Source organism: Microcoleus pseudofavosus SVA1_A4 (assembly GCF_036700565.1).
In the GTDB taxonomy this organism is placed as follows: Bacteria; Cyanobacteriota; Cyanobacteriia; order Cyanobacteriales; family Microcoleaceae; genus Microcoleus.
The window spans coordinates 1-57,671 of the sequence record NZ_JAUBPE010000042.1 but is presented as its reverse complement, the minus strand read 5'-3'; the positions used below and the strand labels follow the sequence as shown (position 1 = coordinate 57,671).

At 47.0% G+C, this 57,671-nt stretch carries 28 protein-coding genes and 1 pseudogene (1 of these 29 running past the window's edge); 18 read left to right on the top strand and 11 right to left on the bottom strand.

Annotation, left to right across the window (positions count from 1 at the left end):
• Positions 1-28: the end of a DUF433 domain-containing protein gene (locus QUA02_RS18625; protein ID WP_333029784.1), read on the top strand. Its footprint begins 293 nt before the window's first position; 28 of the gene's 321 nt are visible here — the last part of the coding sequence; its start codon lies off the left edge, out of view; it ends in the stop codon at positions 26-28.
• An 11-nt stretch (positions 29-39) separates the two neighbouring features.
• Here QUA02_RS18625 and QUA02_RS18620 read toward each other — a convergent pair whose 3' ends face one another.
• Both QUA02_RS18620 and QUA02_RS18615 read right to left on the bottom strand, forming a co-directional pair.
• Positions 40-459: a type II toxin-antitoxin system VapC family toxin gene (locus QUA02_RS18620; protein WP_333029782.1), complete on the bottom strand. Its 420-nt coding sequence runs from the start codon at positions 457-459 to the stop codon at positions 40-42.
• Positions 456-725, bottom strand: a complete 270-nt coding sequence (locus QUA02_RS18615) for a type II toxin-antitoxin system VapB family antitoxin (RefSeq protein WP_333029781.1) — start codon at positions 723-725, stop codon at positions 456-458. Before QUA02_RS18615 ends, QUA02_RS18620 begins: the two co-directional genes overlap by 4 nt.
• 193 nt (positions 726-918) lie before the next feature.
• Here QUA02_RS18615 and QUA02_RS18610 point away from each other — a divergent pair, with 193 nt between their 5' ends.
• The gene (locus QUA02_RS18610; RefSeq protein ID WP_333029779.1) at positions 919-3,855 is read left to right on the top strand and encodes a leucine-rich repeat domain-containing protein; all 2,937 of its coding nucleotides are present in this window, start codon (positions 919-921) and stop codon (positions 3,853-3,855) included.
• Between the two features lie 76 nt (positions 3,856-3,931).
• Here the strand turns inward: QUA02_RS18610 and QUA02_RS18605 are convergent, their stop codons facing one another.
• From QUA02_RS18605 to hetZ, 3 genes are all read right to left on the bottom strand, one after another.
• Entirely contained in the window at positions 3,932-6,295 is a 2,364-nt protein-coding gene (locus QUA02_RS18605; protein WP_333029778.1) for a transglutaminase TgpA family protein, read from the bottom strand.
• 287 nt (positions 6,296-6,582) lie between these two features.
• On the bottom strand, positions 6,583-7,641 hold the full coding sequence (locus QUA02_RS18600; RefSeq protein WP_333029776.1) for a hypothetical protein: 1,059 nt from the start codon (positions 7,639-7,641) through the stop codon (positions 6,583-6,585).
• Positions 7,634-8,815 (bottom strand): heterocyst differentiation protein HetZ, encoded by a 1,182-nt coding sequence (gene hetZ / locus QUA02_RS18595; RefSeq protein WP_333029773.1) that lies wholly within the window; start codon positions 8,813-8,815, stop codon positions 7,634-7,636. The genes QUA02_RS18600 and hetZ overlap by 8 nt, the downstream gene beginning before the upstream one ends.
• 151 nt (positions 8,816-8,966) lie before the next feature.
• On the opposite strand from hetZ, the gene QUA02_RS18590 reads away from it, so the two are divergent.
• On the top strand, positions 8,967-9,431 hold the full coding sequence (locus tag QUA02_RS18590) for a hypothetical protein (protein ID WP_333029772.1): 465 nt from the start codon (positions 8,967-8,969) through the stop codon (positions 9,429-9,431).
• A 97-nt stretch (positions 9,432-9,528) separates the two neighbouring features.
• On the opposite strand, the gene sds is transcribed toward QUA02_RS18590, so the two are convergent.
• Positions 9,529-10,500, bottom strand: coding sequence for a solanesyl diphosphate synthase (gene sds / locus QUA02_RS18585; RefSeq protein ID WP_333029770.1), 972 nt, complete (start codon positions 10,498-10,500; stop codon positions 9,529-9,531).
• A 2,044-nt stretch (positions 10,501-12,544) separates the two neighbouring features.
• Here sds and QUA02_RS18580 point away from each other — a divergent pair.
• The 11 genes and pseudogenes from QUA02_RS18580 (at position 12,545) to QUA02_RS18530 (ending at position 25,974) form a co-directional block, all read left to right on the top strand.
• Positions 12,545-12,628, top strand: coding sequence for a hypothetical protein (locus QUA02_RS18580; protein WP_333029790.1), 84 nt, complete (start codon positions 12,545-12,547; stop codon positions 12,626-12,628).
• 418 nt (positions 12,629-13,046) lie between these two features.
• Entirely contained in the window at positions 13,047-13,325 is a 279-nt protein-coding gene (locus QUA02_RS18575) for a CBS domain-containing protein (RefSeq protein ID WP_333029767.1), read from the top strand.
• A pseudogene (locus QUA02_RS18570) lies at positions 13,322-13,423 on the top strand (hypothetical protein); the annotation flags it as partial. The gene QUA02_RS18575 and the pseudogene QUA02_RS18570, both read left to right, overlap by 4 nt.
• Before the next feature lie 49 nt (positions 13,424-13,472).
• Positions 13,473-13,745, top strand: a complete 273-nt coding sequence (locus QUA02_RS18565) for a CBS domain-containing protein (protein WP_333029765.1) — start codon at positions 13,473-13,475, stop codon at positions 13,743-13,745.
• Positions 13,746-13,757: 12 nt separating this feature from the next.
• Positions 13,758-15,434, top strand: a complete 1,677-nt coding sequence (locus tag QUA02_RS18560; RefSeq protein ID WP_333029764.1) for an ATP-binding protein — start codon at positions 13,758-13,760, stop codon at positions 15,432-15,434.
• Positions 15,435-15,484: 50 nt separating this feature from the next.
• Entirely contained in the window at positions 15,485-15,883 is a 399-nt protein-coding gene (locus QUA02_RS18555) for a response regulator (protein WP_333029762.1), read from the top strand.
• Positions 15,880-19,038: a PAS domain S-box protein gene (locus QUA02_RS18550; RefSeq protein ID WP_333029761.1), complete on the top strand. Its 3,159-nt coding sequence runs from the start codon at positions 15,880-15,882 to the stop codon at positions 19,036-19,038. Before QUA02_RS18555 ends, QUA02_RS18550 begins: the two co-directional genes overlap by 4 nt.
• A gap of 365 nt (positions 19,039-19,403) precedes the next feature.
• A complete protein-coding gene (locus tag QUA02_RS18545) occupies positions 19,404-21,338 on the top strand; it encodes a response regulator (RefSeq protein WP_333029760.1) in 1,935 nt (644 codons plus the stop codon).
• Positions 21,339-23,246 carry a PAS domain S-box protein gene (locus QUA02_RS18540; protein ID WP_333029757.1) on the top strand — a complete coding sequence of 636 codons (1,908 nt, stop codon included), beginning with the start codon at positions 21,339-21,341 and terminating at the stop codon, positions 23,244-23,246. It abuts the gene before it with no gap.
• Positions 23,247-23,731: 485 nt separating this feature from the next.
• Entirely contained in the window at positions 23,732-24,184 is a 453-nt protein-coding gene (locus QUA02_RS18535) for a response regulator (RefSeq protein ID WP_333029756.1), read from the top strand.
• A 128-nt stretch (positions 24,185-24,312) separates the two neighbouring features.
• A complete protein-coding gene (locus tag QUA02_RS18530) occupies positions 24,313-25,974 on the top strand; it encodes a GGDEF domain-containing protein (protein WP_333029753.1) in 1,662 nt (553 codons plus the stop codon).
• A 294-nt stretch (positions 25,975-26,268) separates the two neighbouring features.
• Here the strand turns inward: QUA02_RS18530 and QUA02_RS18525 are convergent, their stop codons facing one another.
• From QUA02_RS18525 to QUA02_RS18505, 5 genes are all read right to left on the bottom strand, one after another.
• Positions 26,269-29,139, bottom strand: coding sequence for a PAS domain S-box protein (locus QUA02_RS18525; protein ID WP_333029751.1), 2,871 nt, complete (start codon positions 29,137-29,139; stop codon positions 26,269-26,271).
• A gap of 413 nt (positions 29,140-29,552) precedes the next feature.
• On the bottom strand, positions 29,553-34,589 hold the full coding sequence (locus tag QUA02_RS18520; RefSeq protein ID WP_333029750.1) for a PAS domain S-box protein: 5,037 nt from the start codon (positions 34,587-34,589) through the stop codon (positions 29,553-29,555).
• 657 nt (positions 34,590-35,246) lie between these two features.
• Positions 35,247-36,452, bottom strand: coding sequence for a hybrid sensor histidine kinase/response regulator (locus QUA02_RS18515; RefSeq protein WP_333029749.1), 1,206 nt, complete (start codon positions 36,450-36,452; stop codon positions 35,247-35,249).
• A gap of 123 nt (positions 36,453-36,575) precedes the next feature.
• A complete protein-coding gene (locus QUA02_RS18510) occupies positions 36,576-43,076 on the bottom strand; it encodes a PAS domain S-box protein (protein WP_333029747.1) in 6,501 nt (2,166 codons plus the stop codon).
• A gap of 108 nt (positions 43,077-43,184) precedes the next feature.
• A complete protein-coding gene (locus QUA02_RS18505) occupies positions 43,185-43,427 on the bottom strand; it encodes a hypothetical protein (RefSeq protein WP_333029745.1) in 243 nt (80 codons plus the stop codon).
• A 355-nt stretch (positions 43,428-43,782) separates the two neighbouring features.
• Here QUA02_RS18505 and ppsA point away from each other — a divergent pair, with 355 nt between their 5' ends.
• The 4 genes from ppsA (at position 43,783) to QUA02_RS18485 (ending at position 57,658) form a co-directional block, all read left to right on the top strand.
• On the top strand, positions 43,783-46,260 hold the full coding sequence (ppsA, locus tag QUA02_RS18500) for a phosphoenolpyruvate synthase (RefSeq protein ID WP_333029743.1): 2,478 nt from the start codon (positions 43,783-43,785) through the stop codon (positions 46,258-46,260).
• Between the two features lie 593 nt (positions 46,261-46,853).
• Entirely contained in the window at positions 46,854-47,174 is a 321-nt protein-coding gene (locus QUA02_RS18495) for a DUF6464 family protein (RefSeq protein WP_333029741.1), read from the top strand.
• Positions 47,175-48,383: 1,209 nt separating this feature from the next.
• Positions 48,384-55,775 carry a DUF4347 domain-containing protein gene (locus QUA02_RS18490; protein WP_333029740.1) on the top strand — a complete coding sequence of 2,464 codons (7,392 nt, stop codon included), beginning with the start codon at positions 48,384-48,386 and terminating at the stop codon, positions 55,773-55,775.
• A 176-nt stretch (positions 55,776-55,951) separates the two neighbouring features.
• Complete coding sequence (locus QUA02_RS18485) at positions 55,952-57,658, top strand: DEAD/DEAH box helicase (protein ID WP_333029738.1); 1,707 nt, start codon at positions 55,952-55,954, stop codon at positions 57,656-57,658.
• Positions 57,659-57,671: the final 13 nt, after the last annotated feature.

Sequence of the window (57,671 nt, the reverse complement as noted above, 5' to 3'; positions counted from 1 at the left end):
TATTGTTTGTCATCAAACCGATGATTAAATCGATTAAGTTTAAGAAAACCAGTTTTCGATTGCCAAGTCTTGAAAGTTTGCATAATCAGCAACATTTCGTGTCACCAGAATCAGATTATTGACTTTAGCGATCGCTGCAATTTGCCCATCAGCATAAGACGGTGTAAGCCCGATCGGGATGAGTCTTGCTCGTTCTTTAGCGAACCACTCAGCCGCTTCTTGGGTGTAGGGCAAAATCGGTAATTTTACTTTCACTTCTTCCTGAAGATAAGCTTCGATCGCACTGCGACGCTTAGAATCTGGCATTCGATAACAGCCCAGCAGAACTTCATGCCAAACGATCGAGGCGATCGCCACCGTGGATTTTGCCTCAATTAGTTTAGTCATCACATTCGCATTCGGAAGAGGACGAACAGGTTCGGAGATAATGTTGGTATCGAGTAAATAACGCAGCGTCATTCAAAGATAACCTCGCGTCCTGCAAAAGTTCGATCGCGAACCTCTCCCCAAATTTCATCAGGATTTAAACCGAGTTCGTGCAGTTGATATTTTTCACGAAATGCAGTGAGAGATTCTCCAAAGCTAAGTTCGAGATTCTGTGGCTGTTTGCGGCGTTGAATGTATTCGCGCAAGGCGATTTCAACTAGAGTCTCGATTTCAATTTCTCCCTCAAGTTCGATCGCCTCTTGCAGCAGTGCGGTATCCACATTCAGGCTCGTCACCATTGGCTTTCCTCTTTTAACGGTTATTTTATTATAGTTGTGATGTCTCGCTCAGAAGCCGGGTTTTTGCCCAGAAGACGCATGACAGTGTAGAAACAAAAAAAAACCGGTTTCTTTGATTGTGACGCGCGGGCAACTCCCCACCAAGCGAAAATTCCTGTCACAATAAAATGAATCCTACCGAGAGAGAAAGGGCATGACGCGAGAGGAAGCAGTACGGCGAATTGGCCAAGCAGCCGAGGAAAAATTGACCCAACTGGATTTGTCGGGGTTGGGGTTGGAGGAATTGCCGGGGGAGATTGGCAAGTGTACGCAGGTTGAGACGTTGGTGTTGGGGAAAAAGACGGAAGACTGGGAATTTGTTGATGGTAAACTGACTCCGAAACTAATTACCAATCAATTCAGAACACTGCCAGAGCAATTACGAGCGCTCTTAAATTTGCGATCGATCGACCTCAGCGGCAATCCATTCGGAACGATGCCAGAAGTGCTGCTGGAAATGAAGCAGTTAGAGAGTTTAAATTTAACCAGTATTGGTTTAAAATCCATCCCAGAAGTCATCGGCGAACTGTCGAATCTGACAGAGCTTAACCTCAGTAACAATCAGATTACATCCATCCCAGAAGTCATCGGCAAACTGTCGAATCTGACAGAGCTTAACCTCAGTAACAATCAGATTACATCCATCCCAGAAGTCATCGGCAAACTGTCGAATCTGACACAGCTTAGCCTCTGGAACAATCAGATTACATCCATCCCAGAAGTCATCGGCAAACTGTCGAATCTGACAGAGCTTGACCTCAGTAAGAATCAGATTACATCCATCCCAGAAGTCATCGGCAAACTGTCGAATCTGACACAGCTTGACCTCAGTAACAATCAGATTACATCCATCCCAGAAGTCATCGGCAAACTGTCGAATCTGACACAGCTTGACCTCAATAACAATCAGATTACATCCATCCCAGAAGTCATCGGCAAACTGCCGAATCTGACACAGCTTAACCTCTGGAACAATCAGATTGAAAAGATTCCTGAATGCTTGGAAACACTGCCAAAACTTGAAAAACTCGACCTCCGCCGCAATCGCCTGCCCATTTCTCCAGAAATTCTAGGGCCAACTCAACAGTATGAAGAACCCGGTACTCCCGCCGCCATCTTCAACTACCTCCGCAAACTCCGCAGTGGCGAAGTTCTCCCCCTCAACGAAGCCAAAGTCCTCCTAGTCGGGCAAGGCAGCGTCGGCAAAACCTGCCTGATCAACCGCCTCATCCACAACAAATACAACCCCAACGAGCCCCAAACCGACGGACTCAACATCACAGACTGGCCAATTACAGTCAACACCAAACCCGTCAAACTCAACGTCTGGGACTTCGGCGGACAAGAAATCTACCACGCCACCCACCAATTTTTCCTTACCAAACGCAGCCTCTACCTGCTGGTGTGCAACTGCCGCACCAGCGAAGACGAAAACCGCCTCGAATACTGGCTGAAACTGATCGAAAGCTTCGGCGACGCATCCCCCGTCATCCTCGTGGGCAACAAGTGCGACGAACAACCCCTGGATCTGAACCGCAAAGCCTTGCGCGACAAATATCCCAACATCAAAGCGATTGTCGAAACCTCCTGCGAAAGCGGAATCGGCATCGACGAACTCCGCAGCGCCATCCACACCGAAATCTCCCAACTCAAAGAAGTCTACGATCTTTTGCCCCTAAGCTGGTTCCAAGTCAAGCAGCGCCTGGAAAACCTGGACAAAGACATCATCAGCATCAGCGAATATGCCACCATCTGCGCCAAAGAAAACATCTTTGAAGAAACCGACCAAACCCAACTAATCGACCTGCTGCACAAGCTGGGCATTGTCCTCAACTTCCGCGAACACCCGATTTTGCAATCCACCAACATCCTCAATCCCCACTGGGTGACAGAAGGCATCTATGCCCTCCTCAGCGATGACGCACTCAAAGTCAAAACCAAAGGCATTCTCACCTACGCCGACCTCAGCCGCATCCTCGACTCAAATAAATATCCCAGCCACCGCTACCACTGCCTCACCGACTTGATGGGCAAATTTGAACTCTGCTTCCCCGTCAGCAATTGCCCCGCGCCGACTTTCCTCATCCCCGGCATCTTGCCGAAAGAACAACCGGAAAACACCAAACTCCAAGGCGAAACCCTGGAATTTCAATATCACTACCGCATCCTCCCCGACAGCATCCTCTCGCGCTTCATCGTCCTCATGCACGAGAAAATCCACAACTGCACCCACTGGCGCACGGGGGTTATGCTGGAGTACACCGAAGGCGCTGAGGTGTACAACATCGCCCGGATCAAATCTGACCCGGAAGATAAGAAAATCTTTATTGCCGTTAGCGGGCGGGAATCGACGCGGCGTTCTTTCCTCAGCATGATTCGCGATACGTTTAGCACAATCCACAATTCTTTTGCCAATCTGGAAATCAGTCAATGGGTGCCGGTTCCCGGTTATCCCGATGCTACTCCGCTGGATTACGCGGATTTGCTAGGGCTGGAGGAGATGGGCGAGACTAAGGTTCGGATCGGCAAACTTAAAAAGAGTTGGGATTTGCGGCCGTTGCTGGATGGGTATGAGTCGATCGAACTTCGTCGCAGAAAGCTAATGGGCGATGAATTTAAAGTATACGATGGTATTGAAGCTCATTCCAGTGAGCAACGAATTATTTACAATCTCAACCTCGGTGGTAATAAAATGACTCAAGATTCTTCCAAAACCAACAACTTCAACGGCCCGATGTCTGGTGTTATCGGCAGCGACAACGCGCAAGTTAGCAATAACCAATTCAATCAAACAAATAATGCCAATACGGCAGAAATCCTGCAACTAATTTCATCGATGCGTGAAACCGCGACGCAGTTTCCCGAAGACATTCGCGATGGGATAATTATCGATATTGAAGATGTCGAAGCTGAAATCAAGAAACCGGAAAACCAATGGAATAAAGCCAGGTTAAAGAAGAGCTTGACTGCGATGATTGCGGCGGGTACTGCGATCGGAGTTGGTGTCGCTGGCGTGACGGATTTTGCTGGTAAGGCGATCGATGTCGGTCAAAAACTGGGCATCGAACTCAAGCTACCATCGGCACGGTAAATTATTATTTGCGATTTTTGCGATATTCATATTACCGCAGTCAGGACACGGCGCCGTGTCCGACTGAGAATTTATATTATCTTAACTTTTTGAGTTTCTTCAAGTGCGATCGCCTCAAATTTTCTACCAACTGCCGCAACTGACCCAAATTTCCCGCTTCGCCCCCGTACTTCCACCGCACGTAAGCTTGCGAAACTTCATCAATCACCTCAGCTTCATCAGTTGCACGATCGCCGCGCATTGTCTCAGCATACTCCAAAGGCGTTTGAGCTTTCTGCTTGGCAAATCCCCGGCTTGCCAAATCCTTCAGCATTTCCTGATAAACCCCCTCCACCGGCGGCAACTTCGCCAGCCAGCGGCGGTAGCGCCACTTGCGCCACACTTGCCAAATTAACCAGCCAATAAAGCCAAAGCCGATCGCACTAATCAAACCAGTAAATAACCCCACCCAGCCCTTCGCAAACTGCCCCAGAAACCAGCCCAGAATCAAAGTTATCCAGCCAATTACAAAACCTATAACTGAATCCAGCCCGCTTCTGAGAGGAGTCGGCAGCCAACCCGCTATCCACTTCCAAAACGATTCCAGCGCGCTAAAAGTCTGGTTGTCTTCCACCGAAGCCGGAATCAGCGGATAACCTGGAATCGGATTAAAAGCAAACCAGCCGTTATTGGGAAAATATACCTCCGTCATCAAGAAAGCATCGGTATTTTTCACAACATACAAACCCGTAAACGGGTTAAATTCCCCCGTATCGAAACCGCCCGCCATTCTCGCTGGAATCCCTATCGACCTCAGCATAATTGTCAGTACAGTCGAAAAGTGGTCTGGATATCCGCCTGTCACCTTTTTGCCGGCCTGAGTGTTTTTGTAGCCAAACAAAAAACCCTCGACTAAATCTTCACTTTCCTCTAAGTAAGGCAAAGCTTTTTCAATTTTATAATTCGGGTTTTGCTTCAAATATTGAGCCAAATACAAAGCTTTTTCGTAGGGAGAGTCGATCGATCTATCTGATTTAGCTACTCTAGTCCTTGCTAGCAATATTTCCTCAGTTTTTGCCCGCACCTTGGCGGCAATTTTCGGCGGCACATCTAAATAGAACTTGCGAATGTTTTTCGAGTAATTAGTACCAGTTTTACCCAACAGAGCTCGATCGCGAAAAGGCACATTAGAAATCACCGTATAAGTCAAACCTTCCGCCAATTCCACAGGCGATCGCAAACCCCCCTCCGCATCAACTGCCACCTCTTGCGTCGGAAAATAAAGTTCCTTCGGCTTGTTTAAAGCCGGAATCAAATTCGGCAACTGAGCCACAATAGTATAACTTTGAATCACCTCTTGGAAGCGGGGCGCATTGGGAAACGGATTCAGATAAAATTGATAAGACCAGCGAGGTCTATTCACCTTAAAAGCTTGTTCGTTGCGAGAAATTTCCCAACCCTGACCGGTGTATTTGTCGAAGCCCAACACCCGCCAAAAACCCGCCGCCTGCGATCGCACCCGCATCACCACTTGAGGTTTCATTTCCCCCCGCAAATTTTGATTGATGCGCTGGTTGAAACCGTAATAAAAAGTAGAGTCCACCTCTCCTGGCCCAGAGTCTGGGTTTCTCCCCCTTCCTCCGCCAGTTCCTTTTTTATCTCCTCCTCTGACATACCCCGGATTGAGAATGCTGCGGGAGTCAAAATCGCCCTGATATTGAATTGGAGCACTCACCGGAAAAGTCCGCAATTGATAGCCAGGGAGGCGCGGCAAAAACGCAAAAATAGTCAGCCCCAACCCGACAGTTATCAGCAGCAGCCAACCAAAATACTTAGGCGATAAAGTAGCAGCAAATAGCGACCAATTGTTGTTTTTCTCTTTACCTTCTACCTTCGGCTTTCTGTCTTCTGTCTTCGAGAGTCCCAAGCGCGATCGATAATCCAAAACCAAAGTCGGCAGCGCTAAAGCCAAAAACACTAACAGCAGCGGCCCAAAAGTCAGCGTTTGGCTGAGAGTCGCCGCTACACTCAACAGAATCAGCCCGATGACTATCGAATAGCCCAAATCCTTGCGGCGGGGCAAATCGAAGCTGTGCAGCACTTGAATTTGAATTAACAGTTGCGCTAAAACTAGCCGCGTATCGTTTAACTCTCCCACCAAGCGGGTAAAAAAAGCGAACAGCGCCACCAGCATTCCAATAGCTATGCAGAACTTAGCAGCTACATTGCGATCGCGGCGGCGGTACCAACTCCAAGTTGCTCCCACAATACTAACAGGCACAGCCCACAGGTTCTGGGCTTCTTCAGCAGCAACGTCAGTAGCAACAATTCCCACAATTACCAACAACTGAACTAGGATTCGCAGCAGTAAAGAATCCTCAATCACCGGCGGAGGCATTGCCTCGATCTGCTCCCACAGCTTACCCAAAACAGGTATATTTCGCAGGTTATCAGTTGTCATGTGCACCCATCCAACGATTTTAGATTTTAGATTTTAGATTTTAGATTGAATCCACAGATAAATCTGGATTTTAACTAATATCTTAATCTTATTTCTCTGTCATTAGATTTTAGATTGAATCCACAGATTTACTTCACAGATGAATCTGGGGGCTTTAACTAATATCTAAAATTTTTGGCTTTCCGCGACAGAAGTCTGGAGATTGCATCCGTTTGTGTGTGAGGTCAAACCGCAGAGTAAAAACCTAAATTATTTACTCTAATTTTACCTTTCTAGTCGCTATTTTGTCAAAATGACAAAATTGGACGAATAGCAAACATCAAAGGTCTGGTCTCGAAGTTTTGGAATCGAACTTCTAGACCGTAAGTCTTGTCAGGTTTCGGGTCAAACAACTCCACACTTAAATGCCCCGAATTCGGACGTTGTGCAGTTGCTTCGGCATCTCCTCCCTTGAGTTCCAAACTTCCTCCCCCCGGAAATTGGCACTCAACTCTTAAACACGGCATTGGCTGTTCTCTGTTGCGGTTCGACAGGTATTGAGCCTCCAGAGTGAGCGAACCCAAACCAGTCAGCCACTCGCGCGAAACCGGCGGCTGATTCACAGGACAATTCAAAGTTAGAGACTCAATGATTTCCCGGGCGGCCAACAGCGACAGCACCATTTGTTGATCGGTAGTCGCCGCTTCGTAATTCGGGACATCTTCTAAATCTAAAAGTCCCCGCAAGGAACCTCTGAGAACTAAACCAGCTAATTCGTTGAGTTCCTGAGACTGGCCCGGAAACAAGCCATCTACAGCGCGAACTAACTTCGAGCCTTCCCGCAGCGACGACATTACCAGTTCCTGACAAGGTTCTAGCAGTTGAGCAAAAACCCTTTCGGCGATCGGAATTGGCAGGCGACCCCATCTGATATTTTGTAGTTGGGGAGTCCAGAGGTGCAGGGGGGGAACCCATTGCGGGGCTACATCGTCTGGGTAATCGTGGTCGTAGCTTTTGAATTCTGTTTCCCAGGGGAACAGCGGCGGGTTGGATTCAATTTCGGCTCTAAGCCTCTCTTTTAACAAGGTCTGAAAACGGTCTTGCACGGTCGGTATTTCTCCAATTGTCTGCGGTTGTGCGGGTGCATTGCTGTGCGCCCCCACTTGATAGTCCAGCGGGTCTGGTTCGTCCCATTCCCAGTATTCCACCCCGGAATTCTCTTCTGTGCTGCCCCACTCTTCTGAGGGAGGGGGCGGATTGAGATTTTCCTCATCTTCGCTAGAGGCATTCGCGATTGGCGCCTGCAATATCCAGTCTAAAAAATGGCGCTCGAAAGCCTCTGCATCCCTGTTGGTTTCGTTATTCATCACTAGATGCCCCTTCTCCGGAATCTGAACTATTTCGCAGTTCCCACGCAAGTTCCAGCAATTTAAACCACCGTTTCTGTACCTGGGCTACCGTGCTGCCGAGGGTTTGCGCGATCGCAGACTCTGACAGACCCTGTTGCTTCAACTTTAGCAAACGCTGTCCCTCTGGGCCAATTTGCTCGCAAAAAGCTTGCCACTGAGAAGGCAGCAAACCCAAATTTCGATCTAAGTCTGCTTCCAGCCACTGGTGAACGAGTTCCCAGCGGTGCGACATGGCGAACCTGAGCAAATGGTACTTGAAGCGCTGCTGCAAATAGTCTCTTTGACGGGGATTTATGCCCAGAAGCGACTCTATTTCATTAGTCGGCAAGTCTTGCAAGCGCAGCACGAAGTAATCAGCGCAGTCTTGTTGGTTGCGTTCTTTCAAGTAAGCGACTAATTCGTCAATCACGTTTTGCCGCAGAGATTCTGACTCGTCGCCTTGAGGGCGAATTGCCGCCGAACCCTGTCCGGCCATCGCTTCCCGCACGGAGTGCACTGAGGTGTCGTTCCAAGTTTGGTCGGAATCTGTAGCCCCTCCGTCGGCGGCTTGTTCCATATCTACAGAGGTTTCTTTGGGCTGCTGCTGGGAAAAGGTTTGGGCCCGTAAAATAATTAGTTGCTGGCTGCGGTTTCGAGGCAAAGGAATGCGCCGCTTGCCGAAGCGCTCTACAAAGGCCATGTACTCTGCTAGTTCTAAGCGAGTGCGGGGACTGTAGGTAGGTGGCAGTTGGGTTTCGCGCCGGAATGCCTTTAAAGCTTCCAGATAAAATCCTTGCAAAAAATCTTTGATCAGTTCTACTCGCGCCTGATAGCTAGACTGAACCTGGGGAGGGGTGATGTAGCGATAGACGATCGCGCTGAGGGTACTGTGCAATTCTACTCGCCCGGGCCCGGAGCCTAAATTGTGATAGTGAAGGCATTGTTGCAAGCGGTGCTGAGCGAGGCTCTGGGCTGAACCTTCTATGTCTCCAGAGGCTTGAATCCGCTGGCTTTCGGTGCATATCCTGTTGACTTCTGCTGCGAGTCGTCCTGCTACATCCCGGCAGTTCTGCTCAGACGCGCGAGTGGACTTTTTGAGTTCGTCTAACAGCAGTTGAAATATGGTTTCCACGCTCTGGCAGATTTCCCGCATGATGGTTTACAGCTAACAATGAAACTAGCACACCCTGCGACTTTAAATTTGGGATTTTACATTTTATAGCGGGCAGTGCTGGGTATCACATACTTGGACGCGCACCTGTTACCCTGAAATTCTTAAACTTAAATCTCAAATTAACTGACTGATGGATTTAGACCAACAGATTCAAGCACTGATCGAGAAAGCTCCCCCCGACGGTTCGACGCCAGAAATCTTAAAGGCGATCGCCCCGGCGCTGGTGTTAATTGCCCAACAGCTACAGCACCTCGAATACTCGATCCTGCAAGCGGTAGACCAAAGTTGGGCGATCGTGGTTTTGAGCAATCTCAAGCAACCGGGACGCCAGAAGAGGGTGATTTATGCTTGGAGCGCTCTTAAAGATGCGTCGCAGGCTGCGGCTGCTGCGGGCGATCGCCTCAGACCGGTGACTTTGCCTGTCACTCACATTTTATTTCAGATGATAGCTCTTGAAGGTCTCGACAGCATTGTTTTTTTTGAAAGTCCCGGCGATCGGGAAGTGGGAACGGAAATCCCTCGCGAGCAAGTACAGAGCTTAATTAATGTTTACTTGCAACAGTATCGATCGGCTCCACCGCCGGATATTGCCTAAACAACTCAATTTCCTATTAATTGGTAATCGGGCATTGGGCATGGGGCATTAACCATCACCAATTCCCCATTACCAATAAAATGTAAGTTTTTCACCTCTAATAAAGTCGGCTCAAAACGTAATCTGCCAAGTCAATCAAAGCTTGGCGGGACTCTGAATGGGGCAGCGCAGCTAAGTATTCGACGGCTTTCTGTGCGTGATTTGTGGCTAGTTCTCGCGATCGCTCTATGCCTCTAGAATCTTCTACCAGTGCCAGGGCCTGCTCTATATCTCCAACTTGTGCGAATTCGCGTTCTATGAGAACTTCCAAGTAAGGCTTTTCTTCTAGAGCAAATAGCGCGGGCGCTGTCAGATTACCGCTGATGAGATCCGAGCCTGCGGGTTTCCCCAAGGTTTCTGTTGAAGCGGTGAAATCTAATATATCATCTACTATTTGGAATGCCAAACCAATGTTGCGACCGTAGTTGTACAAATCGTCTGCTATTTCCGCTGAAACCTCGCTCAAACAGCCCGCTGCTTTGGAACTGTTGGCAATTAAAGACGCTGTTTTGTAATAACTTTTTTCTAGGTACGCTTCGATCGACAAGCTGGTGTCAAATCCATTTAGTCCCTGTTGAATTTCCCCCTCAGCTAAATCCATAATCACTTCTGAAAGCAGTTTGACTACTGGCAGGTTGTCCAGATTTGCCAAATGCCAACTCGATTGAGCAAACAGAAAATCTCCCGCCAATACTGCCACTCGGTTGTTAAACCGACTGTGAACCGTCGGCACTCCCCGCCGCAGATCCGACTCGTCCACTACATCGTCGTGAACCAAACTTGCTGTGTGGATCATTTCCGTGATTTCAGCAAGGCGGCGGTGTTTTTCCGTGATTGGACGATCGGGCATCGTCGCCTTGGCCATCAACAAGACTATTGCGGGTCTCACCCGTTTTCCCTTTGTGCCGAATAAGTATTCTGCAGCCGCGTACAAGATGGGATGGCGGGCACCCACTAACTGTTTTAAGTTTTCTGTCAACAGTCGCAGGTCTTCTTCAACCGAGGAAAATAGGAGAGTGCTAGAGATCATGGATACGCCGACTCAAGCCGTAAAGTAACAAAATTTTACATATCATATCTTTATTTTAAGATAATTCTCTGCAATAGGGAAGAAAAATCTAGGCGATCGGCAGTTATTTGTTACCGGAAGCCCGATCGGACTCACGCAACAGACAGAGGCGAGTAGCCGGCTGTCAGAGGCGTTGCCCCTATTGTATAGAATTGTTAAGCACACTGGGAAAAAATCTCTAAATCCCAGAAACCCTGTGTTATTATAGGAATTAAGGATTTAAACAATTCTATACATTAAGTACAGGCTGTACTTCATCCAGAGTGGCCGGTAGCTTTTAGGTGGCTGTAAGAGTTTCGTAGAGCCAGCCTTGTTAGTCGATCGCAGCGAAAATTTCTGGGAGAGATTTTTAGTTCCTCGCGGCTAAAAGTTTTCAGAAGTTAACAGTAGCGCATCTTATGTGCACGGTAGCTCAAAGCAGCTAAAGTGGATGATTTTAGGCTGTTTAAGCATCTGTAAACCAGTAAATCATTATTGATGACCGAGAACGCCTAAATGTTCCCGCAGGCTCGATATGGAAAAGCAGCCTTCAGAACCAAGGCATGGTCTTGCGTGCTGACTTAATGTAGTAGGTCTTAAACTTGTCCTCCTCCTCCTAGTCCTTGACTTTTGGTTCTAATTATGATTTATCGCGATATTCCTCTAATTATTCCCATTCTGGCCGCCGGCTATGTAATGACTATTTATGTACTGCTGATGTTGGCCGAACGCAGCTCTAAAATAACTCGATTGGGCGAGTAGTGCACTGCTCGGCAGCCGAAGTCGGCCTCCGCGCACTGGCTTCAGGGCTGAGAAATCCGAATACTCAATAATAACCCTGCCTTGAATGCTTGCGCACGAGAGGCAGGGTTATTCTTTACAATTGGCGGCCGAAAGTGATTTTCTGGGGTACGAGTTACTGCAACACGTAGCGGCAGTTTCAGCGCTTAAGCATGGGGGCGCTTATTCCCGGTTTCTACGAAAAATTTTGCCAACAGGAACGAGAAATATACGAAGAAACCGGGTTTCTTCGGTCTGCGTGTGCAAGCAAACTAAGTTTTGAGTTTGTAGTCTGAAACCCTTGATTTACCGGAAAGCCTATAGTGCGCCTCGGCAAGCGAAGCCCTCGAAAAAGATCGCCCTGAAACCCATATTCTACAGTTTGCAATCTAAAACTGTCCGAAGTGTTGCAGCGCGGGAAATTAACCGATTTCTGCCTTTTTCTGCGCGGCTTGGGGCGTAGTTTTAAACAGTGAATCTCAAGACATTGAATCGGCAAATAAGTTAGGAAAATTGGCTTTAAACTTAGTATCAATGTTCAATGCCAAAAGCCTCAGAGGCAGGATACTATATGTAGTAGCAGCTTGTATCGCTCACAGCAAGTATCATGTCATGGAAACGCTGCTAATGTTCCTATAAAGCTATCAAAGTACGCTCAAAAACGGATATTTTGAAGTTGTCGGTTATGGTGACAAACACAAATATCAATATTCCTATTTTGTATTGCAAGAGCGAGCTTGCAGACCTCTAACATGAAATTGCCGCGTCTAGCAACCTGCTTGCTCAACTCAAGCAATCAATAAACTTGCAGTGCAATCAAATATTTCATCAAGCGGTGCTTAACTTGCTGATTCAGGTCGATATTCCGTGCAATTTCTCGACACCTTGGCAAGCAGAGCATCTGCTACAGATAGAGCATAAAAAGTAGTTTTTGGTTTAAAAACATATTCTCGCTGTAACTATACGGGAGAAAGGTAATTGCCAATATTACTGACGGTCTTGAAAATATATTAACTATTTATTACAACCACTAAAACACGGAGTAGAAGTTGTCAGAAATTATCAAGTTTGACTGCCTGAATTGCTGTGTTATCCAGACAAACTAAATCAAGTTTGGACAAATCTGATTCACAATGCTTCACAAGCGATGGACAATTTCCGACTTTTAACAGTAGAGGTGAGATCGTAAAATTAGAGCCTGCTCGTCAGCGTCACGGATAGTGGCAAGGGAATTTCCCCAGGGATTTTGCCAATATTTGAGCCGTTCTTTACCACAAAACCAGCCGGCGAAGGCAGCGGGTTGGGAGTGGAGATTGTTAAAAAAGTGTAGAAAGACCTTCGGGTAAAATAGAAGTAACATCAGTTATCGGTCAAAGGACGTTTATTGTGTCAATTCCGATCGCCCTCAACGGCGATCGCACTAAAAATCATACCGATGCGCGACTAAAAATGTAACTCTAGACTGGTGTCAAACCTCGATTGCGGTCAGGGTGTCGCCACGGTCAAATCTCAAATCTAAAATGGTATTAATAGCCGGTTCCGCCTTCATCTATCCCCCTTGATTTGCCCATGTCAACAACAGTTTCTGATACCCACAGCTTGCTAGAACAGGCGATCGACCCCAAACAGCCGGGGAAGCCTCCAGACACACCCTGGAAAGTCGCGCCGCCCTGACTCAGACGAGGGCCAGTTGCATTTTAATCGCGTTTGAGCAGCAACTGCTCGGAATTTTTACAGAGTGCGATGTTGTGAAAATAACTGCTAGCGAAATACCGCTAGCAGGGATGGCAATTTCTGAGGTAATGACTGAAAATCCGATCGCCATTTCCCGGGGTCAAGCGGGGAATATCTTCAAGGTATTGGGCATATTGCGATCCTCTTCGAGGGCTGCTAACGGCAAAAATCCGTCATTTGCCCCTGACAGACGAACGCGGCAACTTGCTGGGCGCCATCACCGGAGAAAGCATCCGTCAAATCCTGAAACCGAGCGACTTGCTGCAAATGCGGCGCGAAACAAGAAATTATGAGCGCAGAAGTAATAGTTACCTCAACCAGCGCCTCAGTTTTAGAAGTCGCAAAAGAGATGACAACAAGGCGCAAAAGCTGCACAGTCATTTGCACTGACAGCGACAACAAAAATCAGAAACCTGTGGGCATAATTACAGAACGCGACATTGTTAAATTCCAACCTGCCGGAATCGATTTCGCCGACACTCCAGTCGCCGCCTTGTCGGAGTTTTCCCCTGATGCCGTTGCAGGTAAAAGCCACATTGTGGCAGGCTCACCAGTTCATGCAGCAGCACCGCATCCGGCGCTTGGTGGTGGTGGACGAGGGAGGCTATTTAGCCGGAATTGTGACCCAAAGTACCCTGCTGCACGCCTTAGATCCGGTAGAAATCCACGCGAATGCCGAGCTTTTGCAGGAAACAGTTGCCAAAAATATCTAGGAGTTGAAAAAAGTGAACGAACACTTGCAAAAAGAAGCGATTCGGAGAACCGAAGTAGAGGAACAGTTGCGGCTTTTAAATGAAAATTTAGAAGAACAAATTAAACAGCGAACTTTAGAATTAATTAACGCTAACAGTCAGTTAAAAAAGGAAATACAAGACCGCGCCACCGCTGAAGCTGAAGTCCGCCGCCTCAACACCGAACTCGAACAGCGAGTTCGAGAGCGCACGGTTCAACTAGCAGCCAGCAACGCAGAATTGCAGCAAGAAATTAGCGAGCGCAAATTGCTCGAAGAAAAATTGCACTTTTCTGAAAGCAAAGTCCGCGCCGTTTTTGAAGCGATGGCAGACATCGTTCTCGTGCTAGACATTCAGGGCAATATAGAAGTTTTGCCGACAAATACGGCGCAGTTTTCCGAGCCGGATTGCGATATAGTCGGCCTGACGATAGAACATTTTTTTGACGACGACAACCCGGATGATTGGTGGATGTTAGTTCAGCAAGTGTTAGAGACGCAACAAACGCTCAATTTCGATTACAGTTTAACAGTTGGCGATCGGGAAATTTGGTTTTCCGCCTGCATTTCCCTGTTTTCAAAAGATGCAGTGATTTGGGTTGCGCGCAACATCAGCGCCCGCAAACTAGCAGAGTCAGCGCTGTGCCAAAAAAATGCAGAATTAGCTCATACCCTGCAAGAACTTAAGCGCACTCAAAAAGAACTGATTCAATCCGAAAAAATGGCAGCCCTCGGACAGTTAATTGCCGGAGTTGCCCACGAAATCAATTCTCCTTTAGGGGCGATTCGCTCCTCGGTGCAGAACATCGCCGACTTCTGGGTCGAACAATTGCAGCAGTTGCCGATATTTTTCCAGCAACTATCCCCGGAACGGCGGCAGGATTTCTTTGCCCTGCTGCACAAGTCAAGCCAAGAAACAGACACCTTATCTAGTAAAGAAAAACGTCAGTTGAAAAAGCTCTTGCAGCGGCAATTAGAAGCAGAACAAATTGACGACGCGGACAGTCTGGCCTGTACCTTATTAGATATTGGAATTTGCAATGTAGAACCTTTTTTACCTTTGTTGAAAGACAGCGAAAGTCCAAATTTTTTACAAACAGCCTACCAATTCGCTACCGTACAAAAAAGCACTAAAAATATTGCTACTGCGACAGATAGGGCTGCTAAAATCGTTTTTGCTTTGAAAAGCTACTCTCGTTACGACCAGTCGGGTTCCAAGGCGATCGCTAATATTACCGACGGCATTGATACTGTTTTAACGCTTTATCACTACCAAATCAAACACGGTGTGGAAGTAGTCAGAAACTATGGTACTGATTTGCCCTCTGTGCTATGCTATCCTGATGAACTAAATCAAGTTTGGACAAATTTGCTTCACAATGCTTTACAAGCTATGGGCAACAAAGGAGTATTGAAAATTGATGTCAAACACCAAGATAACGCAATATCAGTCAGTATTACCGACAGCGGCCAAGGCATTCCCCCAGAGATTATGCCGAGAATTTTTGAGCCTTTTTTCACGACAAAACCTCCAGGAGAAGGCAGCGGTTTGGGATTGGATATAGTTCATAAAATTATTGAAAAACACCAAGGTAAACTGCAAGTAGAAAGCGTGCCAGGTCAAACCAAATTTACTGTATCCTTGCCTATCGAAATCACTGACGGTAATTAAAAGTCTGGGCAATACGCCCCAATTAAACAATCAAATAAAAGTAAAATTTTATGCCCAAACCAGTCATTTTGTGCGTTGACGATGAAGTTGTGGTCTTAAACAGTTTGAAAATCCAACTTAAAAAAGAATTTGGCGATGCTTACCTCTACGAAGTAGCAGAAAATGCCGATGAAGCTCTGGAAATTATCGAGGAAATTCAAGAAGAAGATGAAAGCGATATTTTGGTCATCGTATCTGACTGGTTAATGCCCGGTATTAAAGGAGATGAATTTTTGATCCGGGTTCACCAAAAATATCCCAAAATTGTGAAAGTCATGCTGACCGGGCAAGCCGACGAAGTAGCAATAGAACGGGTGAAAAAGCAAGCAAACTTGCACCGCTGTTTGTACAAGCCGTGGGACGGCAAAGAATTAATAGAAACTATCAAATCTGGTTTGGCAAAATTATGAGCAATAAACCTGTGATTATTTGCGTGGATGACGAACCGATAATCCTTCAAAGTTTAAAAATTGAGTTAAAAAAAGCCCTGGGAGAAGAACAATTATTAGAAACTGCTGAAGGCGGCGAAGATGCTTTAGAGTTAATTGAAGAATTGCTGGCAGATGGCTGCGAAATCGTGGCAGTGATTTCCGACTATCTGATGCCCAATATCAAAGGGGACGAATTGCTGAAGCAGATTCACAGAATTTTGCCAAAAACTATCAAAATTATGCTGACGGGGCAAGCAGACCTCGAAGCGGTGGCGAATACTATTAAATATGCTAAATTGTACCGCTACATATCGAAGCCTTGGCAGTCAGAAGATTTGAAGTTAACCCTAAAAGAAGCGGTCAACAGCTATTTTATGGAGAAGCAATTAGCGGAACAAAATGCTCAACTCCAAAAGCTGAATCAAGAGTTGGAAACTTTAGTCGAGAAGCGGACTGCACAATTGCGCTTGTCTGAGGAAAAGTTTGCCAAAGCTTTTCGTTCTTCTCCCAACCCGATTACTATTACCAGACTTAAAGACGGTCATTATTTAGAAATTAATGAGGCATTTTGCCAGACAATCGGTTATTCGGCAGCAGAAATTCTCGATCGCACGGCGCTTGATTTGAATCTTTGGGAAAGTATACAAGCCCGCGCCGAGTTGTTTAAAATGTTAGACGAGAAACAAATTGTTCGCAACTACGAATTTGATTGGCGCACTAAAACTGGGGCCCTCAGAACCGGGCTGCTGTCTGCCGAAATCATTGACATTCACGGTGAAACCTGCGTGATTTCTGTGATTCAAGATATTAGCGATCGCAAATTAGCCGAAGAAAAACTCCGGGCTGTAGCGGCTTCTTTAGCAGCAGCGCAAAGAATCGCCCGCGTCGGCAATTGGGAATACGATTTCTCTGCCAACACAACTATTTGGTCGGAAGAATTATCTCGGATTTTCGGTCTCGATTCAACCCAGACGCCCCCAACACTAACTGAGTTTGGGGAATACGTGCATCCAGACGATCGACAAAAGTGGCAAACAACGATCGACGCTGCTATTGCTAGCGGGAAATCCTACAGTTTGGAATATCGAATCCTGCGACCGGAAGTGACAATTGCTGCGGATAATTGCCCGTTACAAACAAGTGAAGGCGGTTTCATCCGCTACATAGAAGCCAGAGGAGAAGCAGTTGTCAACCAACAAGGGCAAGTGACAAAACTCTTCACAACTTTGATGGACATTACCCCCCGCAAACTGGCAGAAATAGCCCTAGCAGAGAGCGAAGAAAAATACCGCCATTTAGTTGAGACTTCTCAAGATATTATCTGGTCTTGCGATGCTGAAGGACACATTACTTTTGTGAACCAAGCAGTGAAACAAATCTACGGTTACGACCCGGAAGAAATGCTCGGATGTTCTTTTGGCGATTTTTTAGCGCCAGCACAAATAGACCGGAACCGGGAACTTCAGCAGCGCTTGCTGACGGGAGATGCTGTGTTTCAGTACGAAAGTATAGTATTAGGAAAAGACGGCCGACCCATTGATGTAAATACGAAGGCGATCGCCCGCTTGGACGCTGAAGGAAACATCACGGGAACAACAGGCACAGCTAGCGATATTACCGAGCGCAAACAAGCAGAAATAGCGCTAAAAAAAGCCAAAGAAGAAGCCGACAGAGCCAACAGGGCTAAAAGCGAATTCCTCTCGAATATGAGCCACGAATTGCGAACTCCCCTCAACGCAATTCTCGGTTTCAGCCAACTGCTGGCCCGATCCGCAGCCCTCGGTGCCGACCAACAGCAATACTTAGGAATTATTAGCCGCAGCGGGGAACATTTGCTCGATCTGATCAACAATATTCTGCAAATGTCAAAAATTGAGGTGGGTCTGGTGACACTTAATAAAAACACCTTCGACTTGCACAACCTGCTAAAAAATACTGAAGATATGCTGAAGCTGCAAGCCGAAAAAAAAGGGTTGCAGTTAATTTTTGATTCCACACCCGATCTACCTCAATATGTAGAAACCGACGAAAGCAAGTTGCGCCAAGTATTGATTAATGTGGTGGGGAATGCTATTAAGTTTACTGCGGAAGGTGGTGTTAATTTGAGAATTAAACATGAGCTGTTGACCCATAAAAATTACGGAGAGATGCCACTAATTGACAATTGCTGCTTGCTCTTTGAAGTTGAAGACACGGGAGCGGGAATTTCTGCGGAAGAAATGGACAATGTGTTTAAACCTTTTGCGCAAACAGAAAGCGGAAAACAAGCTCAAGAAGGAACCGGTTTAGGCTTGCCGATCAGCAAACAGTTCGTCCAGTTAATGGGAGGAAAAATGACGGTGACAAGCAGCGTCGGTCGCGGCAGCATTTTTAGATTTGATGTTAAAGTTTCGCTCCCTAATTCAGTGGAAATTCAGGTGGCTCAATCAGCTCGCCGCGTTGTGGGTCTCGAACCCGGACAGCCGGAATACCGCATTTTAGCTGTTGACGATCGCCTGGAAAGCCGCTTGCTGTTAGTGAAAATACTGACATCCCTCGGCTTTGCTGTGCAGGACGCTGAAAATGGTGTTAAAGCTGTGGAAATGTGGTCGAGTTGGGAACCTCATTTGATTTGGATGGATATGCGGATGCCGGTGATGGACGGTTACGAAGCTACTAAACGGATCAAAGCGCATTTGAAAGGTCAAGCAACGGTGATTATTGCTCTGACGGCAAGTGCTTTTGATGAGGAGCGATCGGTGATTTTGTCTGCTGGTTGCGATGATTTTGTAGCGAAGCCTTTTCGGGAACAAGTGATTCTGGAAAAGATCGCTAAGTATCTGGGAGTCCGCTATGTTTACGATCGAGAAGCTTCACCGAGTTATGATGCTGTGGCGTCCCGTGACGTTTCCGCGCCAACGGTCACGGCTGATTTGCCTTTTACGCTCAATGCTTCATTGTTTGAAGCTATGCCTGCTGAATGGGTTGAGGAGTTGTACGCTGCGGCGGATTCGGTTGATAACGAGCGGATTTTTCGGCTGCTGTTGTCGATTCCTCCGATTAATGCTGGTTTCCGCAGCGCGCTCGCCGATTTGGCGAAGAACTTCCGGTGCGATCGGATTATTGATTTGATTGAAGAGTTTAGAAATGTTTGAAGGAAAAAAAGAGAGGGGAGAGGAGCGGGTTTGGGATGATTGATGATTTAGGTAGATCGACTATTTCAGTCCTGGACGCAGAACCTATATATGTAGGGTGCGCAATGCGCACCTTACCGCTGCATCGGAATAATAATTTGGATGATGTCAGTGCGAGCGTCCCGCTCGCTACCCAAATCGCGAGCGAGACGCTCGCACTACATAATTCCTAAGTCCTATCCCGGTTAAAAAACCCGGTTTCTTGGGTTGGTGTGCGTAAGTTTTGTAAATATAAAAGTAGTTGCTTCACGAGCGAATGCTATAATGACGATTTAATTAATCTGTTTTCACCCTATCAGCACTTCTCAACTTAAGAAAAAATAGCGATGACCAGCAATCAAACAGAAGAGAATAAAGGCAACATATTAATTGTTGACGACACTCCAGAAAATTTGCAAGTTTTATCAGCAACGCTGTCGGATCGGGGCTACAAAGTGCGGGGCGTAATTAACGGCAAAATGGCAATCAGAGCCGCGCTATCGGGTTCTCCAGATTTGATTTTGCTCGACATCAAAATGCCGGAAATGGACGGATACGAAGTCTGCACGCAGCTCAAGGCCCAAGCGAAAACATCAGAAATTCCCGTTATTTTTATCAGCGCTTTAGATGAAGTATTGGACAAAGTAACCGCCTTTCAAGTTGGAGGGGTCGATTATATCACAAAACCGTTTCATGTAGCGGAAGTTTTAGCGCGAATCGAACACCAATTGACTATCCAAAGACTGAAAAGACAATTGATCGATCGCAATGCCGAACTGCAACAAGAAATAATAGAACGCAAAAAAGCCGAAGAAGCCGCAGCCGCTGCATCGCTGGCAAAAAGTCAATTCGTTGCCAACATGAGCCACGAATTGCGGACTCCCCTGAACGCCATCCTGGGTTTTACCCAAGTCATGAGCCGCGACTCTTTGCTGAGCCACGAAAATATCGAAAATCTCCGAATTATTAACCGCAGCGGTCAACATTTGCTGGAACTAATTAATGATGTTTTAGACTTGTCGAAAATAGAAGCCGGGATAATTAGCTTAGATGAACGCAGCTTTGACCTTTATCAACTCCTCGACACTCTGGAAGAAATGTTTCAAATCAAAGCTGAAACCAAAAGTTTGCAACTGAGATTTTCCGTGCAGGCGAATGTTCCCCAATATATAAAAACTGACGAAAAAAAGCTGCGCGTCTGCTTAATTAACCTGCTGGGAAATGCCATAAAGTTTACTCAGGACGGCGGCAGCATTTGGCTGCGGGCGAGCGTGGAAGGCCAGCCTCCGTCAGAATCGGAGATTTATCCTAACTCTACCTCGGTTGAGCAATGTTTAATTTTGTTTGAAGTTGAAGACACGGGAGTTGGCATAGCAGCAGCAGAAATTGACACTTTATTTGATGCTTTCGTGCAAACAGAAGCTGGCAGAAAAACGGCTGACGGTACGGGATTGGGTTTGACAATTACTAAAAAATACGTGCAGATAATGGGCGGAGATATTGGGGTCGAAAGTGTTTTAGGTGAGGGAAGCAGTTTTAAATTTAATATCCGAGTATTTCCCGCTATTTCGTCTGAAATAACAGTCGCGACATTGCAGCGGGCGATCGGACTCGAAGCAGACCAACCGGTTTATCGGATTTTAGCAGTTGACGACAATCAAGAAAATCGGCTGCTGCTGGTTAAAATGCTGCAACCAATTGGTTTTGAAGTCCGAGAAGCGGAAAACGGTCTCCAAGCAGTTGAACTTTGGGAAAGTTGGCAGCCTGATTTAATTTGGCTGGATACGCGAATGCCAGTAATGGACGGTTTTGAAGCTGTCAGACAAATTAGAGCTAAAGAGAAAGAAACTCAGCCGCGAACTGTAATTATTGCTCTGACTGCTAGCACTTTTGAGGAAAAAAAAGGCGAAATTATCGCCGCAGGTTGCGACGATTTTGTGCGGAAACCTTTTCAAGAACAAATCCTCTTTGATAAGATGGCTTGCTACTTGGGAGTACACTATATTTATCAAGAGTTTCCCGGACTGGAAACGGGGGCTTTACGGCGTTATTTCGTTAGCGAAAAACCAGATTCATTTTTCTTGCCGCTGCTGGCCCAGATGCCTCAAAATTGGGTACAGGAACTCTACGACGCAGTTAATGATGTTAATGAAGAGCTGGCGATTCAAATTGTCGATCGCATTTGTGAAAGTCATCCAACTTTAGCTGATGCTTTAAAAGATTTGCTTGCCGATTACCGACTCGACAGGATAATGGATTTAACTAAATCGAGTTTAAAATAAATGGATAATAGCGAAATTAAAGTATTGGTGGTTGACGACCAACCGAGCAATCTGCGGTTCTTGTCCAAACTGCTAACAGCCCAGGGGTATCAAGTTTACCGAGCAATTTGCGGTGAACTGGCGTTGAATGTTGCGATCGTCCATTGCCCCGATTTGATTTTGCTCGACATTAGAATGCCGGAAATGAACGGTTATGAAGTTTGTCGGAGACTGAAAGCGACAGCGGCAACTGAACAAATTCCGGTGATTTTTTTAAGCGTATTAGATGACATCAACGATAAATTACAAGCTTTTCGAGTTGGCGGGGCCGACTATATTGCCAAACCATTTCAAGTAGAAGAAGTTTTAGCGCGCATCGACAAGCAAGTCTGCTTGCAAAAACTGCAAAAGCAACTAAAAGAGCAAAACGCTCAACTGCAACAGTCGCAGTCGCTGCTTGCTAGCATATTAAATAGTTCCTTAGACGGTATGGTGGCTTATTCTGCCATCCGCAACAGTGAGGGAAATATTGTGGATTTCCAGTGGCTGTTGATCAACCCTGCCGCCGAAAAAATTTCTGGTATGCCATTTAATGAGATAGTTGGCAAGAATTTGTTGGCAGAAATTTCCCAAGTTCGCAAAAACGGGTTATTTAATTTGTATGTTTCTGTAGTAGAAACAGGAGAAAGTGTAGACAAAGAATTTTATTACGAATACGAGGGAGATACAAGTGCTTGGCTGCACATTGTTGCGGTCAAGTTAAACGATGGGCTGGCAGTAACATTTCGCAATATTACCGATCGCAAACGAGCAGAAATTGCCCTGCGAGAAAGCGAAGAACGCTTCCGTGCGATATTCGAGCAAGCGGCAGTCGGCATAGCTAAAACCGCGCTTTGCGGTCAATTTTTGCGGGTAAATCCCGGGTTTTGCCAAATTGTCCGCTATGCAGAATCGGAATTGTTGCAGCAAAATTGGCAGGCAATTACTCACCCGGATGACATCGAAGCTGACATAGAATATGTGCGTTCGCTGTTATCCGGGAAAATTAAAACTTTTTCTCTGGAAAAGCGTTTGATCTGCAAAGATGAGGCAGTGCGCTGGGCGAATGTTACTGTTTCGGCAATGCGCGATGCTGAGGGGACGCCGCAGTATTTGATTTGTGCGATCGAGGATATTTCCGAGCGCAAGCAGGTACAAGAACTGCTGCAAGCGAGTTTAGAAACTCAAACCCGCTACGCTCAAGAATTAACTCGTTCTAATGCCGATCTCGAACAGTTTGCCTACGTGGCTTCTCACGATTTGCAAGCGCCTTTGAACACGATTACCGGCTACGCTCAACTATTAGAAAAGCGCTGTGACAACCAAGTTGATGCCCAAGCAAATAAATTTATCCGCCATATTGTTAATTCTTGCGGGCGGATGCAGGCGCTGATTGATGACTTGCTGGAGTATTCGCGGGTCGGGAGCAGTCATAAACCTTTTGAGCTGATAGATTGCAATCTGGTTTTTGAGGATGCTTGCGCTAATTTGCAGTTGGCGATCCGCAAGAATCAAGCTTCTGTTACTAGAGGCGATTTGCCAAGGGTAACAGGTGACTGTTTTCAACTGCTGCAACTGTTTCAAAATTTAATTAGTAATGCCATTAAGTACCGCAGCAGCTCCGCGCCGGTGGTGTTCTTCGGCGCCCAGCGTCAGGGGGATAACTGGGTGTTTTCGGTGCAGGACAACGGTATTGGCATTGCCGAAGAGTACCATCGGCGAATTTTTCAAATTTTTCAGCGCTTGCACGCCCAAAAAGATTATTCTGGAACCGGTATCGGTTTAGCGATTTGTCAAAGAATTGTCGATCGCCACGGCGGCCGCCTGTGGGTAGAATCAGAACCCGATCGAGGCTCGACTTTTTATTTTTCTGTTCCTGTACCAAAGTGAAGTCAGCAGTCCGCTTGGAGCAGTCACCAGTCATTTACTTAATCTTTAAAGAGCTTTATCTTTTCTTTACATAAATGCTCATAAAAATGTAGCATATTCACTGATGACATCGAGCTAAAAATCTATCAGTATAAATCTATTAGCTCTATCCTTATACAATAACAATCAGCGGTGCGTGCAAGACTTGTGAGTTTGTTTCAACTTTATCCAGAGCATCTTGCTTTGGGATGCAGGAGTTTCCCTAGTAGTTCGGGGATAAGCATTTGTGATGTCTTTGCAGTTGGCCGGTTCTCGGACAGACTGCTAAGTGAAACAAGCATTAGCGGAAAACCTTTGCGAATCAGGCAAAGCCGCAAATTGCTGCAACACAAATTCTGTTTTTTCAGCCTGATTGGCGGGATGATGGCAACAGATGCTTTGCAGGTGCTCAGACACCGATCCAAGTCCCGTCACCTCACAGAATGCGTGGGTAGTGAGGCAAAGCGGTGAATTCTAAAAAGAAAAATTTTACTCTTTTAATAGCCAACGATGACGAGGACACGCGCTTTTTGGTGGAGGAAGCACTGCGAGAAGTTCGATTAGTAATTAGGAGGGAATTTGTGGAAAATGGAGAACAAGTGCTAGACTATTTGTACCGTCGCGGTCAATATGCTAGTAGCAGCAATTGGCACCGGCCAGACTTGATACTTTTGGATCTGAATATGCCGAGGCTTGACGGGCGAGAAGCACTAACTTCGATCAGAGCTGACCCCGACTTGCAACAAATTCCGGTTGTGATGCTAACAACGTCGCACCGCAGCGGAGATATCTTGCTTTGCTACCGCTTGGGTGCCAATTCTTTCATATCCAAACCAGTCACTTTTGAAGGATTGGCTGAAGTAATGAAAACTTTATGTCAGTATTGGTTTGAAATCGTTTCGCTCCCGCCGGATCTGTAAGCTTTAATTGAGGGCTAGATCGATAGTTTGAGTGTTGAGTAAATTTGATAGACTGACATATTAGCCCGCTCGCAAGTATCGCTCTCAAAACTAAAAGTTTCCTTCAACCCGCTCCGAACCCTATAGTTGTGTTAACACGTAACCAATTTCTGAATATTTTGTTGGTTGAGGATGACCTCGCAGATGTGACGCTGATCGAAGACCTTTTAGGCTCATTCAGTGAGTCTCTGTTTCGCCTCCAAACTGTTAAATCTGTCGAGATAGGACTGGCGTGTCTGGAAGCAGAAAAGTTTGACGCCGTACTATTAGATTTGTCAGGGTCAGGCAGCTTGGGAGGAAGCGAGGCGATCGCGGTTTTGAAAGCCCGATCGCCCACAGTGCCAGTTGTGGTGCTGACAGATATCAACGATGAACATACCGGGCTCTCGGTATTGCGATCGGGCGCTCAAGATTGTTTGGTAAAGGGAAGATTTCATAGAACTCTGCTGGTGCGGGCAATCCATTACGCGATCGAACGTCAGCGCATAGAAGAACAACTGCGGCAGCAAGCCCTCCGAGAGCGGCTGTTGGGCAAAATGATCGAAAATATTCGATCGTCAATAGACGCGGCAAGCATTCTCCAAAGTACCGTCGCAGAAGTGCGCCAATTTCTCAAAACAGACCGCGTTTTAATTTATCGCTGTCAGGATTGGGCGTCTCAATTCGACGGGGAAGAGCCAAAAGGTGCGATCGTCGCAGGTGACGGTTTGCCATTCGGTTATATTGAAAACCCAAATATTAGTGCTGCTTTGGCGGTGTCATGCTTGGTTTTAGTCGAATCCCAGTCGGTACAAGCAATAGCAGATGTCAGCGCTGCCGACTTGGCTGGCAGTTGCAAAGAATTGCTGGCAGATTGTGAAATTGCAGCAGTTGTAAGCGTTCCAATTTGGCAATCTGGCGACTGGGAAACGGCAAACAAAACACAAGAAGGCACTGTTTTGGAAGCAGAAAAAACAGAAGATGCAGCCGAAAATTATATCTGGCTGCCGGCAAGCGACAAACCGCAGGCGCAGGATTCAAGTGCGCCGGATTCGATCGCCGAAAATCGCAATAGTTTGTGGGGAATGCTGACAGCATACAATTGCAGCGGTGTCAGAAAATGGCAGCAGTGGGAAATAGATTTTTTACAGCAGTTGGCAAATCAAGTGGCGATCGCGATCGAACAATCTCAACTTTACCGCCAGCTAGCAATAGCCAATCAAAAATTGCAGCAACTGGCAACTACTGACGGACTGACAGGCATTGCTAACCGCCGCCAGTTCGATCGCGTTTTGATGTTAGAGTGGCGCCGATTGGCAAGAGAGAAACTGCCGCTGTCTTTAATGATATTTGACATCGACTTTTTTAAACTTTACAACGAGTTTTACGGCCACCTCGGTGGGGACGATTGTTTGCGCCAAGTTGCCGGGGCGATCGCCATATCTGCCAAGCGGGCTGGGGATTTGGCGGCCCGCTACGGCGGCGAAGAATTTGCCGTAGTGCTGCCCAACACTAGCGCCGAAGGGGCAAACGCTGTCGCCCGGAAAATTTGCGACGGTATCGCCAGCTTGAAACTGCCCCACGCCCGATCGCCGATCGACCCCTACGTTACCCTCAGTTGCGGCATTGCTACGGCGGTTCCTTCTGGCGAGGAATCTCCCGACACCCTAATTCGCAGCGCTGACAGCGCCCTTTATCAAGCCAAAACCGAAGGCAAAAATCGCATTTGTCACGCCAGCAACAAATCGGAATCTTCCTCGATTTGGATGTAAAGTTTAAGGTAATTGGTAATATCGTTTGCGGTTGCATCGGAATGATACCCAGGACACGGCGCCGTGTCCTTGAACTACCCAGATTAATTGTAGGGACACGGCGCCGTGCCGTGTCCTGATTTCGGTAATATTAATTCCGATGCTACCGGATTTGATATAATATCATGTCCGCTCGAATGACCCCAAAAAAATTGGTTTGTAGTGAGGACTAATGTCCTCATAAATCTGAGGACATTAGTCCTCACTACAAACGCTATAATGGTTATTATATCAGACACGATCGCAACTTATAACTCACAACTTTTCTTCTGCCTGCGGTTGGCGGATCGGTATTTCGATCGCAAACTCCGTACCGATGCCTAATTCTGAATTGCACAGCAATTTTCCTTGATGTTTTTTAACTACAATTTCGTAACTAATAGCCAATCCCAATCCCGTGCCTTTGCCGACGGGTTTCGTGGTAAAAAACGGGTCGAACAACCGCTGCTGCATTGATTCGGGAATGCCGGTACCGCTGTCGGCGATCGCTATTTTCACTCGCTCGCCCTCCATAACTTCCGTGCGAATCTTAATTGTAGGAATTGGCGAGCTACCCCCGGCAGATTTGGAATTTCTTTCGCTTTCTTTCACAGCATCGATCGCATTAATCAACAAATTCATAAACACCTGATTCAATTGACCAGAGTAACATTCAACTTGCGGTAAATTGCCGTACTCTTTAATTATAGAAATAGCGAGTTTATCTCCTTCAGGCTTCAAAAGGTGAGCTATAATCATCAAAGTGCTGTCAATTCCTTCGTGCAAATTAACCGCCTTAAAATCTGCTTCGTCCAAACGCGAAAAAGTGCGTAAAGACTTGACAATTTCCTGAATGCGATCCGCTCCTACTGCCATTGAATCCAGCAGGTTGGGCAAATCTTCTCGGATAAACTCTAACTCAATTTCCTCAAGTTCTGCCTGAATTTCTGCGGTGGGTTCTGGGTACGCTGCGCGGTAAAGTTCGAGAAGCCTCAACAAATCATTTGTGTAATCTTTGGCATAGCTGATATTGCCAAAAATAAAGCTGACAGGATTGTTAATTTCGTGAGCAACTCCCGCAACTAATTGACCCAAAGAAGACATTTTTTCGCTTTGCACGAGCTGCGCTTGGGTATGGGTGAGCGCGTGATAAGCTTTTTCTAATTGCGCTGCTTGTTCTCTGAGTTGCGCTTCCGATTCTCGCAGCGCCAATTCTGCTGCTGTTCGCTCCGTAACATCGACACCGATTCCCCAAAAATCCCAGCCTGGAACGGAAAAGTCAGCAGAAACATTAGACCAAGCAATTGTTTTGACGCTGCCGTCAGCGGCCTGAATTTCTACTTCTAAATCTCGAAAGTTGTGACCGAGTTCGACAACTTTTCTAAAGATTTTTTGACGGTAGTTAATATCGGGCATCAGCAGTTGTATTGCTTGCAGGTTGCCGACAAGTTCTGCGGCGCTGTAACCCAGCACTCGTTCGCATTCTCGGTTCCAGACTATGATATTGCGATCGGCATCGACAGCGCTCAGCATTACTGGCATATTTTCGAGAATTAAGCGCAGCTTTGCTTCGCTTTGTCTCAGAGCTTCTTCAACCCGCGCCCTCTCTGTGATGTCAATGGAAACAGCAATTAATCCTGCAACTTCTCCTTTTTCATCTAATATTGGCGTGGCGCGACTTTCGAGAACGTGACCGTTTAATTCGGCAGGCCAGGTTCTTGGCTCTCCTGCTAAAACCAAGTTGATACTTTCGATAATTTGGGGAGAATCTTTGTAGAGTTCGTAAACCGATAAGCCTACTACTTCTCCGGGCTTGATTCCTAAAGCTTGTAATCCTTTTCCTTCGGAAAGTGTAAATATGCCGTTACAGTCAATGCCGAACAAAACTACGGGTGCATTGTTAATGACAGTGCTGAGGCTTTCTTGGCTGACTTGCAGTGCTAATTCTGCTTGTTTGCGATCGGTAATATCGATCGCAGCTCCGAATAATTTTACCACTTCGCCTTGCTGGTTTTGCAAGACTTGCCCCCAACCGATCAGATATCTCATTTCTCCGTTGAAACGGTAAATGCGGTAGTCAATTTCGTAGGGTTGGCGGGACGCGATCGCTTCCTCTATGATTTTTTGAAAGCGTTCTCTATCGTTGGGGTGAATTTGCTCCACAAGTTCTGGATAACTTGGTGTTGGCAGATTTAGTTCTAGATCGTAAATTCTTTTTAATTCATCCGACCAAGTAATTTGGCTAGTATTGAGGTCGAATTCCCAGTCACCGATATGAGCAACTTTTTGAGTTTCTTCGAGTTTGATCTGGTATTCTAATAGTTCGTCGGCGGCTTTTTTGCGATCGGTCACTTCTTTGGAGTTGCCGATAATTCGATAGATTCTGCCTGCTTCGTCCCGCAGCGGAGTTAGGGTAACTAGCCACCAAGTATCTGCTCCTTGGAACTGCAAGCATTGTTCGGAAGTAACTGAATTTTGCGATCGCGCGCAACTGATATAAGTTTGCCGCAGCATGGTTCCGACTTCCTCGCCAAATACAGCTTCGGGAGTTTTGCCGCACCACTCGCTATCGTCCCCGAGGCCCAGAATTCGCTTGCCGAACGGGTTAAAACCGACATAACGAAATTCGCCGTCAGTGTCTGCATCGATCGCAAAAATTATTTGGTCAATACCGTCATAAATACTGCGCAAAAATTGTTCTTGAGAGCTGAGTTGTTCTTGTACTTTTTTGCGCTCGCTAATATCTGTCGCCGTGCAGATCAACCCTTGAAATTCACCTGAAGGCGTCAATGTAGGAACTGCTGTCTCTTCAATCCACCGATACTCTCCGTCAGCTCTTTTCAGCCGATATTCTCGTTTAAAATTAGAGTTTAAATTCCAAGCATTCAGATATATTTGCTCGCAAGAATCTAAATCGTCTGGGTGAATGTTTGGCGTCCAACCCCGAGCAGAAATTTGTGCTTCAGTCAGCCCAGTAAATTCTGTCCACTGCAAATTAAAGTAACTGCAACCGCTCTCTGCATCTGCGATCCACAGCATTACTGGGACGCGCTCGGCCCAGTCGCGCCAGCAATTTTCGCTCGCACCCGATAAAGTGGCGATCGGCGCTTGTTTGAGCCGTTGAGTTTCACTTGGAGAATCGGTCATAACTTTACAAATGGTAAGTTGACAGTTGCTATTTTTCTTATTATAATGCGCCGGAATTAACCATCAAAAAATCTCAGCTTTTCACAACTAATATATCAAGGTGAGATTGATTTGTGCAAGCGGCATAAAACTCGCGCACAATAAAGGCTTGCAGTGAGGACGACCGTCCTAAAACTTTTGATTGGGACGATCGTCCTCACTGCAAACCAATTTTACAGTGCTTGTTTTAGCGAACATAATATGATATCAATTCCGGTTACACTCCTTATGATATAGAGGACACGGCAGTGCCGTGTCCCTACTACGCCAGATTAATTGTAGGGACACGGCACTGCCGTGTCCTGACTGTGGGTAATATTAATTCCGATGCTACCGGATTTGATATGATATATTATTCAAAAATTTATGACCGATTAGCGATTACCAATTACCCCCAAGTTTGAGTTCGTACCAGTTAAATTCGATCGCACTGGAATTTCAATCAAAAACTCCGCTCCCTCTCCCGGTGTTGAAATACAGCTCAATCGGCCGCCGTGCCGATCGACTATAATCGAGTGAGAAATCGACAATCCCAAACCCGTGCCCTTGCCCACAGCTTTAGTCGTGAAAAACGGGTCAAACAGCCTCGATCGCACCGAGTCCGGTATCCCCCACCCGTTGTCCGCAATAGATACCGCTACGAAGCCCGCAGCAGCCTGATAACTGCGAATAGCGATCGAGCTCGGATACCGGTCGCACTCCTCGATCGAACGCTGCTTGTCCCGTTCTTCCAAAGCATCGATCGCATTAATTAAAATATTCATAAATACCTGATTTAACTCGCCCGGAAAACACTCAACTTGTGGCAATAGCTGGTAATCTTTAACTACCTGAATCCCTGGACGGCTGCTGTGAGATTTCAAGCGATTTTGCAAAATCATCAAAGTGCTATCAATTCCCTCGTGAATGTTAACTGACTTCCCAGCGGATTCGTCCAAGCGGGAAAAGTTGCGCAAGGATTTAACAATCTCGACAATTCGCTCCGTTCCTACTTGCATCGAACTAAACAATTTAGGGAAATCCTCAGCAATATAATCCAAGTCTATTTCAGCGATTTTATCCAACACTTGGGCCGGAACATCAGGACAGTAATGCTGGTAAACTTTAATCAATTCCAGCAAATCTAAGCTGTAAGTGCGAGCCGGAATGAGATTGCCGTGAATAAAGCTGACGGGGTTATTAATTTCGTGAGCAACACCAGCAACTAACTGACCCAAACTCACCATTTTTTCATTTTGAACGAGTTGAGCTTGAGTCGTTTTAAGTTTATTAATTGCTGCTTCCAACTCTAGTGCTTTTAAGCGTTCTCGCGCTTCCGATTCCTGCAAAGCTGACTCGGCTTGTTTGCGATCGGCAATTTCAGTTTGTGCTTGCTCAAACAGCGTCGATTGCTGGATCGCGATCGCCAACTGCACGCTAATTTGTTGCAGGCACTCGACCTCAATTTCCTGCCAATGGCGGGGGCCCTTACACTCGTTGGCGATCAGCAGTCCCCACACATTGTCGCCTTGCAAAATCGGCACTACCAAATTAGCTCGCACCTGAAACTGAGCTAATAAATTAATGTGGCACTGGGAAAGACCCGCATTGTGAATGTCGTCCCAAACTCGAATCCGACCGTGCTTGTAAACAGAAGCATAGCTGTCTTCTAAGCAGGAATCCTTAATAGTTATTCCCAGAACCGACAGCCAATTTTCGCTCACCGACTCGACAGTTACAAAACCGCTCCAATCAAGATTAAACCGATAAATAATTGTCCGGTCTGTTTGCAAAAAATGCCGTACTTCCGCAACAGCTTTTGTCAAGATTTCTTCTAAATTAAGAGAAGAGCGAATGCGTTCCAGCATCCCTAACACCAGGCGTTCTCGCTTTAATTGCTGGCGCAAGATAGCCTCGGCAAGTTTGCGATCGCTAATATCTTCAATCACAGCAATTACATAGCTCGGTTCCCCAAACCCATCCCGCACTAAAGATACAGTCACATTAGTCCAAACAAATGAACCGTCTTTGCGAACAAAGCGTTTCTCAAGTGAATAATTAAAAATTTCCCCAGCTAACAGTCTTTGGCCAGAATCGACATCTGCTTCTACATCTTCCGGGTGAGAAATATCCCCAACATTTCGCGCTTTTAATTCCAATTCTGAGTAGCCGACAATATTGCAAAAGCCTTGATTTGCCTTCAAAAATTGACCGTCGGGCCACACTTTAACAATGCCGATCGCCGCTTGTTCAAATACAGCTCGAAATCGCTGTTCGCTTTGTTGCAAAGCAGTTTCTGATTTTTTGCGATCGGTAATGTCCATTGCCGTACCAAACAGCCGCACCACTTGACCAAACTCATTTTTAACAGCTTGTCCTTTACCGTTAACGTGCCTCATTTCTCCTGATGAAAAATAGATGCGGTGGTCGATATCGTAAGCTGTCCCTTCAGTCACGGCCTTTTGCACAACTTCTGCAAACCTTTCTTTGTCATCGGGATGAATTTGCTCTAAAAGTTCTTCCATTGTCGGCGGTCGATTCAATTCTCGACCGTAAACTCGAAACACTTCCTCCGACCAAGTAACAACTCCTGCCTCAATATCGAATTCCCAATTGCCGATGCGGGCAATTTTTTGCGCTTCTTGCAACTGTGCGGCAAGTAGTTGCAGAGATGCGATCAACTGCGTTTTTTCGGCTTCTGCTGCAACGCGGGCGCTGATATCTTTGTGAGTACCAGCCATCCGCAACGGCGCACCCCATTCGTCATACTCGACCACCTTGCCCATCGCCATAATCCACTGCCAATTCCCCGCTTTGTTGAGCAGTCGAAATTCAATTTCATAGATATCAGCGCCTCCTTCCAAATAGGAAGTTAAAGATGCCATTACCTTCACTCGGTCTTCGGGATGCAGCAAATTTTCCCAACTTTGGAGGTTATTTTCTATTTCAGTTTCTTCGTAACCGAGCATTGATTTCCCATGCGAGTCGAAATAAGTTTCGCCAGTAGCTATGTTCCAATCCCACAGCCCCAAAGAGCTGCCTGAAACCGCTAACTGCAATCGCTCTTGACTGAGTTTAAATGCCGATTCGGCGCGTTTTAGTTCTGTGAGGTCGGCAATTATTGCCATCATTCCTATTGGTTGACTGGCGCTATCTTTAATGCAGTCAGCTCGCAATTGAGTTTCTATAATTTGGCCATTTTTAGCCTTGAGTTCAATTTCACTGCAAACAGACAAACCTTTCCGCAGCACCTTAAATAACTTTCTCAAATCTTGAGATTTGGCGTACATTACTCCTGGGCCACCGGCATTATTTAGTTCCTCAACTGTATAGCCGTAGCGCTGAATAAATACTTGATTGTGATAAATTGAACAGCCGTCTAAATCTGCGATCGCGATCGCATCGCTAGCGCTGTCTACAGCTTGAGTTACCAAGCACAGAGTCAGTTCGGCGCTTTTGCGATCGGTAATATCAAAAATCGCTCCGTCGAGCCACAAAACTCGCCCTGCTGAATCATAACTTAGCCTGCCTCTTTCCGACATCCACCGCACCGCGCCGTCAGCGCGAACAATCCGGTATTCTAGATTGTACGGCTGTCTCGACTCTACCGCTGCCCTGAGTTGTTTCGCGAGCATTTCCCGATCGGCCGGGTGGATGATGCTAGCAAAACTCAAGCAGTTGTTGCCAATAAAATCCCCAGCAGGATAGCCGCTAATTGCCTCAATTTCATCGCTAATAAATACCATCGTCCACTCAGCATCGTACAAGCTGCGGCAGATAGCGCCCGGGATATTCTCAACGAGCGATCGAAATCTTGCATCGCTCTCCCGCAAAGCTGCTTCGGTCTGTTTTAAATCAGTAATATCCAGCACCATGCCTTCCCAAACTATATCCCCTTCCTGCCCTATTTCTGTCGGACAATCAACTCGTTCCGGTCTCGACGAAGCCCCTCGCATCCACTTAAGTTTCCCCGACGGCAGAATCGCGCGCCATTCCTGCTGCCAGGGCTGCATATTTGCCGCAGAAACAGCAATAGATTCTGCCACTTTTTGGCTGTCGTCTGGATGAAGACAACTGAACATAAGTTCGGGATTCTGCTGAAGATTTTCTGGTTCCAATTCATATAAATCCCGGCAGCCCGAAGAAATGTAAGGAAAAGATATTTTGCCGCCGGTTGAGAGCCGAAATTGATAAATTATTCCCGGCAAATTGGCAGCAAGTTGCCGCAATCTAGCTGCGCTTTCTTGCAGCGCTAATTGTTTGCGTTTATCCTGAGTGATATCTCGAATTATCCCGACGAGAATTTTACTGCCGTCGGTATTTTCAAAGACAGTTTTTTTAGTAGACAGAATGTGCTTTGCACCGCTGGCGTCCGTAAATATTTCCTCGCTCTCGTTTTCTTCCCCCCTCCTAAACACTTGTTCGTCATTCTGCCAAAAAATCTCAGCTTCTTGTTTTGGGAAAAAGTCGTAATCCGACTTACCCAGCAGTTCCTCGCGCTGCTTGCCGATCAGCTTGCAAAAAGCATCATTTAACAGTATCCAGCGGTGCTGTTCGTCCTTGACAAAAATTGGATCGGCAACTGCATCGATCGTATAATCCAAAAACTTTTTACTAGCTTCCAGTTCAGAGAGTGCTAAAACTTTATCCGTAATATCGTTGATAGTTCCTGTCGTCCCCTGCGCCCCGCCGTTCCAGCCAAACCTCAAAAATTCTTGCACTTCCACCCAGCGAATTTCGCCATTTTTGGTAACATATCGAATTTGATAGCAGCAGGATGTTTCTTGATTTTCGCTCCGGCGTCTCAACAAATTTAAATATTGGTATTGGTCGTCATAATGAATGCAACTCAAACAGGAAGTTCCTAAGCTTTCATCAACGGTAAACCCGGTAATTTCCGTCCAAGCCGGATTGAGAAAAGTCCAATTTCCAGCAGTATTTGTTTCAAAAACTACTTCTTTGATATTGTCAACAACTTCCAGGTATTTTTGTTGACTTTTTTGCCATTCTGCTTGCCGTTTCTGGCGGGCGATCGCGCACCGGATCGTCCGCACCAGCAGCCGGCTGTCTGCTTGTCTTTTCACCAGATAATCTTGGACGCCGACCGCAATTAACTCGACGGCGAGTTCTTCGTCATCGGCGGCTGTCAGAATGACGATCGGAATATTTATCCCGCAATCTTGCAGCCGTCCAAGAGTATTAAATTTTTCGCAGTCAGGAAGTGAAAGGTCTAATAAAATTACATCAAAAATCTCGCAGCTTAAAAATTCTATAGCTTCCCGGAGGCTAACTGCATTCGTCGCCTCAATTGATTGTCCCAGTCGGCGATCGGACAGCAGTTGTTGAATGAGTTCTGCATCTTCTGCACAGTCTTCTACTAAAAGAACTTTCAAGCAAGCAGGCGTTAAAGTTGACTCAAAAGTAGATGTCATACCATTTTAGATTTTAGATTTTAGATTTTAGATTTTAGATTTTAGATTTGGAATGACTGATGACTATCGCGGTTTGGCTCTTGCGTACAGTGGCATTTTTTTTAACTGGTATCCTTTTGCTATTTTTTATTAATAAAAAAATCGCAGCGGATGCAGCTACCTAGCTGATTTTTGGGGAACTTGAACCGCAGGCTTTAGGATGCCCTGCGTGCTTTCAGACTCCCAGATTTTTGTAAAATTGAGTTGTTCGCTGCAAGTTGTCTGCCTTCCCCCAAACATACAGCGTATTCCAGATTTATGAAGTAGGGACAAAGGCTAAAGCCTTTGTCCCTACCCGTTATCTGTACTGCACTCAACTGAAAACTGCTATAGTAGCCCAAAGTTCTCGTACTCTTACCTATATTGCAACTCACTTCTGTTTTAATTTACAACATTTGGCAGGGAAGTAGCAAGGGGAAAAGCAAAAGAGCGCCCAGGAATCAGGACTTGCATTTTTGACTGCAAACGTAGGAGCATTACGCTAGATTAAGCGGTTTGTAGTGAGGACTGAAGTCCTCTATCTAGCAGAAAGAAGGACTGGCATTCGGAAACTGCGAAGCTAATTATCAACTTAATAAGGGTTTTCTAACCCGACGGGATTTAACTGAGTTGAGTCTATCAAGTTTTCTGCTGTTTGGGCAGCACAACTGTAAACACGCTGCCTTGGCAGACATTGCTGCTAATAATAATCTCGCCCTTAAAAGGTTTTAAAAGTTCAATGCAGGTATAAAGTCCGAGACCAGTTCCTGTCGGTTCGCCTTCCGTTTTTTCCTCGCCTTTAGGCGGCTTTGAGGTGTAAAAAGGGTCAAAAACTTTTGACAAATCTTCAGGTGCTATGCCGCATCCCGTATCTGCAATATCCATGTATATGTTCGAGTCGTCTTGCCGAGTCACGATTGTTAGTTCCCTGCTTTTCTTTTGCCACATCGCATCCATTGCATTATTGATTAAGTTATAAAATACTTGAGAGATATAGGAATACATTAAGGGAAGGGTGGGAATTTCTTCGTCATAAAAGTATTTTTTTCTAATCTTATTTTTAAAATACAGATTGCCTTCCAATAGCTGAATTTCTCGCTGAACTAAATCGTTGATATTCACCGGTTGCAAATCTTGCTGTTGCTCTTTTCGGCTTTTCATCATCAGATTATCCATGATCTGATTGATTTTTGTGACAGCTTGCAAAATATACTTAGTATAATTTAAAAGAGAGTCTTCTTGAATTTTTGTGGCTTTTGTTTCAATCAAATCGACGCTAGTCTGGATCACTTGCAGCGGACTTTTGAGGTTGTGAACCATTCCCTGGGTCAAACGTCCGATGATGGCTGTTTTTTCCTGGTCGATGAGCTGCTTAGTTTTTTGGTTGACAAGTCTTTCCAGGTTTTGGTTGAGGTGGGCAAGTTCGAGGTTTTTTTCTTCGAGTTTTTTTTGTAAGCTGCGGATTGTCAAGTGAGTTTGAATGCGGCTCAATACTTCTTCGTGCTGGAACGGCTTGGTAATGTAGTCAACGGCTCCTGTCTGAAAGCCTTTTACTTTATCAAGCGTATCGGAAAGGGCGCTCATGAATATGATGGGAATCTCTCGCGTTGACGGGTCTGCTTTCAAACGCAGGCAAGTTTCAAAACCGTCAATTCCAGGCATCATGATGTCCAAAAGTATCAAGTCTGGATGGATGTATTCAATTTGCTCGATCGCACTTTCGCCGTCTAGAGCCACTAATACTTTAAACCCGTAATTCCTTAACAACTCGAAAAGTACGTCTAGATTTGTTTGGTTGTCATCGACAATTAGTATGATGCTTCTTTCGGAATTCTTATCGTTCATATTCAAGAGAAAAATTAAAATTTTTGACTTGTGAGTTTTGACTGGTGAGTTTAAATCGCATTCTAATCATGAGGATGGGTTAATGAAAATCATAACGCGCGACTCATAAATTCTTAGCGCTGGTTAATTTTCTGACAAATGTTGCTTCAGAAAGTCTCGAATTTGCTTAAGCTGAAATCCTTTGGCAAGTTGGCGCAGGTGGTGAACGAAAGGCACTAATTTCGGGTCAGAATTTTCAAGTTTAGCAATTTCCTCCAAAATAGCTTCAATATCGCCCATCGCAGCCGATCTTAACAGTGCCAAGACTGACTCCGAGGCAGGAGACTCGATCGCCCTGGAAGCAGCAGCAAGGTCAGATGATGGTTTGGGAGTTTGAGGTTTTCGCTTTTTGCCACACGATCCGTCTTCGTAAATCCATTCTAGTGCCAAATGTACGCGCAACAATTCTAAAAGCTCGTTAGTTTGAATAGGCTTGGGGAGAAAGTTATCGCAACCTGCAAGTAGACTCTCTTGTCTGGTAGTCTCGTAAACGCTAGCGGACAAAGCAAGGATAACTGCATCTTTTAATTTTGGCAACTGCCGCAGCCGCCTGGTAGCTTCCCAGCCGTCCATTACGGGCATCAGCAAGTCCATTAAAATTACATCCGGTTGAAATTCCAGTGCTTTGTGCAAGCAGTCTTCGCCGTCTGTGGCTTGTGCTATTTCAAAGCCCAAACGAGAAAGCAGCCTGTACAGCATGGCGCGATTTGCCTCATTGTCGTCCACTAACAGCACTTTGCGCCGACACCCGACAAAACCGACAAGTCGGCGTTTTTCTTCGGGCCGAGAGAGGAGTTCAGAACGCTGGGCGACTGCGGGCAAGTCTATATCCAACCAAAAAATGCTGCCTTTGCCCAAGGTACTTTGGACGCGAATTTGGCCGCCCATCATTTGGACTATTTTTTTGCTGATAGAAAGTCCCAATCCGGTACCTTCAACAAAATTGTTGCGATCGCCCACTTGATGAAATGGCAAAAATATTTCTTCTAATTTGTCCTGTGGGATGCCAATGCCCGTATCTTCGATTTGAAAGCGAATTTTACCGGCAGTCAATTCGCCGGAATTTACTGCTGTGAGGCTCGATCGCACTTTTCTGGTTTTTCGCGGTGGGTTCGACTCTTCCTGCGGTTCTAGATTCCCCGTCGAGTTTACTTTCTGAACGCTAACCTCCGCTCTTATATTAGAATTAATTGCGTTTATTTGAGTTGAATTTTCCGTGGAACTCCCTGCACAACCAATTTTGAAAGTCACTCCACCGCTATCGGTAAACTTAACCGCATTGCTGAGCAAATTAATCAAAACTTGCCGCAACCTTTTTTCGTCTGCTAAAACGTAGTCGGGCAGCGACGAGACCTGCTCGTAATTAAAGGCAATTCCTTTTTGAGCCGACCGCATCTGGAACAAATCAACAATACTTTTAACAAAGCTGGGAAAATGCACGTTTGTCGGGGACAGTTCCATTTTACTAGCTTCAATTTTCGCTAAATCTAAAACGTCATTAATTAGCACCAGCAAGTGTTCGCCGCACTGTTGAACGTTCATCAGACTCTCCTGTTGCTCCGCAGTTAAATTTCGATCTGGTTTGAGCAGTTGAATGTATCCTAAAATGCCGTTCAAAGGTGTCCGAAGTTCGTGACTCATGTTGGCGAGAAAGTCACTTTTAGCGCGGCTGGCGGATTCGGCGGCTTCTTTAGCTAATTGCAGGGCGGCTTCTGCAAGTTTGCGATCGGCAATTTCGGTTTGTGCTTGTTCAAATAGCGTCGATTGCTGAATGGCGATCGCCAACTGCACCCCCAATTGTTTGAGGCAGTCTGCCTCGAATTTCTGCCAGGGACGCGGGCCAGTGCAGTGGTGGACAACTAACAGCCCCCACAAGTTTTTGCCTTGCAAAATCGGCACTACCAGATTCGCTCTCACCTGAAGCTGAGCCAACATATTCAAGTGGCAGTCGGCGATACCGGCATTGTAAACATCATCTATGGCTTTAATTCTGCCGTCTTGGTAAAGACTAACGTAGGCTTCCCCAAAACAGGGATCGTAAATTTCCATTCCTACAATTGGTGGGGTATTTTCGCCAACCGACTCGACAGCGATAAACCCGCTCCAATCCGCATTGAATTGGTAGATAACAGTGCGGTCTACTTGCAAAAAATGCCGCACTTCTTCGACAGCTTTGGTGAGAATTTCTTCTAAATTGAGAGAAGAGCGAATGCGTTCTAGCATGGCTACTGCCAACTGTTCGCGTTTTAATTGCTGGCGTAAAGCGGCTTCGGATGTTTTGCGTTTTGTGATGTCTGTAATCACTGCAATTAACCCTATTGACTGGCCATTTATATCTTTAATGCTGTCGGCTCGCACCAGAGCGATAACAGCTTCGCCGCTCTTATTTTGCAGTTCAATTTCCCCGCACCAAGAGCGACATTTGCGAAGGTTTTTATAGATTTGTTTGTAATTTTTAGGCCGGACGTAAAGCCCGGCGCTATCACCGAGATCGTTGAGTTCTTCCACCGTGTAGCCGTAACGCTGAATGAAGGCTTGATTGTGGTAAATAGACCGCCCTTTCAAGTCGGCGATCGCGATCGCGTCGCTGGTGCTTTCGACGGCTTGAGTGACCCGCCACAAAGCTAATTCTGCTGCTTTGCGAGCGCTGATATCCGTCATCGAACCCACCATCCGCAGGGGGTTTCCGGCTTTGTCCCACACTGCTTGAGCGCGGGCGAGCACCCACTTGTAGCTGCCGTCTTTGCACTGCAAGCGGTATTCGGCGGCGTAATTGGGGGTTTGTCGATCGAGATAATCTTGGATCGCTGCTTGTACTCGATCGCGATCGTCTGGATGGACGCGATCGATCCCTGCGCTGTTGCTGTTTTCGATTTCGCTGTCTGCGTAACCGATAATTTCTTGCCAGCGGGCCGATCGAAAAACTTCATTTGTTTGAAGATTCAGATCCCAAATTCCGTCTTGATTGCCTTTGAGAACTAACTGCCAGCGTTCTTCACTTTTGCGCAATTCTTCTTCGGCTTGTTTGCGCTGAATGTGAGAACCCAACTGAGTCGCTACCGCCTTGACCAACTCTACTATACGCGGTTCCATAATCGATCGGTCGCGCTTGCAGAATACTAAAACTGCCAGCACCGAGGAGCTAGTGCGAATCGGCACTCCAAAACAAGCTTTCAATCCGACTGCGGCCGCCATTTGCGATCGGGCAAAAACAGGATTTGTGGCTATAGAAATATCTTCAATCCATTCTACCTTTCGGGTTGACAAAATCCGTCCCGGCACTCCCACTCCGAGGGCGAACCTAATTTTTTTACTTTCGCGACCGAACCTATCTAAATCGCGATCGCTAGCGTACCAAGTTTCGCTGTATTCCAAAACAGTACCCTTAGCAGCCGGTATCCAAGCTTCTGCAAAATTCCAGCCGATCGCATTGCACAGCAACCGCAAAATATCTGCTATGGCGCTCTCGAAATCTACGGACTCATTAATTGCTTGAGTAGCCGCCAGCAACAACTTAATTTCATCTTCTGCTTGCTTGCTTTCTGTAATATCAGTTCCCGTGCCGAGAATTTGTTTTAACTTGCCGTCTGCTGTTTTCGCAAATACAGTATCTCGGCTCACAATCCAGCGCCAAGAACCATCCTTGTGCCTAATTCGGTATTCAATTTCAAAGATATCCCCTTCGCAGCCAGTTTCAACTTGCTGTAAATAATCCGGCATTTTGATTGAATCTTCCGGGTGCATTAAAGTTGACATCATCCACGGCCCGATTGCCTGAATCTCCTCTACTGTATAGCCGAGAATGTGGTATATAGAAGCGTTCGCATAAATATTTTTTTGTTCTATTAAGTCATAAACATACAACATATTAGGGCTTGCCCCAGCAATTTGTTGACTGAACCGCTGGCTTTCTCGCAGTGCTGCTGCTGTTTGTTTTCTTTCGGTAATATCGCGAACAATGCAAATGATTTCCCCGTCTGGCAGCATTGTCAGCGAGACATCTGTAGGGACTTTCGAGCCGTCGCGGCGGCATCCTAGTGCTTCGGTGCTGTAACAACCTTTTTGGACTAAAACCGGTACCACTTCTTGCTCGAACCTTTGCAGTTCTGCACCTTCGTAGAATACTTTCCAACTTTTGCCTAAGAGTTCATCTAGAGAGTCGTAACCGTAGATTTTTAGTCTGGCTGCGTTGCAATAAATTAACTCTCCGCCTGAATCAAGTATGGCGATACCTTCGGAAGCTTTGGCCATTGCTACTGCTTGCCTGTGAAGTGCTGACTCGGAGCGTTTGCGCTGAGTGATGTCGCGGACGATGCCGATAATTTCATCTTCCGTGCAGAAGACTATTCTCGCTTCAAATTCGCACACTTGGCCGTTGACAAGCAGTTGATATTCTACGATTTCAATTTCGCCATTATCAACAGCTTGTTTGTTGTAGGACAATATTTTTTCGGCAAAAGCTGCCGGCAATATGTCTTGTGCTTTTTTGCCGATGACTCTTTTTTCCTGTAGGACATTATCGAAATCTTTGGCAGGTTTGAAGTCTACAAAAGTGCCGTCTGCCCGACAGCGAAATATCATGTCCGGTATCGCATTTAAAAGAGCGCGGTTGGTGGCTTCGCTCTTGCGCAATTCAGCTTCAGCTTGCTTGCTAAATGTAACGTCGCGAGCAACTGCATAAATCAAACCTTCTTCTGCAAACGGCGATGCCGTCCACGACAGCCATTTATAATTGCCATCTCGGCAAATATAGCGAATTTCTACGTTAATAATCGAACTGCCGCTTTTGAGGTATTCTAATTGGTTCAAGCAGGTCTTTCGGTCTTCTGGATGCACGAATTCGACCAAAGGTTGGGCTAACATTTCATCGCTGCTGTAACCTAATACAGTAGACCAAGCCGGGTTTAAGCGTTTGAAATAGCCGTCAAAACCTGCAATGCACAGTAAATCCAGCGAGATATTAAAAAATCTATCGCGGTCTTGCTGGGTTTGTTTTAATTCGGTGACATCCATCACCAAACCGTCCCAAACTATATCGCCGTTGGCTTGCTTTTCTGGCTTCGACGCACCTTGCAGCCACTTCACATTGCCGTGGATAATTTGCCGCCACTGGTGCTGCCAAGGTTGCAGAGTCGTTGCAGAAATTTTTATCGATTTTTCAAAGCCGGGGAGGTCATCTGGATGAATTGTTTCATAAGAAAAATTTGTCTTTTTTTCTATTTCTTTTGCTTCTAATTCGTAAAGGTTTTTGCTGCCCGAAGAAACGTAGGTAAAATACTTTCTACCGCCCGGCTCGACGCGGAATTGATAAATCATTCCCGGCACGTTAGCTGCCATTTTTTTAAACCGACCTTCGCTCTCTTCCAAAGCTAATTGTTGGCATTTGTACTCGGTGACATCTCGAATTGTGCCGACTAACATTTTACGGCTGTCAGTTGTTTTAAATACACTTTTTTTAATCGAAATAATTCTTTTTTTGCCGGCGCTGTCTGTAAAATTTTCTTCCGTTTCGACCGCGTTGCCAGTTCTGAATACTTCTTCGTCTTTTTGCCAAAATATTTGGGCTTTTGCTGGTGGCAAAAAGTCGTATCCCGACTTACCGATCAGTTCTTCTCGCGGTTTTCCCATTAACTCGCAGAAAGCATCGTTTAATACGATCCAGCGATGCTGCTCGTCTTTGACAAAAATTGGATCGGGAGTAGCATTAATCGTGTGCTTGAAAAACTCTTCTGATGTTTTTAATTGGTGTTCGTAACGGTAGCGATCGCTCACGTCCAAGATTACTTTTATTATTCGCTCGATCGAGCCGTCCCGGCCGCGAATACAGCGCAGGGAAACTCGAGTGTAAACTATTTCTCCGTCTCTTTTGCACCACCTTTTGTCTAAAACATAGCCTTCGCTCTTCCCTGCAAAAATTTTATTTAACTGCTCTAAACTGGCCGACAAGTCATCAGGAAAACCACACTGCTCCCAATTTCCGTGCAAAAGTTCTTGGCGCTCGTATCCCAGCAAATCGCACAAGGCATCGTTAACTTCCAACCACTCGCATTTTTCGGCTGATGATGGGGAATTTGGAGGGGCAATAATGGCAATTCCCACGAGGGAATTCTCGACTACCGAGCGATATTTTTCTTCGCTTTTTTGCAAAGCTTCTTGGTTGTGCTGCCGCTCAACTGCGTAGCGGAGCGATCGCATTAACATATCCCTGTCGATGTTTCGCTTGACTAGATAATCCTGAGCTCCTGCTTGGATTGACTGCACGGCGAGTTCTTCATCGTTGCGGGCCGTCAGTACGACGATCGGAGTATTTAAGCTGTATTCTTGTATTTTGACAATTGTACTTAAGTCTTGGCTGTCCGGCAGCGAAAGGTCTAGTAAAATCACATCAAAATGTTCGCCGACCAAAAGTTGCTGCGCTTTGCTGAGACGGTCTGTACAGCTTACTGACAGCCTTTGGGGATATGCTCGGCTGAGATTTGTTTCTAATAATAACTCTTCGATCAGATCGGCTTCGGCTTGATTGTCTTCCACCAGGAGAACTTTAAAACCGTTTCGCTTTGCGGTTGGGCTCAAAACTGATATCATATACCTTCTTATTCGTCATAAGACAGTTGAGCTAACTATTATAGCATATAAATAATTGAATGCCAAAAAATACGGCTGACCCAAGTTAAAAAATCCCTGGTTCAACAATTACAATGCTCTACATCGACTGTGTTTTTGCTCTAAGTAGGTCAACGCAATCAGAGGTAAAATTTTTACGATTTTTAGAAGCTCAGTTTCTTGAGGAAACAAAGCTGCTCGGTGTTGTGTTTTTTCGGCGATCGCCCCTGTCAACTGCCTTTCGGCGATCGAAACCGACCTTTTGTTGCCCTTCGATTCCGCTACCAACACAATCCGAGCGGTATCCCCGCACCACTGCGCGCTCAGCGCCAAAAAATCACTGGGAACTATGTTCGACTTTCAAATTTTTACCACCTTTTTTATCATAGCTTACAGAAATTCCCCGCTGCCATTTCTTTACTTTTTGCAATCAAATAAATTTTTTCCACAAATCTTGCTATTTAGCAAAAAACTGATAATATTGAAATAGAGGCAATCAAAAACTCTGCTGGATACAGCCTCAGAAAAAATCCGCGAAAAAATCCGCGAAAAAATTAGAGAAAAAAGCTGCAAAAAAATTAGAGAAAGAATCAGAGAATTTTCGCAACACAACTACTGTAAAAAAAATTACAGTCGTTGGTTTACTGTCCTTTGACCGAACTGAGCTGAAGTTTAGAGGAAAAAAGCCATGATCGAAAAATTAGCAATTCAACAAAAACAAGTTTTAATTCCCAAAGAAAAAGCCTTAGTATTGTGGTTTGATGAAGTCGGTATCGCCGACATCCCATTAGTAGGCGGAAAAAATGCTTCTTTGGGGGAAATGATTCAACAGTTAACTCCCAAAGGAGTCAGCGTCCCCAACGGATTTGCAACGACAGCATACGCTTACCGCTGCTTCATTGAGTCGGGGGGTTTAGAAGCTAAATTGCGCGAAATTTTGGCCGATTTAGACGTAGAAGATGTGCAGAACCTGCGACAAAAAGGCAAGCAAGCGCGGGCATTGATTATGGGTACACCGTTTCCGCGAGAACTGCAAGCGGCGATCGCGGATGCTTACGATCAATTGTGCGATCGGTACGGCGACAGCACCGACGTAGCAGTGCGTTCCTCCGCCACCGCCGAAGACTTACCAGACGCCAGTTTCGCCGGACAGCAAGAAACCTACCTCAACGTTCACGGCTGCACCGGCGTGCTCGAATGCTGCCAGAAATGCTTCGCCTCCACATTCACCGACAGAGCAATTTCTTACCGCCAACTCCGAGGTTTCGACCACTTTGAAGTCGCCTTATCTGTCGGCGTGCAAAAAATGGTGCGATCGGACTTAGCATCCTCCGGCGTCATGTTCAGCATCGACACCGAAACCGGTTTCAAAAATGCCGCCTTAATCACCGCCGCCTACGGCTTAGGCGAAAACATCGTTCAAGGAGCCGTAAACCCCGACGAATACCTGGTTTTCAAACCCACATTAAAACAAGGGTTCCGCCCAATTCTAGACAAACGCCTCGGCACGAAAGAAATTAAAATGGTGTACGATCTTGGCGGTTCCAAATACACCAAAAACGTCTCAGTAACGGCAACAGAACGCGGCAAATATGCCCTTAACGATGACGAAATTTTGCAACTAGCACGTTGGGCAGTATTAATAGAAGAACACTACTCCCAAGTGCACGGAACTTACACGCCGATGGACATCGAGTGGGCAAAAGACGGCAATACCGGCGAACTCTTCGTAGTCCAAGCGCGGCCGGAAACAGTGCAATCGCAGAAGTCCGCTACAGTTTTGCGGAACTACAAATTGCAAGGTTCCAGTGCAGTTTTGGCAAAAGGACGCGCCGTTGGCGAAGCGATCGGACAAGGCAAAGCCCGCGTCATTTTAGACGTTAGCGAAATTGCTGACTTTGAAGCAGGGGAAGTTTTAGTCACCAACAAAACAGACCCCGATTGGGAACCGATCATGAAAAAAGCGAGTGCGATTGTCACCAATTCCGGCGGCCGCACTTGCCACGCTGCGATCATTGCCCGGGAAATGGGAATTCCGGCAATTGTCGGCACCGGCGACGCTACCCAAGTCTTGAAAAACAATCAAGAAATCACTGTTTCTTGTTCCGAAGGAGAGGAAGGCAAAGTTTATTCCGGTTTAGTGCCGTTTGAAGTAAAAGAAAGTGCGATCGACAATTTGCCGCGAACCCGCACTCAAATTTTAATGAATGTCGGCAACCCAGAAGAAGCTTTTGGTTTGTCAGCAATTCCTTGCGACGGCGTAGGCTTAGCGCGCCTGGAATTCATCATCGCCAACCACATAAAAACGCACCCCTTGGCACTGATTCACTTTGATGAATTGACCGACGAATCCGTCAAGCGTCAAATTGCCAAACTCACATCACTTTACGAACACAAACCAGATTTTTTTACCGACAAATTAGCTCACGGAATTGCCACCATCGCCGCCGCATTTTATCCCAATCCAGTCATCGTGCGGATGAGCGATTTCAAGAGCAATGAATATGCTAATCTTTTGGGAGGGCGACAGTTTGAACCCAAGGAAGAAAACCCGATGCTAGGGTGGCGCGGCGCCTCTCGCTATTACGACCCGAATTACCGCGAAGCTTACGCTTTGGAATGCCTTGCACTCAAGCGAGTTCGCGAGGAAATGGGCTTGACAAATGTGATTCCGATGATTCCGTTTTGTCGCACCCCGGATGAAGGGCGCAAAGTGTTGGCCCAGATGGCAAAACACGGTTTAGTCAAGGGGGAAAATGGCTTGCAAGTGTATGTGATGTGCGAATTGCCGAGCAATGTGATATTTGCTGACGAATTCGCGCAAGTTTTTGACGGATTCTCGATCGGCTCTAACGACTTAACTCAGCTAACATTAGGATTAGACCGGGATTCTGCTTTAGTCGCTCACATCTTTGACGAACGGAATGAAGCTGTGAAGCGGATGGTGGAAATTGCCATTAAAGCGGCGAAGAAGTACGGCCGCAAGATTGGGATTTGCGGTCAAGCGCCCAGCGATTATCCTGAGTTTGCTCGCTTCTTGGTTGAGTTGGGTATTGATTCGATTAGTTTGAATCCTGATTCGGTTTTGAAGACTTTGTTGAATGTTGCTAAGGTGGAGGTTTCCGGTTCGATGATGGATTTAGCGACGGAGGTTGCTAAGGTTTAATCCTTGGGGTTTTTAAGTGAAATCGGGTTTCTTATATCTAGTCCTGTAAAATAACCTATCTCGTGTTTGTAGTGAGGATTTTATATCAATTCCGGCTGCGTCGGAATGATATAGAGGACACGGCAGTGCCGTGTCCCTACCGCGATCGATTGTAGGGACACGGCAGTGCCGTTTCCTGATTTCGGGTAATATTAATTCCGATACAACCTCGCGTTTGTAGTGAGGATTTTATATCAATTCCGGCTGCGTCGGAATGATATAGAGGACACGGCAGTGCCGTGTCCCTACCGCGATCGATTGTAGGGACACGGCAGTGCCGTTTCCTGATTTCGGGTAATATTAATTCCGATACAACCGGAATTGATTTTAGTCCAGATCGAAATCTGAGGACTTTAGTCCTCACTACAAACCTATCCAGAACAGCCCTCATCGGCGCCCGACAGCAACCGCCAGCAAACGGTTAACGCAGGGGCGGCATAGTTTGAAACTTGACCGGGAACTTTTCTGATTTAAAACCGTCTTTTGGCAGATAATTTTATGTTCCCGATCGTCTAAATTTAAAAAAAATATTCTCACGCACGAGCTCTGAAAATGTGCTAACTGCTCTCCTAATTATTTTCATAGGTTTAGTTCCGTGGCTGCTGTCTTTGTGGGTGATGGGCTCTGCCGAGAGCCTCGCCCGCGATCGAATTGCAGCGGCTAGGCTTGCGGTAGCAAATAGACCCCCGCGAACTCAACTAGCAACTGCCGATCGCACTTACGTAGAAGGCCTCGGTTATCCGATCGGCGATATTACTTGCGAGTATAACGCCCGCTCTAATTACATTCGCTGCGCTGTCAATCCTGCTGGGCCCTGTCAAGATTGTCGGTACTACCAAGCCAGAACTCTTGACGTTCGGGGTGAAAAGATATAGCTTGTATTGGTGCTGGTATCTACGCATATTTGCGGATATAGTAATCAATGAGTTAATATGTACTTAGGTGTAATGATTGTTGTTGGAGCTTGTTCAGGACGAGCTGCGTCCCAACTCAGCAATTAAAGCCTAATCGATCAGTATTGCTGGGTTACAGTTGCCGTAACAGGGGGATTACAGTCTGTGTTTTTCTAGTTGAGGACTTGCGCTTTCCTAAACCAGGTTAGACCATAAATCTTGGTTGGGCGGCGAGAAATCTAGGAATAAATCAAGTTTCTCGTCTCAGTCAGCGTAACTCCTGCAGTTAAGAAAATTAGCGAATAAAAATCGCAAGTAGCTGACGGGCAAATTTGCCAGTCGATTTCTCCAAAACATCATGAAAAATTCTGCACGAACAATTGTCTTTCTTCATTTACCTCAAACAGAAACCCGCTCGAAGACTCGCTTGTTGACAGTTTGAGAAGTTGGTTATGCGCCATACTAATCTGTTTTTGCGATCGCAGCTTTCGCAGTCTCAAACCTGGATTGTTGTCTCTAGACTGCAAATCATAAATTTTTAAGACGCCTCGTCGATACAGGGTATGTATATTTCAATTTAAATAACACCTCGGGCACTGCCGACCCAATTATGTCACGGCCAGCACTCCCTAGCAATTGCCTCCCTAATTAATGTCTGGTTTCCCGATGTGAACCGGGCTTGCACACCAAAACTAAAGAAACCGGGTTTCGACTTCGCTCAACCAGCAGGTTTTTTACTGGGAGCGAGGGCTGCAACGAATTATTTTCGTCCATAAAACCCGGTTTCTGCGTCCATAAATGGTGAAATTTCTCTGCAATAAAAGTGCATTAGACGATCTACAGAAAACCTCATAAAGTAAATTTTTGAGAATTCCTGTGATTATCTACTGCGGGATGTATAACATCTGCGTGTAACAGATACACTCCCTAGCCGAAAGCCGAAGGCAAAATATCACCCGACAGATAGATTATGGGGATTTAAACTCTCAATCCTCAGCGCTTGCGTCGGCGATATTTGCAATGTTATCAAATAGCAAGATAGCACAGCTTTGTGCTGAATTAAATTCGCCTGTTTCTCTTTCTCGCAGTCAAGCAGCAGAGCCTCTAACCCTGCAATTCAACCTTTTCAAGAGGTGGCTTTTATCATCTTGAAGCGGGCATCTTATATACAATCAGTCAGGTAATTCTACCATGCAAAGTATCTGCAACAAACCAATTTTCCTCAGCCAAAAAGCAGGTGAGACCACCGCAAGCATTGCTCCGAAAAACTCTCGAACAACAGCAACTTATCCTGATGAAAAACAAATAAAACAAGTAAAAGCAGAAAAGTGTTTCCTGTGCCAAAAACCCAGTGGCGGCGCGGGAATTGGGCAGCCCCACAGAGAATTTTTGCTCTTCACCGAGTCGGTGGGCGCCCGGACTGTAAAAAATGTACTGTTCATCGATTCGAGAGTAGAGAACTGCGACAGCTTGGCAAGAGGAGCAACAGCCGGTACAGAGGTATTTGTACTGGACTCGACGCGGGATGGAGTCGAGCAAATTACTAGAATTCTGGCTAATTGCAGCGATTTAGAAAGCCTTCAGATAGTGTCTCACGGTCGAGAAGCCCGAGTGCAACTAGGGTCGATCGAACTCAGCGGAGACAACTTAGAAACTTACAGCCATTTGTTGCAGCAGTGGGGAAAAGCCCTCAGCGAGAGAGGAGATATCTTGTTATTCGGGTGCAGCGTCGCAGCGGGGGAAAGCGGCGCGGCCTTCGTGCGGCGGCTCAACGAAATTACTGGTGCAGATATTGCAGCGAACGACGGATTGACGGGGAGTGCGGCACTAGGTGGCGACTGGAAATTAAAATTTGCGATCGGGGAAATAAAAGCGAGCATCGCCATTGAAAAAGAAGTGCTCGAAGCATACACCTACGTGCTCGGCACATTAGTTAACGAAACTTTCAAGAACGCCACAGTGAAGGGGCCTTGGATCTACCGAGGCACCAATGGGGTGCTGTACGATCCGAGTAAGGGCCCAGCTAACTCGCAATCTATACCGGGCATCACTGGAGGAACAGTATCAGGCTTACTTCCGGCTTTAGGTGGGGATACTCCTGGCAATGGCGTTCTGCAATTAACTCCAGCATCACTAGACAGGCGGGAGGCTTTCGTCCTCTACAACAACCCCATTCCTTCAAGCGACGGTCTGATTGTCAGGTTTGATTTCTATTCCTACGGTTCCAACCTGCAAATTAATGAGCCCCAGGGTTATTTTACTGGCAATCAGCCTGGGGACGGCATTGGTTTCTTCTTCATTGACGGTACTGCATCGCCAGACAAGCCCGGGGGTTATGGCGGTTCTCTGGGCTACGCTCAACGACTAGATGGAACCGTGGCCACACCCGGTATTAAGGGAGGTTATTTAGGCATTGGATTTGACGAGTTTGGCAACTATTCAGCACCGACAGAAGGGCGATCGGGTCCAGATCCCGATCCGGTTCCCGGCTCCTCAAATCCGCGTTTGGTCAGACCCGATTCAGTAACACTTAGAGGCAGGGAAGAGAATAATTACCGGTTTTTAACCCAAGCCTTTGCTCCCTTGGGCATCGATAACATTCCTACCAGTATTGACTTCACCGAACCCAATTTTAACTTTAGCAATACGTTGACGACCAATCGCGCGGCAGCGAAAAGATCCGTTCAAGTTACACTGAATCCATCTAACGATCGAGACAATCCCAATCGCCTCACCGTTGCCTTTGATACGGATCTTAACGGTAGCTACGAAACTACTCTGATCGACCTTCCCAACTTAGCAACCACCAACGGAATCCCAGTACCGCCTACTTTCAAATTTGGTTTTGGCAGTTCCACAGGAAGCGCCAACAACCTTCACGAACTTCAAAACCTGGTAGTTGAAACTATCAACCCTCCCACTATCTCGGCTGACGTTGTTACGATCAAGAGCGGGCCGCAATCCGTCAAGCCTGGGGGTAGCATTACCTACACCATCACAACCACCAACAGGGGGACAGCGCCCGCTCAACAAGTCCTGGTTCTAGACCAAATACCAGAGGAATTAATTCCGTCATCATCAACCGTTCCTACTGTCATAGCCTCGAACGGCGGCAGTTACTCAAACGCGACGCGGAATGTCACCTGGCCGGCAATTCCCGTTCTCAATGTCGGTCAAACCGTCACCTATACGCTAACAGTTGGTTTGCCACCTAATTTAGCTAGCGGCGGCACATTAACCAACGTTGCATCCAGCACTTCTGCGACTTTCGACCCCGACCTCAGCAACAACGACGGTTCAACACCCATAAGTAGAGTTCTGACTACTGTCACCGATACAGTCGCCGACCTCGTTACTACCAAAAGCGGCCCTCTCACCAGTGCGATCGGGTCAACCGTCACCTACAGCCTGACAACAACCAACAACGGGCCAGACGCAGCCACCAACGTCACCATCACTGACAGCATCATTCCGGGTTTAATCGGAGTCACGGCATCGGACGGCGGCACTTACGACCCTGTTTCGGGGATTGTCAGCTTCCCAGTACAGGCGACGCTGCAAAATGCAGGCACTCTCAGCCACACCGTCAGCTTTGTCCCGCCAGCGACGCTTAGCGTCATCAGCAACACGGCCAGGAGTAGCTCAGCGACTCCCGACCCGATCGCCACTAACAACAACGGCTCACCAACCAATAAAGACGGCACTCCGACCGGCTCGTCTGTTAGCACCACACTCACTTCCAGAGCCGACATCGTTACCACTAAAAGCGGGCCCACCGCGACGTCGGCCGGTGCCACAGTCAGCTACACGATCGCCACACTCAACAATGGCCCTAGTGCAGCAGAAGCCGTCACCATCACCGACAGCATCATTCCAGGCTTAACAGGAGTCACCGCATCCGACGGCGGAACCTATGACTCATTTACCGGGATTGTGACTTTCCCGGCTGTGGCGATCGCCAATGGCAATACAGTCACTCGGACGATCGGCTTTATCGCCCCAGCCACCCTCAGTGCCGTCAGCAACACCGCCAGAAGCACCTCAGTCACTCCCGACCCCACCCCAAGCAACAACGACGGTACAAACCCTAATTCCACTGTCAACACTACGATCGGTGCTAATGCCGACATCGTTACCACTAAAAGCGGGCCCACCGCGACGCAGGCCGGTGCCACAGTCAGCTACACGATCGCCGCACTCAACAATGGCCCTAGTGCAGCAGAATCCGTCACCATCACCGACAGCATCATTCCGGGGTTAACAGGAGTCACCGCATCCGAGGGTGGAACCTATGACTCAGTTACCGGGATTGTGACTTTCGCGCCCGTGGCGATCGCCAATGGCAATACAGTCAATCGGACGATCGGCTTTATCGCCCCAGCCACCCTCAGTGCCGTCAGCAACACCGCCAGAAGCACCTCAGTCACTCCCGACCCCACCCCAAGCAACAACAACGGTACAAACCCTAATTCCACTGTCAACACTACGATCGGTGCTAATGCTGACATCGTTACCACTAAAAGCGGGCCCACCGCTGCGACGGCCGGTGCCACAGTCAGCTACACGATCGCCACACTCAACAATGGCCCTAGTGCAGCAGAATCCGTCACCATCACCGACAGCATCATTCCGGGGTTAACAGGAGTCACCGCATCCGAGGGTGGAACCTATGACTCAGTTACCGGGATTGTGACTTTCCCGGCTGTGCCGATCGCCAATGGCAATACAGTCACTCGGACGATCGGCTTTATCGCCCCAGCCACCCTCAGTGCCGTCCGCAACACCGCCAGAAGCACCTCAGTCACTCCCGACCCCACCCCAAGCAACAACGACGGTACAAACCCTAATTCCACTGTCAACACTACGATCGGCACCGGGACCAGTCTTGCTAGTGCCGACATCGTTACCACTAAAAGCGGGCCCACCGCGACGTCGGCCGGTGCCACAGTCAGCTACACGATCGCCACACTCAACAATGGCCCTAGTGCAGCAGAAGCCGTCACCATCACCGACAGCATCATTCCAGGCTTAACAGGAGTCACCGCATCCGAGGGTGGAACCTATGACTCAGTTACCGGGATTGTGACTTTCCCGGCTGTGGCGATCGCCAATGGCAATACAGTCAATCGGACGATCGGCTTTATCGCCCCAGCCACCCTCAGTGCCGTCCGCAACACCGCCAGAAGCACCTCAGTCACTCCCGACCCCACCCCAAGCAACAACGACGGTACAAACCCTAATTCCACTGTTAACACTACAATCGGCACCGGGACCAGTCTTGCTAGTGCCGACATCGTTACCACTAAAAGCGGACTCACATCGGCAGCGCCGGGGCAATCTGTCACTTATACAATTACTACGGCGAACATCGGCCCCAGCGACGCGGCCAACGTCACCATCACCGACAGCATCGTTCCAGGTTTAACAGGAGTTTTGGCTTCCGACGGGGGAACCTATGACCCAATCTCAGGGGTAGTGAATTTTCCGGCGATCGCCAGCGTACCCGTTGGTCAAAGCGCTATCCGTACCGTTACTTTAGCAGTGCCCAACCGTGGCAGCATCACCAATATTTCCAGCAGTAAATCAACTACTCCCGACCTCAACCTCAGCAATAACGACGGCTCCTCTGCCACCGCTAGAGTCACTACCGCCGTTGCTCTCGATAGCGTCGCCAGTAGTGCAGACTTGGTGACTACCAAGACTGGTCTCACATCTACGACCGCTGGTAGTTCAGTTACTTATACTATAGTTACCACCAACAATGGACCGAATGCTGCTGAAAACGTAGTGATTACTGAAAGCATCATTCCGGGTTTAACGGGAGTCAACGTGTCCGATAACGGCACCTACGATCCAGTTACAGGGGTTGTCACCTTCCCAACTATTCCCAGTTTGGCTAGCGGCAGCAACACAAACCGCCAGGTAACTTTAGTTGTGCCAGCGACCGGCATCACAAGTATATCCCAGAGCCGATCGACCACTCCCGACCCCAACCCCAACAATAACAACGGTTCCGAACCCAATGCCACTGTCATCACCACAGTCAGCGCGACGGTCGGGACCAACCTACCCCCGGTAGCGGACAATAGCAACACGACACTACCGGCCAACAGCAGCATACCCATCAAGGGAATCAAAGGAACAGACCCAGACGGCACTATTGTTTCCTTCATCCTCAACACCCTGCCACCAACAAATCAAGGCGTCCTGTTCTTGGGCGACCCCACGAAAGGAGGAGTGCCGGTCACGTCCGGTCAAGTCCTCACCTCAAGCCAAATCGACCAGTTATTCTTCCAAGGAAGCAGCACTTTCTCAGGAACCAGTTTCACCTACAGCGCCATAGACAGCAGTGGCGCCATCAGTCCCACCCCTGCGACAGTCTCCCTGTTTCCGCCTACCGCTGACCAACCGCCAATCGCCAACAACTCCAACGTTATTTTGTTGCCAGACAGCAACGCCCAAATACCCGGATTGGGAGGAACAGACCTTGACGGCACGGTTGTTTCCTTCACCATCAACACCGTGTTGCCACCCGAGGAAGGTACATTGTTCTTGGGCGACCCAACCAAGGGGGGAGTCCCGGTTACACCCGGTCAAGTTTTGACGCCGGATCAAATTACCCAGTTGTTTTTTCAGTCCAGTAGCAGTTTCACAGGGGCAAAGTTCACCTACAGCGCTACGGACAACCTCGGCAATACAAGTCTGGGGGTTGCCACTGTGTCGGGTATTCTGGCAACGCCGACACCGACGCCGACAGCGACGCCGACAGCGACGCCGACAGCGACGCCAACAGCGACGCCTATTTTCGGCAGAGTTCCCGAACCGGATACTGGCTGCGGTTGCCAACCACTGCCCTTGCAGCCCTCTATAACATTTATCCAACCCCAGCGTTCGCAAATACTTAACTTCGACTCAAACGCCGCAGAGTTGATTAACATCCAAAACACTCTCATCGGCACTCCCGGAAACGATTCCTTGACGGGAAACGACGCTAACGAAATGTTCGTTTCTTTCACCGGCGACGACACACTTTTAGGGGAAGGCGGTTCAGACATTGTGTTTGGCGACCAACAGCGAGACTTCATCGCTGCCGGTAGGGGCAACGACATCGTTTACGCCGGCAAAGAAACCGATGTGGTGTTCGGAGGGAAACTAGACGATCGCATTTTTGGCGACCGCAGTTCCGACACATTGTACGGCGATCGCGGTTCCGACACGATCGTCGGCGACAACGGCAACGACATCGACCTCACTGGTAACGACGGCGACCTGATTTTCGGGGGCTCTTCAGGCGATGCCATTGCTGGCAATCAAGGCAGCGACACCGTTTACTCCGGTAAAGACCCCGACATCGCGACAGGGGGCAAAGAAGATGACTTGATTTGGGGCGACAAGGGCCCGGACACCCTCTACGGCGACAGCGGAGACGACTCTCTGTTCGGCGGCGTCCTCAACTCCCAGGACAGCGACCCCGACGGGCAAGATTTGCTGTTTGGAGGCGACGGGAACGACTTACTTAACGGCCAGGAACAAGACGACACTTTGCTGGGCGGCAACGGCCGGGATTTGGTGTTTGGAGGCAAAGGGGGCGATCGCATTTTCGGCGAAACTGAGTCCGACACTCTCTACGGCGGCCGCGATTCGGACACGATACTCGGCGACTACGGCAATGCCTTCAGCAGCACAATTGCTACCGAAGAAGGCGACTTAATTTTCGGCAACGACACCGGCGACATCATCGGCGGAGGTAGCGGTAACGACAGCATTTTTGCCGGCAAAGGTAACGACTTAGCGGTAGGCGGCAAAGATAACGACATGATTTGGGGCGAACTCGGTTCCGACACAATTATCGGCGACGAGGGAGACGATTCGCTTTACGGCGGCTTGCAAAACCAGTTAGTGTCGGATGTTGACGGCCGCGACTTGCTGTTTGGGGGAGATGGGAACGACTTCCTCCACGGCGGCGAGAGTTCCGACTCTCTCAGCGGTGGTTTTGGCAATGATACGGTTCGCGGTGGCAAGGATGACGATTTAGTACACGGAGATGCAGGCAATGACTTAGTTTACGGTGATGACGGCAGCGATATTTTGTGCGGCGATGAGGGCAACGATACCATTTTTGGCGATCGGGGGGAAAATGCTCTAGGTTCCGTGGGTGCGATCGGCCAACAAGACTGCATCAACGGCGGCAGCGACGACGACCTTCTCTACGGCAATGAAGGCCAAGATACTCTCAACGGCGACGATGGTAACGACACTATTTACGGAGGGAAAGATAGCGACATTCTCAACGGAAGTGCAGGGGATGACTGGCTTTATGGAGACTTTGGCGAGGATACTTTAATTGGGGGTACTGGGAGCGATCGTTTTGTGTTAAATAGCAACAGCGGTATCGATACAGTGCTCAATTTTGAAGTAGGAACCGACAAGTTTGTTCTCGCCGACGGGCTGAGTTTCCAACAGTTGCAAATCACTCAAAGCGGGAGTGAATTTTTACTGCAATTAGCCGGAACTAATCAGGTTTTGGCTAGAGTAATGGGGGCTAATAACCAGATTGCAGCGTCGGATTTCCTTTCAGTTTAGGCGGTTGCTATACAGTCCTAGACGCACAGACTCTATCTGTAGGGTGCGCCGCAGCGCACCTTACCCCTACCAATAATGTCTCAAACCATTTTTTGTGTCCTGGACTGTATATATAGCAGTAACTGGTTCCCAGGCAGAGCCTGGTAACGAGTAGATGCAGTAAAAGTGAGATACTGATGATTGTGGAAGTGACCGATCGCATGAGTGATGCACAACCCCTCACCGTAGAAGACCTAGAAGGTTTTTTAAATGTTTTCAGGAGAATTATGGATGACAAATTTTACAAGTTTTACGCGCTGCGAGAGTACCGTAACAAACCATCGGACAAAATACCCGCAGCCCACCAAATAGAAGCGTTGGAAAGGTTGGATGAGTGGTTCAGGGAGCAACGCGATATGCACTCTGGCAGCATTCTTGTTTTGCCCACTGGGGGTGGCAAGACTTTCGCTACTGTACGGTTCCTCTGTACCAGTCCACTTTCCAAAGGCTACAAAGTTTTGTGGTTAGCTCACACTCACCATTTGCTAGAGCAAGCTTTTGACACCTTTAAATCAGAAGTCAAGCACATATCTCAACCTCAAACCAGGCTTGACGTGCGAGTGGTTTCTGGTACACCAGGACATTACTCTGTTGAGGAAATTGGAAAAACGGATAATGTTTTAATTGCTACACTTCAGACACTGACTCGCGCTTATAAACGTAAACAACCGAAGCTAGAAGCATTTCTCAAATCAGCAAACGATAAACTTTTTGTTGTTTTTGATGAAGCGCACCATTCTCCTTCACCTACTTATCGCCAGTTAATTATCGCTTTGCAGGAACGTTTCCCTAAGATGTATCTTTTGGGGCTGACTGCAACTCCAACCTATAGCAACCAATATAAGTATGGGTGGCTTGAAAAGCTTTTTCCTCAACGAATACTTTACCAAGTAACTGCTCAACAACTCATGGCTGATGGCATTCTTTCTAAGCCAGAGATTGAGCAACATAAAACTAACTTTGAGGCTCCTGAGTTTGAAGCAGAAGAATATAAAAAATGGACTAAAAGTTACCAAGATTTACCGGAAGACATCATCAGCAAATTAGCAGAGAATCGCGATCGTAATGCTTTTATTGCAGAAACTTACGCAAGTAATAAAGAGCGGTATGGAAAAACGATTATATTTGCCGACCGATGGTTTCAATGTGAGCAATTGCGTGAGTTTTTGGAAAATAGAGGTATACGTGCTGGCGTTGTTTATTCTGGAGCTAAAAGCTCTGAAGGAGAGAAAGTTCGCAAGCGGGATGAAAATGCCCGTATATTAGAGGCTTTCCGTAGCAATAATTTTGAGGTGTTAATTAACATTAAAATGCTGACCGAAGGAACTGATATTCCTGATGTTCAAACTGTTTTCATAACTAGAGAAACTAAAAGTGATATTCTGCTCACTCAGATGATCGGACGCGGCTTGCGTGGCCCACGTATGGGGGGGACAGAAAAAGCCTATATAGTTGCTTTTATTGATATCTGGAAGTATGAAATAAAATGGGCTGGATACGGTCAAATTATTCCTGGAATTGCTGATAATGATGCTTCCGAAAGTCATGGTCTATCACCGCAGGTTATATTAGCAGATTTAGTACGAAGATTAGCTCAGCAAATGGATATAACTATTGATAATATTACTGGGCTTTTTTTAACTTTACTTCCGCTTGGCTGGTATAAGGTTGAATTTGAAACTGTTGCTAAAGGAAGTGAAGATGACATACGGATGACAGAATTAGTGATGGTATTTGAAGGCGAGAAAGATGCCTATGAACGATTTATTGAAAGTATTGCTGGGAGCATCCCATTTTTGCTTTCATATCATGGACGGTTGCATCAGAATAATATATTTGGATGATATAGCGTGCGAG

What these genes read in the sequence shown, in the direction of transcription:
- QUA02_RS18620 (WP_333029782.1), bottom strand. Translation starts at nt 459, where the DNA reads ATGACGCTGCGTTATTTACTCGATACCAACATTATCTCCGAACCTGTT.
- QUA02_RS18615 (WP_333029781.1), bottom strand. Translation starts at nt 725, where the DNA reads ATGGTGACGAGCCTGAATGTGGATACCGCACTGCTGCAAGAGGCGATC.
- QUA02_RS18610 (WP_333029779.1), top strand. Translation starts at nt 919, where the DNA reads ATGACGCGAGAGGAAGCAGTACGGCGAATTGGCCAAGCAGCCGAGGAA.
- QUA02_RS18605 (WP_333029778.1), bottom strand. Translation starts at nt 6,295, where the DNA reads ATGACAACTGATAACCTGCGAAATATACCTGTTTTGGGTAAGCTGTGG.
- QUA02_RS18600 (WP_333029776.1), bottom strand. Translation starts at nt 7,641, where the DNA reads ATGAATAACGAAACCAACAGGGATGCAGAGGCTTTCGAGCGCCATTTT.
- hetZ (WP_333029773.1), bottom strand. Translation starts at nt 8,815, where the DNA reads ATGCGGGAAATCTGCCAGAGCGTGGAAACCATATTTCAACTGCTGTTA.
- QUA02_RS18590 (WP_333029772.1), top strand. Translation starts at nt 8,967, where the DNA reads ATGGATTTAGACCAACAGATTCAAGCACTGATCGAGAAAGCTCCCCCC.
- sds (WP_333029770.1), bottom strand. Translation starts at nt 10,500, where the DNA reads ATGATCTCTAGCACTCTCCTATTTTCCTCGGTTGAAGAAGACCTGCGA.
- QUA02_RS18555 (WP_333029762.1), top strand. Translation starts at nt 15,485, where the DNA reads ATGCCCAAACCAGTCATTTTGTGCGTTGACGATGAAGTTGTGGTCTTA.
- QUA02_RS18550 (WP_333029761.1), top strand. Translation starts at nt 15,880, where the DNA reads ATGAGCAATAAACCTGTGATTATTTGCGTGGATGACGAACCGATAATC.
- QUA02_RS18545 (WP_333029760.1), top strand. Translation starts at nt 19,404, where the DNA reads ATGACCAGCAATCAAACAGAAGAGAATAAAGGCAACATATTAATTGTT.
- QUA02_RS18540 (WP_333029757.1), top strand. Translation starts at nt 21,339, where the DNA reads ATGGATAATAGCGAAATTAAAGTATTGGTGGTTGACGACCAACCGAGC.
- QUA02_RS18525 (WP_333029751.1), bottom strand. Translation starts at nt 29,139, where the DNA reads ATGACCGATTCTCCAAGTGAAACTCAACGGCTCAAACAAGCGCCGATC.
- QUA02_RS18520 (WP_333029750.1), bottom strand. Translation starts at nt 34,589, where the DNA reads ATGACATCTACTTTTGAGTCAACTTTAACGCCTGCTTGCTTGAAAGTT.
- QUA02_RS18515 (WP_333029749.1), bottom strand. Translation starts at nt 36,452, where the DNA reads ATGAACGATAAGAATTCCGAAAGAAGCATCATACTAATTGTCGATGAC.
- QUA02_RS18510 (WP_333029747.1), bottom strand. Translation starts at nt 43,076, where the DNA reads ATGATATCAGTTTTGAGCCCAACCGCAAAGCGAAACGGTTTTAAAGTT.
- ppsA (WP_333029743.1), top strand. Translation starts at nt 43,783, where the DNA reads ATGATCGAAAAATTAGCAATTCAACAAAAACAAGTTTTAATTCCCAAA.
- QUA02_RS18490 (WP_333029740.1), top strand. Translation starts at nt 48,384, where the DNA reads ATGCAAAGTATCTGCAACAAACCAATTTTCCTCAGCCAAAAAGCAGGT.
- QUA02_RS18485 (WP_333029738.1), top strand. Translation starts at nt 55,952, where the DNA reads ATGATTGTGGAAGTGACCGATCGCATGAGTGATGCACAACCCCTCACC.